46 protein-coding genes are annotated in these 45,622 nt (G+C 64.3%); 37 read left to right on the top strand and 9 right to left on the bottom strand.

Translation table 11 applies throughout. From position 1 onward, the window contains the following. Nucleotides 1-416: 416 nt before the first annotated feature. From IT350_10245 to IT350_10230, 4 genes are all read left to right on the top strand, one after another. The gene (locus IT350_10245) at nucleotides 417-1,409 is read left to right on the top strand and encodes a prenyltransferase (GenBank protein MCC6158421.1); all 993 of its coding nucleotides are present in this window, start codon (nucleotides 417-419) and stop codon (nucleotides 1,407-1,409) included. Nucleotides 1,410-1,413: 4 nt separating this feature from the next. Next, the gene (locus IT350_10240) at nucleotides 1,414-2,598 is read left to right on the top strand and encodes a hypothetical protein (GenBank protein MCC6158420.1); all 1,185 of its coding nucleotides are present in this window, start codon (nucleotides 1,414-1,416) and stop codon (nucleotides 2,596-2,598) included. A 252-nt stretch (nucleotides 2,599-2,850) separates the two neighbouring features. Then, on the top strand, nucleotides 2,851-4,062 hold the full coding sequence (locus IT350_10235; GenBank protein MCC6158419.1) for a hypothetical protein: 1,212 nt from the start codon (nucleotides 2,851-2,853) through the stop codon (nucleotides 4,060-4,062). 184 nt (nucleotides 4,063-4,246) lie between these two features. Continuing rightward, complete coding sequence (locus IT350_10230) at nucleotides 4,247-6,862, top strand: formylglycine-generating enzyme family protein (protein ID MCC6158418.1); 2,616 nt, start codon at nucleotides 4,247-4,249, stop codon at nucleotides 6,860-6,862. 66 nt (nucleotides 6,863-6,928) lie between these two features. Here IT350_10230 and IT350_10225 read toward each other — a convergent pair whose 3' ends face one another. The 4 genes from IT350_10225 to IT350_10210 all read right to left on the bottom strand — a co-directional run bounded on the left by IT350_10225 (nucleotide 6,929) and on the right by IT350_10210 (nucleotide 12,072). Continuing rightward, entirely contained in the window at nucleotides 6,929-7,120 is a 192-nt protein-coding gene (locus IT350_10225) for a DUF2892 domain-containing protein (GenBank protein MCC6158417.1), read from the bottom strand. Nucleotides 7,121-7,248: 128 nt separating this feature from the next. Further along, complete coding sequence (locus tag IT350_10220; GenBank protein MCC6158416.1) at nucleotides 7,249-8,574, bottom strand: aspartate aminotransferase family protein; 1,326 nt, start codon at nucleotides 8,572-8,574, stop codon at nucleotides 7,249-7,251. A gap of 103 nt (nucleotides 8,575-8,677) precedes the next feature. Then, complete coding sequence (locus IT350_10215; protein MCC6158415.1) at nucleotides 8,678-9,643, bottom strand: hypothetical protein; 966 nt, start codon at nucleotides 9,641-9,643, stop codon at nucleotides 8,678-8,680. A gap of 158 nt (nucleotides 9,644-9,801) precedes the next feature. After that, nucleotides 9,802-12,072, bottom strand: coding sequence for a transglycosylase SLT domain-containing protein (locus IT350_10210; GenBank protein MCC6158414.1), 2,271 nt, complete (start codon nucleotides 12,070-12,072; stop codon nucleotides 9,802-9,804). 355 nt (nucleotides 12,073-12,427) lie between these two features. Here IT350_10210 and IT350_10205 point away from each other — a divergent pair, with 355 nt between their 5' ends. From IT350_10205 to IT350_10045, 33 genes are all read left to right on the top strand, one after another. Then, nucleotides 12,428-13,411 (top strand): HDOD domain-containing protein, encoded by a 984-nt coding sequence (locus IT350_10205; GenBank protein MCC6158413.1) that lies wholly within the window; start codon nucleotides 12,428-12,430, stop codon nucleotides 13,409-13,411. Beyond that, nucleotides 13,408-14,391, top strand: coding sequence for a hypothetical protein (locus IT350_10200; GenBank protein ID MCC6158412.1), 984 nt, complete (start codon nucleotides 13,408-13,410; stop codon nucleotides 14,389-14,391). The genes IT350_10205 and IT350_10200 overlap by 4 nt, the downstream gene beginning before the upstream one ends. A 23-nt stretch (nucleotides 14,392-14,414) precedes the next feature. Then, nucleotides 14,415-15,434, top strand: a complete 1,020-nt coding sequence (locus IT350_10195) for an IPT/TIG domain-containing protein (protein MCC6158411.1) — start codon at nucleotides 14,415-14,417, stop codon at nucleotides 15,432-15,434. 12 nt (nucleotides 15,435-15,446) lie between these two features. Next, nucleotides 15,447-16,094, top strand: a complete 648-nt coding sequence (locus tag IT350_10190; protein ID MCC6158410.1) for a HAMP domain-containing histidine kinase — start codon at nucleotides 15,447-15,449, stop codon at nucleotides 16,092-16,094. 316 nt (nucleotides 16,095-16,410) lie between these two features. Further along, nucleotides 16,411-16,917, top strand: coding sequence for a flagellar basal body-associated FliL family protein (locus IT350_10185; GenBank protein MCC6158409.1), 507 nt, complete (start codon nucleotides 16,411-16,413; stop codon nucleotides 16,915-16,917). Between the two features lie 27 nt (nucleotides 16,918-16,944). Further along, nucleotides 16,945-17,946 (top strand): flagellar motor switch protein FliM, encoded by a 1,002-nt coding sequence (gene fliM / locus IT350_10180; GenBank protein MCC6158408.1) that lies wholly within the window; start codon nucleotides 16,945-16,947, stop codon nucleotides 17,944-17,946. A gap of 34 nt (nucleotides 17,947-17,980) precedes the next feature. Continuing rightward, nucleotides 17,981-18,487 (top strand): flagellar motor switch protein FliN, encoded by a 507-nt coding sequence (gene fliN / locus IT350_10175; protein ID MCC6158407.1) that lies wholly within the window; start codon nucleotides 17,981-17,983, stop codon nucleotides 18,485-18,487. A 10-nt stretch (nucleotides 18,488-18,497) separates the two neighbouring features. Further along, entirely contained in the window at nucleotides 18,498-19,727 is a 1,230-nt protein-coding gene (locus IT350_10170) for a flagellar biosynthetic protein FliO (GenBank protein MCC6158406.1), read from the top strand. A 26-nt stretch (nucleotides 19,728-19,753) separates the two neighbouring features. Further along, nucleotides 19,754-20,503 (top strand): flagellar type III secretion system pore protein FliP, encoded by a 750-nt coding sequence (gene fliP / locus IT350_10165; protein ID MCC6158405.1) that lies wholly within the window; start codon nucleotides 19,754-19,756, stop codon nucleotides 20,501-20,503. A 9-nt stretch (nucleotides 20,504-20,512) separates the two neighbouring features. After that, nucleotides 20,513-20,782, top strand: a complete 270-nt coding sequence (gene fliQ / locus IT350_10160; protein ID MCC6158404.1) for a flagellar biosynthesis protein FliQ — start codon at nucleotides 20,513-20,515, stop codon at nucleotides 20,780-20,782. 6 nt (nucleotides 20,783-20,788) lie between these two features. After that, complete coding sequence (gene fliR, locus IT350_10155; protein ID MCC6158403.1) at nucleotides 20,789-21,580, top strand: flagellar biosynthetic protein FliR; 792 nt, start codon at nucleotides 20,789-20,791, stop codon at nucleotides 21,578-21,580. Nucleotides 21,581-21,589: 9 nt separating this feature from the next. Next, nucleotides 21,590-22,654, top strand: a complete 1,065-nt coding sequence (gene flhB / locus IT350_10150; GenBank protein ID MCC6158402.1) for a flagellar biosynthesis protein FlhB — start codon at nucleotides 21,590-21,592, stop codon at nucleotides 22,652-22,654. A gap of 41 nt (nucleotides 22,655-22,695) precedes the next feature. Next, nucleotides 22,696-24,729, top strand: a complete 2,034-nt coding sequence (gene flhA, locus IT350_10145; GenBank protein ID MCC6158401.1) for a flagellar biosynthesis protein FlhA — start codon at nucleotides 22,696-22,698, stop codon at nucleotides 24,727-24,729. A 2-nt stretch (nucleotides 24,730-24,731) separates the two neighbouring features. Next, complete coding sequence (gene flhF, locus IT350_10140; GenBank protein ID MCC6158400.1) at nucleotides 24,732-25,934, top strand: flagellar biosynthesis protein FlhF; 1,203 nt, start codon at nucleotides 24,732-24,734, stop codon at nucleotides 25,932-25,934. 104 nt (nucleotides 25,935-26,038) lie between these two features. Continuing rightward, a complete protein-coding gene (locus tag IT350_10135; protein ID MCC6158399.1) occupies nucleotides 26,039-26,836 on the top strand; it encodes a MinD/ParA family protein in 798 nt (265 codons plus the stop codon). A 9-nt stretch (nucleotides 26,837-26,845) separates the two neighbouring features. Continuing rightward, nucleotides 26,846-27,034 carry a hypothetical protein gene (locus IT350_10130; protein MCC6158398.1) on the top strand — a complete coding sequence of 63 codons (189 nt, stop codon included), beginning with the start codon at nucleotides 26,846-26,848 and terminating at the stop codon, nucleotides 27,032-27,034. After that, on the top strand, nucleotides 27,031-27,780 hold the full coding sequence (locus tag IT350_10125; GenBank protein MCC6158397.1) for a FliA/WhiG family RNA polymerase sigma factor: 750 nt from the start codon (nucleotides 27,031-27,033) through the stop codon (nucleotides 27,778-27,780). The genes IT350_10130 and IT350_10125 overlap by 4 nt, the downstream gene beginning before the upstream one ends. A gap of 161 nt (nucleotides 27,781-27,941) precedes the next feature. Continuing rightward, nucleotides 27,942-28,325 carry a response regulator gene (locus IT350_10120; protein ID MCC6158396.1) on the top strand — a complete coding sequence of 128 codons (384 nt, stop codon included), beginning with the start codon at nucleotides 27,942-27,944 and terminating at the stop codon, nucleotides 28,323-28,325. A gap of 142 nt (nucleotides 28,326-28,467) precedes the next feature. Beyond that, nucleotides 28,468-28,755: a hypothetical protein gene (locus IT350_10115; protein ID MCC6158395.1), complete on the top strand. Its 288-nt coding sequence runs from the start codon at nucleotides 28,468-28,470 to the stop codon at nucleotides 28,753-28,755. A gap of 18 nt (nucleotides 28,756-28,773) precedes the next feature. Next, nucleotides 28,774-29,841 (top strand): hypothetical protein, encoded by a 1,068-nt coding sequence (locus IT350_10110; protein MCC6158394.1) that lies wholly within the window; start codon nucleotides 28,774-28,776, stop codon nucleotides 29,839-29,841. Further along, nucleotides 29,838-30,191, top strand: coding sequence for an EscU/YscU/HrcU family type III secretion system export apparatus switch protein (locus tag IT350_10105; GenBank protein ID MCC6158393.1), 354 nt, complete (start codon nucleotides 29,838-29,840; stop codon nucleotides 30,189-30,191). Before IT350_10110 ends, IT350_10105 begins: the two co-directional genes overlap by 4 nt. A 161-nt stretch (nucleotides 30,192-30,352) precedes the next feature. Then, the gene (flgF, locus tag IT350_10100) at nucleotides 30,353-31,090 is read left to right on the top strand and encodes a flagellar basal-body rod protein FlgF (protein MCC6158392.1); all 738 of its coding nucleotides are present in this window, start codon (nucleotides 30,353-30,355) and stop codon (nucleotides 31,088-31,090) included. Between the two features lie 36 nt (nucleotides 31,091-31,126). Then, nucleotides 31,127-31,912: a flagellar basal-body rod protein FlgG gene (gene flgG, locus IT350_10095; protein MCC6158391.1), complete on the top strand. Its 786-nt coding sequence runs from the start codon at nucleotides 31,127-31,129 to the stop codon at nucleotides 31,910-31,912. A 7-nt stretch (nucleotides 31,913-31,919) separates the two neighbouring features. Continuing rightward, nucleotides 31,920-32,858: a flagellar basal body P-ring formation protein FlgA gene (gene flgA, locus IT350_10090; protein MCC6158390.1), complete on the top strand. Its 939-nt coding sequence runs from the start codon at nucleotides 31,920-31,922 to the stop codon at nucleotides 32,856-32,858. A 7-nt stretch (nucleotides 32,859-32,865) separates the two neighbouring features. Continuing rightward, nucleotides 32,866-33,606, top strand: coding sequence for a flagellar basal body L-ring protein FlgH (locus IT350_10085; GenBank protein MCC6158389.1), 741 nt, complete (start codon nucleotides 32,866-32,868; stop codon nucleotides 33,604-33,606). 50 nt (nucleotides 33,607-33,656) lie between these two features. Then, nucleotides 33,657-34,757: a flagellar basal body P-ring protein FlgI gene (locus IT350_10080; GenBank protein MCC6158388.1), complete on the top strand. Its 1,101-nt coding sequence runs from the start codon at nucleotides 33,657-33,659 to the stop codon at nucleotides 34,755-34,757. Then, complete coding sequence (locus tag IT350_10075) at nucleotides 34,757-35,182, top strand: rod-binding protein (GenBank protein ID MCC6158387.1); 426 nt, start codon at nucleotides 34,757-34,759, stop codon at nucleotides 35,180-35,182. The genes IT350_10080 and IT350_10075 overlap by 1 nt, the downstream gene beginning before the upstream one ends. 229 nt (nucleotides 35,183-35,411) lie before the next feature. After that, nucleotides 35,412-35,714, top strand: a complete 303-nt coding sequence (gene flgM / locus IT350_10070) for a flagellar biosynthesis anti-sigma factor FlgM (protein ID MCC6158386.1) — start codon at nucleotides 35,412-35,414, stop codon at nucleotides 35,712-35,714. 135 nt (nucleotides 35,715-35,849) lie between these two features. Further along, complete coding sequence (locus IT350_10065; GenBank protein ID MCC6158385.1) at nucleotides 35,850-36,350, top strand: flagellar protein FlgN; 501 nt, start codon at nucleotides 35,850-35,852, stop codon at nucleotides 36,348-36,350. Then, complete coding sequence (gene flgK, locus IT350_10060; GenBank protein ID MCC6158384.1) at nucleotides 36,350-37,747, top strand: flagellar hook-associated protein FlgK; 1,398 nt, start codon at nucleotides 36,350-36,352, stop codon at nucleotides 37,745-37,747. Before IT350_10065 ends, flgK begins: the two co-directional genes overlap by 1 nt. 12 nt (nucleotides 37,748-37,759) lie before the next feature. Continuing rightward, nucleotides 37,760-38,635, top strand: a complete 876-nt coding sequence (flgL, locus tag IT350_10055; protein ID MCC6158383.1) for a flagellar hook-associated protein FlgL — start codon at nucleotides 37,760-37,762, stop codon at nucleotides 38,633-38,635. Between the two features lie 44 nt (nucleotides 38,636-38,679). Then, a complete protein-coding gene (gene csrA, locus IT350_10050; protein MCC6158382.1) occupies nucleotides 38,680-38,934 on the top strand; it encodes a carbon storage regulator CsrA in 255 nt (84 codons plus the stop codon). Continuing rightward, nucleotides 38,927-39,439 carry a flagellar assembly protein FliW gene (locus IT350_10045; protein MCC6158381.1) on the top strand — a complete coding sequence of 171 codons (513 nt, stop codon included), beginning with the start codon at nucleotides 38,927-38,929 and terminating at the stop codon, nucleotides 39,437-39,439. Before csrA ends, IT350_10045 begins: the two co-directional genes overlap by 8 nt. A gap of 80 nt (nucleotides 39,440-39,519) precedes the next feature. On the opposite strand, the gene IT350_10040 is transcribed toward IT350_10045, so the two are convergent. From IT350_10040 to IT350_10020, 5 genes are all read right to left on the bottom strand, one after another. Beyond that, nucleotides 39,520-40,542: a hypothetical protein gene (locus IT350_10040; protein MCC6158380.1), complete on the bottom strand. Its 1,023-nt coding sequence runs from the start codon at nucleotides 40,540-40,542 to the stop codon at nucleotides 39,520-39,522. A gap of 47 nt (nucleotides 40,543-40,589) precedes the next feature. Continuing rightward, a complete protein-coding gene (locus IT350_10035) occupies nucleotides 40,590-42,407 on the bottom strand; it encodes a hypothetical protein (GenBank protein MCC6158379.1) in 1,818 nt (605 codons plus the stop codon). 129 nt (nucleotides 42,408-42,536) lie between these two features. After that, entirely contained in the window at nucleotides 42,537-43,403 is an 867-nt protein-coding gene (locus IT350_10030; protein MCC6158378.1) for a hypothetical protein, read from the bottom strand. A gap of 85 nt (nucleotides 43,404-43,488) precedes the next feature. Next, nucleotides 43,489-44,535: a hypothetical protein gene (locus IT350_10025; protein MCC6158377.1), complete on the bottom strand. Its 1,047-nt coding sequence runs from the start codon at nucleotides 44,533-44,535 to the stop codon at nucleotides 43,489-43,491. Nucleotides 44,536-44,924: 389 nt separating this feature from the next. Further along, the coding region (locus tag IT350_10020; protein ID MCC6158376.1) for a DUF1343 domain-containing protein at nucleotides 44,925-45,622 on the bottom strand (698 nt) is incomplete at its 5' end.

Below are 45,622 nucleotides of genomic sequence, written 5' to 3'. Positions count from 1 at the left end.
GGCGCGAACGAACACGCCGCCATTTCCAATGGCAGCAAGGGATATGTCAAGACTGATTTGAGCCTGCCGAGACGATATTAGGCACTACAATTTTGCGAAAATTCGAAAAATCGCAGCGTAACTATGCAATTTTATTCAGGTCTTGAAATTCAAACCGCCGACAACGGTCGAAGATGAGTAATAACGCCAACATCGACAGAATCATCCGGGAATTCATGTGCACTCCCAAAGAAGACATCCACGTCATTGGGTCCCCAGGTTGTCGGCGCGTTAATCGGTTTTTCAAGACACGGCGACGGTTCCGGGCTCGCGGCGATTCCCCGGGCGAATTCGTCGACGGGGAACGCGCTGACGCGCGCACGCGGACCTCGTGGTTGTTGTCAGGCGCGGCCCGGCGGGATAATGTCCGTGGCCGCATGAACGCCCCAATCGAAAACGACCTCGGCGCCGATCGCGCCGAATCCTCCGGCGACACTGCCGCACCGCGCGTCGGCCCCATGATGGCTTGGGCGCGTGCGATCGGCGTCTTTCGCGGTTTCTTGCTCGTCAGCCTGATTCCTGTTTCGGTGGGCGCGGCGACCGCGTATCAAAACAGCGCCACGCTCGACCTGGGATGGCTCGCCGTCACCGCCCTCGCGGTGTGGTGTTTCCACGCAGGCGCGAACCTGCTCAACGACTACTACGATCACGTGTCGGGCACCGACGACATCAACGAGGTCCGCACGCCGTTTTCGGGCGGCACGCGCGTCATTCAGGACGGCCTGATCGGCGCGGGCGCGATCCGCAACGCGGGGTTCGCGGCCTACGCGGTCGGGTGCGGCGTGTTCGTTTGGCTCGGTTACGAGCGCGGCGCGGCGGTATGGGGGCTCGCGTTTTTCGGGCTGCTTTCCGGTGTGTTCTACACCATGCGTCCGATCTGGCTCGCGTACCGGGGGCTCGGGGAACTGATGGTCGGGCTCAACTTCGGTCCCGCGCTCACGGCACTCGGGTGCTACGTGCAGATGGGTTCGGTCCCGGTCTCCGCATGGGTGCTTGGCCTCACGCTCGGACTCTGGTCCGCGGCGATCATCACCATCAACGAAATCCCCGACGTCGAGGCGGACGAGAAGGTCGGCAAGCGCAATCTCGTGGTGCGTTTCGGCGAGGACGCCGGAGTGCGTTTGTGGCTTGTGCTTCTGTGGCTCACGGCGGCGGTGCTATTCGCCGGGGTGCTGTTGGGATTTTTGCCTCGACGCATGGTCGTGGCGCTCCTGATCGTCTTCCCGATCTTTTTCGTCACCCGCGACCCGGAGACGCGAACCGAGTTTCTCGAGGACATCGTCGCTGCGTGCCGGAATACGGTCCTCGCGTACATCGGCTATTGGGTCCTGCTGCTCGCCGCGCTTTTCTTCGCATCGCGCGGGAACTGACGCCGTGATCGGTCGGCGCGCGGATCACGTCGCGCCCGTCGCGGTGTCGGCACTGCTGGCCGCACACCTTGCCTACTACATCGTCATCGTCCAGTTCGCGTTGCTCGGGCATTACGCGGGCCTCGGCCTCGCCATCGACGCACTACGTGTACCGCTGGGATTGCTGACGGCGGGCGGCATCGCGTCGGCGTGGATGACCGGCCGACGACTCGATCGCACGACGATCTCTCCACTCGCCTTGTTCGGCTCGATCGCGGTTCTGGCGATCGCCATCGGCTCGTTCGGACTCATCGGTTTTCTCCTTCGCTCGGTCGGCGCGATCGCGGCGCTTTTCGCCGCGCTCGGCGCGCTGCTCGGCACGCAGATCGTTCTGCTCCTCGCGGCGTTTCACACGCGGATTCCCGCCCCGGCGCGAGGGGTTTACGCGGGCGGCGTGACGGCGGCCACCTATCTGTTCGCGAATCTGGTCGCGGGCTTCGCTCCGTCGCCCGAGGCGGCGGGACTGGTGTGCGCGCTCGCACTCGCCTTCGGCGTCGTCATCGTTGCCGCCTTTCGAAACGCGTTGATCGAAGCTCCGACGCACCCGGTGTGTCCGGAACCGCGCTCGATCGGAAAAACCGCGGTCGCCGTGGCGCCGCTCGCGCTCCTCGTGGCCGTCGATAGCTTCGTGTTCTATCCGGTGGGGCAGGGTGATGTTGCGGCGCATCCCGTGTTCGCGTCGGCGGGCGACTGGGTTTCGAACGGCGTCTGGCACGTGGTCTTCGCGCTGATCGTCGGGGTTCTCTACGCGTGGATTGGCTTTCGAAGGGTGGTCGCCATCGGCGCGGCGGGCATGGTCCTCGCGGCGCTGGCGCTGTTGGCGAACGAGACGGGCGACGTCACGCGGTGGGTGCGCGTTTGTTATTCGTTCGTGGTAGGCGCGTACACCGTCGCCCTCGTCGCCGCGCCGCAGTCGATCGGAAACGCGCGTTCGCCGCACTCATCGATCGCGGTCGTGATGATCCTCGCGGGGTTCGTCGCCAATCCGATCGGCATCGGGACGTATCTGGCGGTGGGAATGCGGCTCGCGGCGCGCGATTTTTGGCTGACGGGCGTGGCCGCGGCGACCGTCGCCTATGTGATGGCCTTGGTGGCCGCGCGGAGAGACAATCCGTCAAGCGATTTCGGCCCTAACCGCGAAAAAACGTAAAGAAATTCACAGCTTTCGCATAAACGGACGAGTCGTCACAGGATCGTCACGACAGGGACTTTCTTTCGCCGTGCGGTCGCCATAGACAAGGCCATCGCGTGACAAGTCGTTCGGTGCCCCGGTGGGTTGACGAAGGTCAAAATCCGCTGAAGTTCTTTTGCTCACCGTCCGAAAGTGTGCTATGTCACGATAGCTCGTGTGGGTGACGGTGTGATTGCAATTGGGTTCCATCCAATCATCAAGGAGACGTGCATGAGACGGATTTCGGGCTTGCTCCTCCTGACGACCGCGTTGGCCGTGCTGCTGGCGGCGGGTTCGGCCCTGGCCGAAGACGCCAAACCGACGGTCACGCCGTTCGGCCAGATCTACGCGAACTACACTTACAACGCTTCCGGTTACGAGGACTACGACACGCGGTTCCCGACCAACGACTACAACTCGTTCGAGGTGACGCGCAGCTATATCGGCCTCAAGGCGCAGCTCAACAAGCAGTGGAGCGCGAACGTGACGTTCGACTCCCGCCGCGACTACGCCTACTCCAAGACGACCGTTTCGACGGGCGTCGCGGACGACCCCGCCACGGCGGACGTGGACGAGAGCGAGACCGAGGTGTTCGGCACGACGGGCGCGCGCACCGGCCAGTACACGGTGTACATGCGATTCGCGTACGCCACGTTTCAGCCGTACGACGAGTTCGGCGTCACGTTCGGCCAGATCAAGACCCCCGTGTACGACCACTACACCGACGTGTGGTACCTCGCGTACATCACCGGTGAACCGTGGTTCAAGTACGCGTTCACCCGCAACGGGCTGAACGACCTGGGCGTTTCGCTCGGCGGCAACTTCCCCAAGGGTTACGGCAAGTGGGGCGTGATGTTCGGCAACGGCGAGGGCGGATCGACCGCCGAGGTCAACGCCGGCAAGGCGGTTCAGGCAAGCGTGTTGGTGCGTCCGTTGGCGAGCATCGACGCCGCCAAGGGCCTGTCCCTGTGGGGCGGCTTCAACTACGACAAAATCCAGCCCGATCACCCCGAGGAGTTGCGCACCACGATGCGCGGCAACCTCGCGTATCGCTACGACGTGAAGAAGGACGAGATGGGCTTCATCGTCGCCGGCGACTTCGTGCAGAGCACGTACACCATCGATATCGAGGGCACCGACGATGTGGTCTCGCAGTCGATGGCGGGATGGGTCGATTTCTGGTTCGCCACGCACTACGGCGTCGCGCTCCGCTACGACTCCTATGACCCGAACACGCAGAACGAAGAGGACACCGGCATCGGCTACCAGGACGAGACGTCGTACATCCTCGCGGCGTTCTACGTGAAGCCGATCAAGAACGTGAAGATCGCCCTCGACCTGCAGCGCACGAGCTATACGGCCGAGATCGCCGACGACAAGGGCGAGATGGTGACCAAGGGCCCCGACCAGATCCTGGGCCTGCACACCGACATCGCGTTCTGATCCTCAGTCACCTTCGAGCTTTCAGCGGGGCCGGGAGTTTTCCCGGCCTCATTTTTTCAGGATTGCGAAACATGGCGATGCACTCCCGGCGCGTTGACACCGCGCGGGGTCGCGCGGACAATGCCCGCGTTTGCGACAGACGGCATTCTTTGCGATCCTTGGATCGAATTTTCGGGGGAGAACGATGGGCAAATTTCGCTTGGATTTTCGGCTGATCCTCGCCCTTTTCGCCGCGGTCCTCGCAATCGGGTGCGGTTGCGGCGACGACGACGATGACGATGCCGCCGCGCCCGACGACGACGCGGCGGACGACGACACCATCGATGACGATACGGATGACGACTCCGACGACGACACGGGCGATGATGACACGTGGCCGCCCCTGCCCGACGACGACGCCGACGACGACGCCGACGACGATGCGGACGACGACGATACGTACCCGACGACGGAAGGATTCGAGTACATCCCCGCCGGATCGTTCTCAATGGGCAGCCCGTCGAACGAGTCGGGGCGCAACGCCAATGAAATGCTGCATGACGTAACGATCACGCGCCACTTCGAGATGATGGCGACCGAAGTCCGGCAGGAACTGTTCGACACCCTGCTCGGCTTCAACCCCAGCCATTTTCCACTCGTCGGCGACAGCCCCGACCGCCCGGTGGACGGGGTCACGTGGTTCGACGCCCTGCTGTTCGCAAACGCCATGTCGATCGCGCACGACTTTGATCCGTGTTTCGTCTTCGCAAACGTCGTTTGCGAGGATGACACTCCGGTGACCGATCCGACGGATTGCGCCGGGCATGGCGGCGTCGCGGCGGCGGACGTTTCCCTCGATGCGGCGACGATCTACGAGTGCGAGGGGTTCCGGCTTCCCACGGAAGCGGAGTGGGAGTACGCCGCGCGGGCGGGATCGACGACCGCGTTTTACAACGGCGACATCACGCACACGGCCTGCTTGCCGCTCGATCCGAACCTTGAAGCCATTGCATGGTACTGCGCGAATTCCAACAACTACACGCACCCGGTTGGAGGAAAGCTGCCCAACGACTGGGATTTGTTCGACATGCTCGGCAACGTGAAAGAGTGGACGTGGGACGGCTACTCGACCGATCCCGCGGACGGCGACGATCCGGCGGAGTCGATCGAAGATCACTTCCGCTCGGTGCGCGGCGGATCGGCCCGCTGGGACGGCGCGCTGCGTCTGCGCGCGGCGCATCGACAGGTGCACACGCCCGACCGGCGCGATCGGTTCGTGGGATTCCGCCTCGTCCGCACGCTGCCCCCCGACAAGTCGGCGAAGTTCTTCGCCGCGCCCCGAGCGAATGACGTCGCGCCGATTCCCGCGCCGCCGCGCGCGCTGCCGACGACGCTTCCGTTCGCGTACACGCGGCCCGACGTCGGCACGCCGCTGACCGAGCAGGAGATCGACGACTTCACGGCGGCGGTGACGGGCTTCCTCGCCGATGTCGATTACTTCGACTGGATGCGCCGGCTCGCCCATGGCATGGCGGCGGACAACGTGATGGATTCGCCGGACTACAAGCTGCACCTTCAGGATTTCGGCGCGTCGAAGAGCGGCGGCGTGGTCACGTACGCGCACACCGGCGCGTCGGACAACCTGATGATCCAGACCGGCAAGATCATCAACAACGTGTCGGCGCTCTATCTGGCGACGGGCGATGACGAGATCGGCGAACTGCTGATCGACCTGTGCAAGGGCGTGCAGGCGCTGTTCTGGGGCATGGCGCACGACGAGGAAGATCCCGAGACGACCATCATGGTCCGCACGCTCTTCCCCTTCAATCACAGCTACGAGGTGGACGGGCGCGACATCACCGTGAACTACGACGGCGCGAAGCACTACTCCTACGACTGGAATGCGCACACGGTGCCGAACGCGACCAATCCGTATTACGGCCCGATTTGGGTGCGCAACTGGCGCAGCAAGGACGACGTGCCGCACATTTTCCGCACCGTGCCGATGCTGTCGTACGTGGCGCAGGACGGCGAGGACACGGATGTGCGCGACGCGGCCGAGGATGCGCTGGCGGCGCTGCGCGGCTTCGCCAAGGACATCACCGACTCCGGTTATCACATTCGCACGAAGGACGAATGGGGCAACGCCGAGGTGCCGATCAATCCCGACAACGGGCTCGTCGCCGACCTCGCGTCGTTCGTGCTGTTCGATCCCCTCGCGCCCAATGGCGAGTGCGACGCGAAGCTCTCCGCGGCGCTGATCGGCTATGACGATCCGATGGGCAACGACTGCAACGACGGCGCGGAATTGATCTACGAAACGGTCGCCACGCTCCAGCATTACTACAACTACGCGATCATCCGTTACTTCCATCTTTCGGCGCTCGGCCTTGCGCTCGTTGCGGGCGAGGACGACGCGGCGGAAGAATTGATGGACGGCATGGCGTATCGTGTGGACCGCATGATGAACCATCAGGGCAGCCAGTCCGACGACCCGGCCTGGGATGTGGACACCGCTTCGTACTGCGTGGCGGCGGCGTCCTACGGTCTGCCGCTCACGTCGGCGGAAGCACAGCAGGTCGTCGACTTTTACACGAAGGCCGTCGATCTGTATGAAGACTGGGATTACTGGGATCCGTGGGACGGCTCCGTTGCCGACGGACCGTTCCCCTACGAGCCGTCGCGCAACGGACCCGACGGACTCGTGCCGCCGCACGAGGAGTTTCTGTATCTGTTCGAGTATTGCCAGTCGCCGTTCCGAAACGATGCCGGCGCCGACTTCATTGACTGCGACGTGCTTCTCGATCCGTCGCAGTGGTGACGTAACTCCAGACGAAACGAAAAAGGCGGCCATTCCGGCCGCCTTTTTTGTCGCGCGCGCGGGCCGCTACTTCTTCATCGGACAGGTGCTGATCCCGAAGACCGTGTAGAGCGGGCAACTGCCGAGCAGCCCCGTCGTGATCGGCGCGAGCCCGATGAGTCCCCAGAGGGACTTCGGACCGATCACCGTCAGGCTCAGAATCGCAACGCCCGCGATGACGCGCACGACGCGCTCCACCATGTGCTCATTCACCGGCAGCCACTTTTCGGTTGCGCTCATGTGACCCCTCCCAGGTTCGTTGACAACGCCATTCGCGTCATGCGGACAACATACGCGAATCGCCGATTCGCGCGTTGACAAACATCAGGATCGCGCGAACTTCGCGCCTATCGCCACACGCCGTCGAGAAAATCGAGCACGAAATCGCCGACGACGCCGCGATCGGGCATCGTCGCCATCGCACCGTACATCGCCGCCGCGCCGTCGGTGATGCGCGCCGGTTCGGCCTCGACCAGCGCAACGCACGTCCGAAGATCCGCGAGAAACGCGTCCACGAAATCGAGATGCGCTGGCGAGAGCATCATGTGCAGGGCGGTGGGGTTCTGCTGGCGGTCGAGCTTCCAACCGCGCTCGTCCATCGCCTCGGCGATCGCGAATTCCCCGCCGCCCGCGTGACGAATCGCGAAAACACCCATCGCGGGTTCGCCGAGAACTTCGATCGCGGGGATCGACGCGAATCCCTCGAAGATTCGCGCGCGGGCGTCCATGATTCGCTTCGCGAGGGAGAGGTATCCGTCGCGCCCGAGGCCCTGCATCGCCGCCCACGCCGCCGCGATCGCCCCGCCGGGCCGCGCGCCGGTCATCGTCGGCGTGCCGTAGAGCCCGCCCGGCCACTCGGTGTATGCGTAGAACATATGGCGGCGCAGCTCGGCGTTGCGATACAAGATCGTCGAAGCGCCCTTGGCCGCGTAACCGTATTTGTGCACGTCGGCGCTGATCGACGTGACGCCCCGAACGGCGAAGTCGAAATCGACGACCGGATAACCCAGTTCGCGCACCCACGGCAGGCAGAATCCGCCGAGGCACGCATCGACATGCATGCCCAGGTCGTGCTCGGTCGCGAGCGCCGCGAGATCGGCGATGGGGTCGATCACGCCCGCGGGATAGCCCGGCGCGGAGCCGACGATCAGAATTGTGTTTGGCGTGATCGCTTCACGCGCGGCGGTGACGTCAACGCGAAAGTCGTCGCCGACTCGAACATGCACGTTCTTGAGTCCGAGGTAATGCGCGGCTTTTTCGAACGCGGGGTGCGCGCTGACGGGCAGGACGACCTCGGGATTCGCGATGTGCGGTTTCGCCATGCGCGCCCACTCGCGGTACGCCTTCATCGCCATCAGGATGCTCTCGGTGCCGCCCGAGGTCATCGAGCCGACGACGCCCTCGTCGCCCCGCAGCATCGATGCCGTCATGGCGACCACGTCGATCTCCATTTTCCGCAAGCTCGGAAACGCGATGGGGCTGAGGCCATTCTCGGCGAGATAAAGGCCGTAAGCCCGCTTGACGAGATCCTCGTGCTCTTCCGACACGTTGTACACGAGGCTGAAGGTGCGTCCGTGCCGCCAGTCGGCGTCGCCGGCCTTCATCGCCGTCATTTCGGCGAGCAGTTGTTCCTTGTCGGTCCCAGTTGCGGGAATCGTCGGTCGGTCGGTCATGGCATGGCCCCGGTTTGCAGACGCCGTTATCGACCGAAAGGCGAACGAATGTCCATGCGCAGCCGAGTGCGCCGGCCAAGTCGGCAGAACATCGCCGAATGGATCAGCTGCACCCGCCGGGCGTTGGGTTGGTTGGCCACGTCGCCGCGTCGTAGATCAGATAAACAAACGTCATGGCCTCGGCGAACACCTTCGGCGCAACGTTCTCGACGATATCGCCGGCGGTGTCGCCGGTAAACGTGTAAGGACCGCCGGCCGGCACGTTGAAGAGCAGGTACGACGAGTTAACCGGATTTGTACTTGTGCGGCTGTCGCCGGGTGCGCCCGAATCGTCGGAGTAAAAAACGTCGTTTTGCCCGGAATCGTTTGCGATCTCCGTGCACCCGACGAAATCGACGCCGGATTCGCTCGACCAAAGCACCACGCCGATGACGAGTCCGTCCGCCGGATCGATGGTGACGCTCAGCAAGGCCGCGAGCGCATTCCGGCTGGCTTCCTTGACGAGTATCTGCTCGACCGTCGCGTTCGTGGCCACTTCGAAGTTGTACGCGGTGACATAGTCCGTCGCCGTGATGCGTATCGCCTCCACGCCTCCGCCGGCCGCGAGCGTCAGCGTGCAAATGCCATCCGCGTCCGACTCGTCGGAGTTCTCCGGGGCGACCGGCTGTCCGCTCTCAGAATCAATCAGCGTACAGGTCGCACCCTCGATGTCGTCCTGCGTTTCGCCGTCCGTCACATGCAGAGTGACGGTCGCGTCCTCCGTGTCGTCGTCGCCGGTATCGTCGTCGCCGGTATCGTCGTCGCCGGTATCGTCGTCGCCGGTATCGTCGTCGCCGGTATCGTCGTCCGCCGTGTCGTCATCGCCCGCGTCGTCATCGCCCGTGTCGTCGTCGGAATCGTCATCCGTGTCATCGTCCGAATCGTCGTCCGTGCCGTCGTCGTCCCCGGGCGTGTAATCGTCGTCGTCAGCGGCGTCATCGTCGCCGTCCACGGTTCCGCCTCGCGAGTTCTCGTCGTCCCCGCCGCCGCAGCCGGCCGTAAAGACCAGCAGCGCGAGCCACAGAGCCAAGACCGCCACACCACTCCGATGAATTCCATACCGCATCGTCAACATCTCCACCTCACCCAAGTTTCGAGAACGCACTCCCGACCATCGATCCAGCACCAAAATCGTATCGCAACCGCCGCGAAAACCCAAGTCGCCGGCACCGCCCAAGTCCCCGCGGGTCAACCCCCGTACAGGTCCCGGTAGATCCGGTACGTCAGCAGCACCTGCTTCACGTAGTTGTTCGTTTCCTTGTAGGGAATCTCCTCGATGAAGATCTCCTCCGAAAACGCGCCCTTGTTGCGCCACCACTTCGAGACCACGTCCGGCCCCGCGTTGTAGCTCGCCATCGCGCAGATTTCGTTGCCCTCGAAGCGGTCGAGCATGCTGCGCAGATACCACGTGCCGTAGCGGATATTCGTGACCGGGTCGTAGAGGTCGTCCGGCGCGAAGCCCGTCTCGCCCAGCGCCTGCGCGATCTCGAACCCCGTGCGCGGCACGATCTGCATCAGCCCGATGGCGTTCGCCGGCGACACCACGTGCGGCTGGAACCTGCTCTCATTGTACATGATCGCCCACACCAACTCCTGACGCACTCCGCGCTGCCCGGCGTAGTCGCTCACCGCCCAGTCGTACGCGCGCGGATAGATGAGCGGCCAGTAACTCTCCGACAGCGGATTCGAATAGGCGCGCAGGTGGCCGTAGAGCCCGCCGTCGATCGCCAGCTTCTTCGCGATCGCGTAGTGGCCGGTCATACGCAAGAGCTCGGCCGCCGCCCAGCGTCGCGAGCGCTCGACGTCGGGCTTGTCGAGAATTTCGAGGATCCTCTTCGACAGCACCGACGCCTCGGCGCGGCAGTCCAGCCGCTCCAGCTTGATCGTCTTTTGCACCAGCGAACGTACCGCCTCCGGAAAATCCTCGGGCTTCGGTGAAGGCACCGGCGACGATCCAACCCCCCGCGCGCGAAAATCGCCCGCCGGATTCCGATGCGTCCGACGCATCGACGCGAGCCGCTCGCCCGCGCGCATGCCGTAGTAGCTGCGCGGGTCGCCGTTGATCTCGGTCCAGTCCGCCGCCGCCGGTTCGGTCTCGCCGCGCGCCTGGCGGATCGCCGCGCGCCAGTAGCGGTAGCGGTCGCCGTTTTGCGACTTGGCGAATTTCTTGAGCAGGCCGTCGATGGTCGTCTCTGCCGCGTCGAGCTTGCCCGCACGATACGCCGTCCACGCCTTGAGCCACGTCAAATACTCTTCCTGACCGCCGGCGGGTTTGGCGAGGCGTTGGTCGAAATAGCGCCATGCGCTCTCGTAGCGGTTGTCCTCCATGTCGATCAGCGCGAGCTGGTAGTGCGCCGCGCCGCGCAGGCCGCTGCCGGGATGCGCGCGCAGCAGCGTCTGAAACTCGGCGCGGCTGCCCTCGTTGTCGCCCTGGCGCGTGCGGACCTTGCCGAGGCGATAGCGCGCGTCGTCGGCGTACTCCGTGGCCGATTCGGCCAACGCCGTGAACTCGCGGATGGCCGCGTCGTTGTCGTGATTGTGAAACGCCGCGAGGCCGAGTTGGAACTGTCGCGGAGCATCGAGCACGCCGCCCGACGCCCGACGAACTGCCTCGAGCGCGGGCTGCGCCTGCCGGTGGTGAGACGCCTTGATGCGCGCGTCGGCCCACGTCTCCATGTATGCGCGGAATTCGTCCGTCACCCGGCCGTCGCTCATCGCGCGAAGGGCGTTTTCCCAGCCGCCGATCGCCCGCGTCGAAAAGCGGTCGATGCGCTCCGAATCGAGCACGCGCCGAAACGCAGCGGCCGACGCCGCGTAGCGACCCGCGAGTGCCCATTGCTCGCCTGCCAGATACATGTTCTCGTTGAACTCGGCCGTGCCGGACGAGCCGCCCGCCAGCGCCTCGTAGGTCTTCGCCGCGCGCGCGTGATCGCGGCTCGCCGCCTGCAGCCGCGCGCGCCACTCGGGCGCGTCCGAAAACATCGGCGACGACGCATGCCGCCCGAGCGCCGCATCGAGCGCCGCGCCGGCCGCGCCGTGGTCGCCCGCGCGCTCCAGACTCTTCACCAGATACAGCGCGGCGACGTCCTCGAACCCCGAAAAATGCTTCTCGGCCTCGGCGAAGAAAAACGACGCGTCCTTCGCTCCGCCGCTGTCCATGAGCGCGAGACCGAGCAGGAACTCCGCCTCGCCCAGATCCGCGGGCGGCGGGGTTTTCTCCACATAGGCGAAGAGCTGTAAAATCGCCGTGGCGTAGCGTTTGGCGTGATAGTCGGCGAGGGCGGCCTCGAAACTCGGCTCGCCGGAAAATCCGCCGGACCCGCCGATCGGAGCGCCGCCGGGTCCCAAGGCATCCTGCGCCGCGTGGGCGGGTATCGCCATCGCCGCCGCGAAGACGACAAACAGAATCGTCGCGCACAGGCGCACGACATTTCGAGCAACGCTGAACATCGACTCCATTTGTACCACACTCGCCGCCGCGCCGCCAAACGCGATGCGCGTTTCGTGAGCCGCGACGCGGGCGGAACGGCACCTCTTTCGAATTTGAACGGTCTGCTTCCCCTCCGCTCAATCTTGCCCACCTCGGTGTCAAAAAGGCGTCGCCTTGGCAGGCGGCAGGCAGCGCAGAGGGGAATTCTTTGCCCCAATTATGTCGCCGCGCGTGCATTCGTGCTAAGAAAGTCTTGCGTTTCCAAGGGGTTTGCGCGCGCGGTGCGGGCGAGCGGCAACGGGCCGGTGCGCAATGCGGGCGCGGCACACGGATTGCTTGGGCAAAGCGCGGCGTGCGTTCGCCGTGCGTCGGAAGGGTTGCGGAATGTCCGGGTCGGGGTCTGCGTCCGAGAAAAAACGGATCTTCGAGGTGGTGTGCCCGGGGTGCGGCAAACGCCTGCGCATCGGCCGCGACGTCAAGCTCATCGAAGTGGAAGAGGGCGAGTCGGACGCGGGGCTTTTCGCGGAGCGCGACGAGGCGTTTCGCGAGAAGATCGTCGAGCGCATCCTGGCGAAGAACTACGAGGTGCCGCTGCTGCCGCACGTCGCGCTGCGGGTCATGCGCCTGACGGGCGACGCGAGCGTCTCGATGCAGGACATGGCCAAGGTGATCCTGACCGACCAGGGCATCTCGTCGCGCATTTTGCAGATCGCCAACAGCCCCGTGTACGGCGCGGCGGTGGAGATCCAGACGATCAGCCAGGCGCTGGTGCGACTCGGACAGAACGAGGTGAAGAACCTCATGCTGGCGATCTCGATGCACTCGCGCATCTTCAAGTCGGCCGTGTACAAGAAGCTCGCGCAGCAGCTCTGGGAGCACTCCATCGCGGTCGCGTTCGCGGCGCGCGTGGTGGCGAACGCGCTGCGTCTGCCGCGCGAGGAGGCGTTTCTGGCCGGGCTCATGCACGACGTGGGCAAGATGGTGCTGCTGACGATCATGGAGAGCGCGCAAAAGTTGGTTGCGCCGGGCTTCATGCCGTCTGACCGAACGGTGCACGCGATCCTCGCGCAATACGGTGCGGACGTGGGCGAGATGGTGGCCAAATCGTGGGACATGCCGCACCACATGGCCGATGCGATCGCGCGGATGCCGCACTTGCACGAAATGCGCGAGGCGGCGCCCGAGACGGCCGCCGTGGCGCTCGCCAACGACATCGCCGTGATCCGCGGCATCGGGCCGGATCGGGCCGAGATCGCGCTCGTGGACACGCCGGGGGCGCGGCTGCTCAATCTCTCGGTGGAAGCCTGCGACGAATTGCTCGTGCGTTTCGATCAGATCCACGAGCAGGCGAGGGGGGTCTTTTTGTGAAACGCGCGCTTCGGATCGCCCTTTGCGTCGCGGTGCTCGCGCTGGCCGGTTGTTCCAGCCAGATCGTGAACGTGCCCATCAACCCATACGTGGACTCGGCGCTGCCGTCGCGGCGCATCGGCGCGGTCGCCGTGCTGCCGTTTGTCGTGCCGGATTACCTGCAATTCAAAGACGGCGCGGAGGCCGTGAGCGTCGACGCGACCAACCGCTTCATCGAGGAGCTCGCCCGCGACGGCGTGTATCGTCAGGTGGACGGCGCGAAGGTGCGCGACGCCATCACCGCGTCGTACCCCACGCCGCGCGACTGGATCTTCCACGGCACGCAGGCCGAGGCCGCGCGCATCGCCCGGCAGGTCGGCGCGGACGCGGCGGTCTTCGGGCGCATCACCAAGTACGTGCACGGAAACCTGACCGACAGCGAATTCGAGATGGAAGTGACGTGCGTGGACACCTCGGGCAACGTGCGTCTGTGGACCGTGCGCCAGACCGTGATCGGTCGCGGCGGCAAGCGCTGGCTGGCCGAGCCGGATATCGCGCCGTCGCCGGCGGTGCTCTCGGAGCATGCGAGCGTGGCGGCGGCGGATCAGGTCGCGCGCATCCAGGCGGCGGGCGGGCCGATCGATGTCGTGGGCACGTCGCACCGCCGGGCGTGGGGCTATGGCGTGCTCGCGGGCGGCGTCGTCATGACGGCGACGGGCGGGTACTTTTTCGCGATGTCGGAGGACTCGTACAGCCGCTATCGCGACGCGGACTCCGACGTCGATCTGGCGCGGTACAAGAAGCAGACCGAGGAATACGACAACGCGTGGCAGATCACCGGCGCGATGGGCGTCGCGGCGATCGGAGCTGGCATCTACCTGATTCTGACGGACCAGACGCTGCGTTCGGCGGACAACGAACCGGAACCAAAATTTGCATGGTCGCCCGCTCTGGTCACACCGGATGCCCAGGGTGTCATGGCCGTTTGGCGATTTCGATGAATTCGCCTGATCGGGATCGAATCATGAAGAAACGACATTCCCCGTTCGTGTGGATCACGGCGCTGGCCGCTGTCGCGGTCTTCGCGACGTGCTCGCGGGATTTCGGGCGGATCGCATCGAAGAGTTCTGGCGGGCTGACGGTGGACTCGGTGGAGCCGGCGGAGGGCGCGAACACCGCCGAGACGGCGATCACGGTGCGCGGCACGGGTTTCGGCGGCACGATGGAGATCTACGTCGGCGCGACGCTGTGCACGGCCGTCACGCAGGTCTCGGCGACGGTGCTGACCGCGTTGGTGCCCTCCGGCATGACGGCGGGCGTGTACGACGTGACGGCGGTGTCCTCGACCGGCGCGAGCGGCGTGCGCGCGGATGCATTCACGGTCGTCGACCCGGGCGAAATCCAGCTCACGTCGATCACGCCGAGCGAAGGGCTCGACAGCGAGGAAACCGCCGTGACGCTGATCGGCGCGAGCTTTCTGGCGGGGGCGACCGCGTTGATTGGCGACACCACGCTGTCGCAGATCGAATTGGTGGACGCGAGTACGATTACCGCAGTGGTTCCGGCCGGCCTGACACCGGATACCTACGACGTGAGCGTGTCGAACTCGGACGGCTCGACGGCCACGCTGCTCGACGCCTTCGAAGTGATTTCCGCGGACGCGGTGCGCATCGACTCGGTGGAGCCGACGTCGGGAGAGAACGACGAGGACGTGCTGGTGACGATCATCGGCGCGAACTTCACGAACCCCGTCACCGTGTACTTGGGCGGGACGGCGCTCACCGAGCCCGAGCCGGTCTTCCAGTCCACGACGCGTGTGGTGGTCACGGTTCCGGCGGGCACGACCCCGGGCCTGTATTCCATCACGCTCGTGAACCCCGACGACACGAGCGACACGCTCGACGACGCCTATACGGTGATCGACGCGGGCGGCGACGACGACACCGACGACGACACCGACGACGATACGGACGATGATGCGGACGACGATACAACGGACGATGACACGACGGACGACGACACCACCGACGACGATACGGTCTGACGGGAGGGGCGCATGAACGACGACGACCACGTCCGGCGACTCGCGCGCGTCGGGTTCGACGCGGGCATGACGGTGCACGACCTGTCGAACGTCGTCGGCGCGGTCATCGGCTACGCGCAGCTCGCGCACATGACGGGCGACCCGGCGGATTACCGGCAGGCCGTGGACGTCATCGAACCGGCGCTGCAGCGCGCGCGGCATTCAATCGCACGATTCAAGGCGGATGCCGACGGCGCGGGAGTCGTCGCGCCGATCGATCTGGGCGCGTTCGTCGCCTCGGTCGTGGACGGGCTGCGAGACGAAATCCGCCGCGCCGGGCACATCATTGCAATGGGCGTCGACCAGTCCGCCACCGTGCTCGTCAAGCCCGTGGATCAGGCGGTCGCGATCGCCGCGCTCGTCGTTCAGATCGCAGCGCGACACGTCTCACCGTGCGAAATTCGCCTGGACGTGCGCGTGACCGACGGATCGGCGGTGCTGAGGATTCGGCCGCGACCGCTCGACGCCGCAGCCGCCACGACGCGCGCGATGGCGCTTTCGACGGCGGAGTGGGACCTGATCCGCAAGGTCGTGATCGAGACGGATCTGCGTCTAGTGGACGACGACGCGGGCGGTCGCGGCTTCGGCTACCATCTGAGTTGGCCGATTCCGACCGCTTGAAACGTCAATATTTCGACAGGCTGCTTTGGATAATGCTCGCTGGAACCTTGCCTTCCCTCCGGGGAAATTGGCACGGATTCCGCAGGTACATCGTTCTTATCTCATTGTAATTACTAATGAAAATGTCGAACTCCCGGCATGGTCCTAGCCCGTCGTCGCAACATTTGGTGCCATGTGACGGTCGCCTTGTTCACGGTCGAATCGACGATTAACTGGCACGCGGCTTGCTTTACGATACCGCGAATTGGTCATGGGCAAGATTTCGTCAATAGTTTGACTTCCCCACTTTCGGGGAAACCACGGGTCGGGAGGGGCAATGGCGGACGAAGAAAAAGCCGGGGCACCGGCCGAGGGTGAAAAGAAAAGCAAAAAGAAGCTCTTCATCTTCGTCGGCATCGGTGTCGCCGTGATCGCGGCAGTTGTCGTGGCGCTGTTTCTCACGGGCATTGTCGGCGGACACAAGAAGGATGGCGAGGGCGACGAGCACGCCAAGGCCGAGGAGGCCAAGCTCAAGGAAGCCCCGCGGCCCGCGCTCGAACTCAAGGAGTTCGTCGTCAACCTCGCCGACTCGGACACCCCCCGCTACCTCAAAGCCGTCATCGTTCTCGAACTCACCAGCGATCCGGTCAAGGCCGCGTGCGAGAAGTCGATGGCGCCGATCCGCAGCACCCTCGTCGAACTGCTGTCGAGCAAGTCCTACGCCGAAGTCAAGGACATCAAGGGCAAGACGCGACTGCGTCATGAGATTACCGTGCGCCTCAACGAGATCCTCGGCATGAGCGGCGTCACGCAGGTCTATTTCACCGACTTCATCATCCAATAACGGACATCATCCCTTGGCGGAACGGGCATGAACCAGATCCTGTCGCAAAACGAGGTCGACGCCCTTCTCGCCGCCGTTTCCGACGGCGCGATCGACGACGAACCCGAAACGCCCGCCGCATCGTCGACGGCTCGCCGCCGGGACGGCCGCGTGGCGGATGTGCGTCCCTACGACCTGACGAGCCAAGAGCGCATCCTGCGCGGCAACATGCCGATGCTGGACGTCATCCACGAAAAATTTTGCCGCGATTTTTCGGGCACGCTGTCGCTCGAGGTCGGCCATCTCTCCGAACTCGTCGCCGAAAAGATCCGCCTGATGAAGTATCAGGAGTTCATCAACAGCCTCCCCGTTCCGTCGTGCCTGTCGCTGTTCAAGATCGAACCGCTGCCGGGCAACGGGGTGGTCGTCGTCGACAGCCAGTTCGTGTTCACACTGGTGGACATTTTTTGCGGCGGGTCGGGATCGAGCCGCTTCCGCGTCGAAGGGCGCGATTTTTCGTCGATCGAACTGGGCATCCTGCGCCGCATCGTGCGCAAGGCCCTGGCCGATCTCGAAAAGGCGTGGGCGCCGGTTTTTCCCACGCAAATCGATTTCCTGCGCACCGAGATCAATCCGCAGTTCGTGTCGATCGCCCACCCGACCGAGGCGGTCATCAGTCTGGAGAGCAAGGTGGACGTGGAAGGCGCGTTCGGGCGATTCCAGACCGTGCTGCCCTACGCGACAATCGAACCGATCAAGGATCTGCTCACCAAGAACTACGTCGGAGAAAAGAGCGACCTCGACAAATTGTGGAAGAACGAGGTGCGCGGGCACATCATGGAGTCGTCGGTCGAATTGCGCGCGATCATGGGCAGCGCGGAGCTGTCGATCGAGCGGATTTTGGACCTGAAGGAAGGCGAGATCCTCTCGCTCGACCAGTTCGCGGACGAGCCTATCGACCTGATGGTCGAGGGTGTCAACAAGTTCAAGGTCGAGTCGGGCCTTTTTCGCGGTTACAAGGCGCTGCAGGTCGTCGGGAAGACCGACTGAGCGACGCGGGCACACTGCCCGGCAGGAGTGACGCATGGCATCGGGAACGATCACGCAAGACGATATCGACAGTCTGCTTTCCGAAATCGAGCAGGAGCAGACCCAGGGCCGCCCGGCCGACTCCGCGCCGACCGCGCGCAAGGGCGCGCAGCCGACCGTTGCCGACGATGAGGTATTCGACGACGGCGGCGCGAGCAAAAACGCGAACGTGCGGCAGGTCGAGTCCGAGACGCTACGGGTCCAGGCCGCGCCGCAGCGCAATTTTTCGGCCGACGGGCCGAGGGACATCGACTTCTTGCTCGATGTTCCGTTGCAGGTGTCGGTCGAGGTCGGGCGCACGCACATGACTATCGGCGACCTGCTGACGCTCGGGCCCGGATCCCTCGTGGAACTCGACAAACTCGCCGGCGAGCCGCTCGAAGTCTACATCAACCGCAAGCTCGTGGCCCGCGGCGAAGCCGTCATCGTCAACGAGAAGTTCGGCGTACGCCTGACCGATGTCGTCAGCCGCGTCGAACGCATCCAGAACCTGAAGGCGTAAGGAGCGCGCCATGACGCAGTCCCAAATCAGGACGCAGTCCCGAATGATGAAACGCCTCACGGTCGTCTCGATCGTCGCCCTCGCAGCCCTATGGGCTTGTGCCGCGTATGCACTCCCGGCATCCAAACTGAACCGCCTGAAGGGCGTCGAAGCGAAGGACGCGCCGGACTATGTGGAACTGACGCTGACGGTGGAGGAGAACCGGGATCTCGGCGCGCTCGAGCCGCAGGTCAATTTCAAGTCGCGCGAAGTGCTGCTGCTTCTGGGCAACACGACGATGCTGCCCGGCAAGAAGGCATATCGGCAGCTCGGGATCGACGCGCTCAACCGCGTCTTCACGTATCAGGCCGGCGAGAGCAAAACGGCGGTGAAGATCGTCTCCACGCCGAAACTGGATCTGAAGCCCGGCCGCGTCACGGTCGCCAAGACCGCCGGCGGCGTCGTGGTGCGTTTGTGGCGCACCGAACCGCGGGACGTGAATGCGATCGAGGGCGATTTGCCGGCCGCGAGGACGGCGGAGCTTGAAGCGAAGAGCGAACCCGCGCCGCCGGTGGCGAGCGGGGGCATTGCCGACGCACAGGCACCCATCGACATCGATCGCATCTTTGCGCAGTCCGCGCCGAAGTCCGCTCCGAATCCCGCGACGACTCAGGCCGAGCCCGAAGCCGACTCAGTTCCGAAGCCCGCCGTCGCGGGTTCCGCGGTGCCCGATCTGTGGGCCGGGGCGGTGAAAATGGCGAGCGCGCTCGTGGGCGTCGTGGGCCTGATCTTCCTGATCGCGTGGGTGGTGCGTCGATACGCCAAGTTTGTGCCCGTCGCGACGCGCTCGGCGGGCGGTTCCGGTGCGCGTCCGCTGCGCCTCATCGCGACCGCGCCGCTGGGACTCAAGAAACAGGTCAGCCTCGTCGAAGTGGCGGGCGAATTGCTGGTGCTCGGCGTGAGCGAGCAGTCGGTGAACCTGCTCGCGCGGATCGAGGACCCCGAGGTGCGCCGCCGGTTTTTGGGCGACGACACGAAACCTTTGGTCGAAAGACCGGAACCCGGGACGGCGGAGCGTTTCGAGGACTTCGCCGAACCGACGCCGCCCGCGCAGCGTCCTGCGGAGTCACCCTTCGCGCGCGAACTGCGCCAGTATCAGCAGCATTCCGAGATGTCCGGTGCGTCGGAGATGGATCGTGAACGCGACGACGCCCTGCGCGCGATTCGCGAACGCCTCGCCGGCATGAAGCGCTTGCAGTAGGGGTGAACATGGCGCGCGTCGCGGCGATGCTGATGGTGGTGACGGTCGCGACGCTCGCGCTCGCGGCGTCCGCGCACGCCCAGACCGCCGCCCCCGCGTTTCCGCAGATTCGCGTCGATGTGCTCGAGGACGGCAAGCCCTCGGACCTGTCCACCCCCGTCAAGATCCTGCTCATCATTACGGTGCTCGGGATCGCTCCGTCGATCCTCGTGATGATGACGTGTTTCACGCGGATCGTGATCGTGATCGGCCTTTTGCGCCAGGCGCTCGGTACGCATCAGGTGCCGTCGAATCAGATCGTCATCGGGCTCGGCATGTTTCTCACGGCGTTCATCATGATGCCGGCGTTCCAGCAGATTTATCACGACGCCTACGTGCCCTACACCAAGGCCGAGATCGGGTACGAGATCGCCGCGGACCGCGCCATGGAGCCGCTGCGCGACTTCATGCTCCGTCAGACGCGCGAAAAGGACCTGGGCCTTTTCATGCGCGTGAGCGGGCTCGACAAGCCCGGAACCGTGGACGACATCCCGAGCTACGTCGTGATCCCGGCGTTCATCATCAGCGAGCTCAAGACGTCCTTCGTCATCGGCTTCATGATCTATCTGCCCTTTCTCATCATCGACCTCGTCATCGCGACGATCCTGATGAGCATGGGCATGATGATGCTCCCGCCGATCCTGATTTCGCTGCCGTTCAAGCTGCTCATCTTCGTCCTGGCCGACGGGTGGTTCCTCGTCATCGGGTCTTTGGTCCAGAGCTTTTTCACCGGGTAGGGGCTCGCGTTGACGATCGAGCAGGTCATTCAGATTTCGCAACTCGCGATCAACACGACGCTGGTGGTGAGCACGCCCGTGCTCGTCGCGGGTCTGGTGGCCGGTCTTCTGATCTCGGTCTTCCAGGCGGTCACGCAGATCCACGAGATGACGCTCACCTTTATCCCCAAGATCATCGCGGTCGGCATCGCGACCGCCATCTTTTTCAACATGATGATGAACGCCCTGCTCGATTTCACGGTTCAGATGCTCACGACCTTTCCCGACTACATCCGGTAGGAGCGCATGGACCTGCCGATCGTCTCCGCCGCGCCGATCATCCTGATCCTGCTCGTCATGAGCCGGGTGCTGGCGCTGGTGTCCATGCTGCCGCTCACCGGCACGTTTTCGGTGTACGACCCGGTCAAGGTCGGGCTCGGACTGTTCATGGCACTCGTCGTCCTGGCGTTTCGCGGCGTGAACACCGATGAACTTCCGCACGACCTTCTGAGTCTCACGGCGGCGATGGGCGGCGAGATCCTGCTCGGCCTCGCCATGGGTTTCACCGTGCGCGTCGCCATGGAGGCGGTCAACATCGCCGGCGCGATGGCCGGATTCCAGATGGGGTTCACCATCGCGAACGTCGTCGATCCGGTCACGGGCGATCAGGTGTCGGTGATCGCCACGTTTCAGATGCTCGCCGCCGCGCTGATCTTCTTCATGAGCGGCCTGTTCGACGGATTCGTCGAGGGCGTGCTGCGCAGCTTCGAGATCGTGGGGCCGGGCCTCGCGCAACCGGGCGCGGCGGCTTTCGAGTCCTTCACGGCGTGGGGCGCGGCCATGTTCGTCAACTCGCTCGCGATCGGCGCGCCGTGGATCCTCGTCCTGCTCGTCACCAAGATCGGGTTCGGCCTCGTGGCGCGAACCTTTCCTCAAATGAACGTCTTTTTCGTCGGGTTCCCCGTCACCGTCGCGCTGGGCCTCGTCATCATCTCGATCGGCATGCCCATGTTCTATGCGTCGGTGGCATCGGTGCTCGGCGACACGCCCGGGCAGTTCTGGACGCTGGTGAAAGCGTCCGCGCCCGGCGTGCAATAGGAGATTCGGTTGGCCGACGACGCCGAAAAAACCGAACAACCGACCGGGCGAAAGCTGGAGAAGGCGCGCCAGGAAGGCAGCGTCATCCAGTCGCAGGAGATCCCGACGGTCGTCGTGATGACGACGGCGCTCGCGGTCTTCGCCGCGTTCGGCCCGTGGATGGGAGGCCGGATCATCGCCCTCATGCGCGAGGCGTTCATCACGGCGAACGCGAATTTCACCGCCGAGACGTGGCTCGGCGCGATGGTTCCCTTTCTCTTCGACACGGCGCTGCTGCTCACTCCCATCGTCGTCGCCGTGGCGATCTTCGGCACGCTCTCCTACGTGGCGCAGTTCGGGTTTCTAGCGTCGTCCGAGGCGATCACGCCCGATCTCAACCGGCTCAACCCCATCTCCGGCATGTCGCGGTTTTTTTCGCTGCGCGCCTTCATGGACATGATCAAGGGCTCGGCCAAGGTCGCGGCGATCGGGCTCATCGTCTATTTCGCCATTCGCGACGACATCGGCGCGTTCCTCGACAGCGCGGGGCAGGGCGCCCAGGGCATCATGGAAATCCTGTGGGACAGCACCTTCGGCATGACCGTGAAGGTCATCATCGCGATGGCCGTCATCGCGGTGATCGACTACGTCTTTCAGCGGTACGACTACCTCGAAAAACAGAAGATGACCCGCCAGGAGGTCAAGGACGAGTTCAAGAACATGGAGGGCGACCCGAAGGTCAAGTCGCGCATCCGCCGCTTGCAGGTCGAGATGGCGCAGCGCCGCATGATGCACGAAGTCCCGAAAGCCGACGTGGTCATCACCAACCCCACGCACGTCGCCGTGGCGCTGCGTTACGACCGCGGCAAGGATCTCGCGCCCGTCGTGATCGCCAAAGGCAAGGGTTTCGTGGCGCTGCGCATCCGCGAGGTCGCCGAAGCGAGCCGCATCCCGATTCTCGAACGTCCGCCGCTCGCGCGTGAACTCGAGAAATCCTGCAAGCTCGGCGCGTCGATCCCCGTGCACCTGTATCAGGCCGTCGCCGAGATCCTCGCGTACATCTACAGCATGAACCGCCGTCAGGGGGCCGCGTGAGCGCCACGGAAGCCATCGCGGGAAAACCCGCCGCCGCGACCATGTCGCCGGTGGTGCTGGCGCTCGCGGTCGTCGGCATCCTCATCGTGATGATCCTGCCGGTGCCGACGGTCCTGCTCGACCTCCTGCTGACGGTCTCGATCACGCTCTCCATTCTCATTCTGCTCGTCGCGCTCTACACCGAGTCGCCGCTCGAATTCTCGTCGTTTCCCACGATGCTCCTGATGGCGACGCTCTACCGCCTCTCGCTCAACGTCGCCTCGACCCGCCTGATCCTGATGAAGGGTTCCGAGGGCACCGACGCGGCGGGACACGTGATCCAGGCGTTCGGCCAGTTCGTCGTCGGGGGCAACTACGTCGTCGGCGTCATCGTCTTCATCGTGCTCGTCGTCATCAACTTCGTCGTCATCACCAAGGGCTCGACGCGCATCGCCGAGGTCGCCGCCAGGTTCACTCTCGACGCCATGCCCGGCAAGCAGATGGCGATCGACGCCGATCTCAACAGCGGTCTGATCGACGAAAAGACCGCGCGCACGCGGCGCACCACGATCGAGCGCGAAGCCGACTTCTACGGCTCGATGGACGGCGCGGCGAAGTTCGTGCGCGGCGACGCGATCGCCGGAATTATCATCACGCTCGTCAACATCATCGGCGGATTCATCATCGGCGCGGTACAGCAGAACATGCCGGTCGCCGAAGCGGCGAGCGTGTACACGATCCTGTCCATCGGCGACGGTCTCGTCAGCCAGATCCCGGCCCTCGTCATCTCCACCGCCGCGGGCATCGTCGTCACGCGCGCCACCGGAGAAGCCGACCTCGCGGGCTCGCTCGCCAACCAGATCATGGGCAAGTCGCGCGTGTTCCTCGTGACCGCGGGAATTCTCGGATTCTTCGCGATCGTTCCCGGCTTGCCCATGGCGCCGTTCCTGCTCCTCGCCGTCGTCATCGGCCTCGCGGGATACCGGCGGCGCGTCGAGGAAATCGAGGCCGCGCGCGCGCCGATCATCGACGAGCGCCCGGCTGACACGCTCGTTCCCGACCGCATGGAAGACCTGCTCACGCTCGATCTCGTGGAACTCGAGATCGGGTATGGACTCATCAATCTGGTGGACCGCGATCAGGGCGGCGAGCTGCTCGACAAGGTGCGCGCCATCCGCCGCCAGTATGCGCAGAAGATGGGCCTCATGATTCCGCCCATCCACATCCGCGACAACTTGCAGCTCAAACCCGGGCAGTACCGCATCCTCGTGAAAGGCGTCGAGGTCGGCGGCGGCGAGCTGATGGTCGATCGCTTCCTCGCGATGGATCCCGGCACCGTGGACAAGCCCATCGACGGCATCCCCACCGTCGAGCCGGCTTTCAAGCTGCCCGCCGTTTGGATTCGCAAGCCCGACCGCGAGAAGGCGCAGTTCTCGGGGTACACCGTCGTCGATCTCGCCACGGTCATGACCACGCACCTGACGGAAATCTTCCGCACGCATTCGCACGAGCTGCTATCGCGGCAGGACGTGTCCGAGATGCTCGACAACTTCGGCAAGAAGTATCCCAAGGTCGTTTCCGAGCTGTCGCCCGCGATGGTGAATCTCGGCATCGTGCAGAAGGTGTTGCAGAATCTCGTGAAGGAAGGCGTGCCGGTGCGCGACCTGCTCACGGTGCTCGAAACGCTCGCAGACTGGGCGCCGGTGACGAAGGACGCCGATATCCTGACCGAGTACGTGCGTCAGGCTCTCTCGCGGACGATCACCGATCTGTATTCGACGAACGACGGCACGGTCGCGCTCATGACGCTTGCGTCGCGGCTCGAAAACAGCCTGACCGACGCGGTGCAGACCGCCCAGGGCACGTCGTTCCTCAACATCGATCCGGACACCGCTCAGCGCCTCATCAAGTCGCTCGAAAGCGCGGCGGGCAAATTCCAGAACATCGGTCAGCAGCCGATCCTGCTGACGAACCCCGTCCTGCGCGGACACCTCAAGCGATTCCTCGACAAGTTCCTGCCGTCCTGGTCCATCCTTTCGCACAATGAAATCGACACACGGGCGAAGATTTACTCGCTCGGCACCGTGGAGGCGTGACGATGCAGACGAAATCATTCCGGGCGCCGACGATGAAAGACGCCATTGCGCTCGTGAAGGCCGAGCTCGGGCCCGAGGCCGTGATCCTCACGACGCGCTCGGTGCGTTCGCACAAGGGATTGCTCGGCCGCGTCGAGATCGAAATCACCGCCGCGCCCGATCCGCAGCGCGCGGCGCGCGCGGCGAAAGCGGCGGAGCCGGCGGCGAACTCCCCCGAAATTTCGACGACCGCAGAGCCGCGGCCGGACGATCTCGCGCGGCGTCTCGCGGCGCTCGAATCCTCGGGCGCCGTCGATGCGCTGCGCGCGCGTGTCGACCGCATGGGCGAGCAACTCGACGATGTGACCCGCCTGCTCGCGCGATTGACCGAGGCGGGCGAAGTTCCGGCGGTGGCGGAAGTGTCCGCGCCGGTCGCACCCGCCGTTTCGCGCGTGTACGAATCGATACTCGCTCGGCTCGTGGACCGGGGCGTTGCCGTCGATCTCGCCCGTGACATCGTCGCCGAGGCGGCGTGCGCCGATTTCGAGGCGGACGAGTTCGAGGTCCTGCCGCACATCGCGGGCGCGATCATGAATCGCATCAAGGTGAAGGACCCCTTCGCCGGCGCGAAGGGGCAAACGGTCTGCGCGCTCGTGGGGCCGACGGGGGTCGGGAAGACGACAACCCTCGCGAAGCTTGCGGCGGGGCAGGTGCTCGATCGGCGCAAGCGCGCGGCGTTTCTGACGGTCGACACCTTTCGCGTCGGCGCGGTCGAGCAGCTTCGCGTGTACGGCCGCATCATGGATGTGCCGGTCGAGATCGCCGGCGACGAGCGCGACCTGGCCGAAAAGATCGCGCGACACGCGGACAAGGACGTGATCTTCGTCGACACCGCGGGCGTGGGGCAAAAAGACCGGATGATGCTGAATAAAATGGCCGCGTATTTCGCGGGGAACGCGCGATTCGAGACGCACCTCATCGTCTCGGCAACGACGCAGTATCGCGATCTCGCGGATATCGCCGAACAGTTCCGCATTTTTTCGCCGTCCTCGCTCATCGCCTCGAAACTCGACGAGAGCAACGCGCTGGGCGGCGTGTTCACGCTCGCCGCGACGCACGCGTTTCCGCTGAGCTGGTTCACGATCGGGCAACAGGTGCCCGACGACATCGAACCCGCCACGGCGGAGCGCGTGGTGGATCAACTGCTGGGAATCACGGCGCACTGAACGCCGACGGGATGGCCATGGATCAGGCTGCGCAGCTTATCGAGAAGGCCAGGGAGGCCCAGGAACGCCGTGTCCGGTCGGGACGGCCTCGTCCGGCGGGGGCGGTGCGTGTCATCGCCGTCACGAGCGGCAAGGGTGGCGTGGGCAAGACCAACATCACCGCGAATCTGGCGATCGCGCTCGCGAAGCGCGGCCTCCGCGTGCTGGTGCTCGACGCCGACCTCGGGCTCGCGAACATCGACGTCATCCTCAACATCACGCACAGCGCGAATATCGAGCACGTGCTCTCGGGAGAGCGTTCGTTGCGCGACGTGGTGATCGACGGACCCGGCGACATCAAGGTGCTGCCGTCGTCGTCGGGCGTCGAGCGTCTCACGCATCTGGGCGAGGACGAGCGGCTCAAGCTGATCTCGGAGTTCGAGGCGTACGAATCCGAGGTGGACATCCTGCTCATCGACACCGGCGCGGGAATCAGCCCCAACGTCATGTACTTCGCGTCGGCGGCGCAGGCGGCGATCGTCGTGGCGACGCCGGAGCCCACCAGCATCACCGACGCGTACGCGGTGATGAAGGTGCTCTCGACGAACTACGGCGAAAACCGGTTCTTCCTGCTGCCCAACAACGTCTCGGGGGAGAAGGCCGCGCGGAAGATCTATCAGGACCTCACGGGTGTCGCCGAACGGTTTCTCAACATCTCGATCGACCTGCTCGGTTTCGTGCCGACCGATCCCAACATCAGCCGCGCGGTGCGTCGCCGTCATGCCTTTGTGCTGGCCTATCCCGAATCCCCCGCGAGCGAGGCGATCGATCGTCTCGCAGACCGCGTGCTCGCGTTGAAAGTGCCCTCGGGGCCGAAGGGAAATCTGCAATTCATGTGGCGCAAGACGCTGGACCTGTTGTAAGGATCCTCGATGAACGCCTCATCACGCCGAATTGTCTCGACGATCTCGCTCGGATCGTTTATGGTGGCGGCCACGACGGGACTCGTGTTCTCGGTGCCGCCCGGCGCGATCCTGCTGCGTTCACTCGCGGTCGGAGCGGCGCTCGGTGCGCTTTCCGCCGTGGTCGCGTGGGTTTTCGAGAGGATCTGGACGAAATGAGCGAGGCATCGCGCGCGGTCGATGACACGACCCGTGCCGAGTTGATTCATCAATACACGCCGCTGATCAAGCTCGTCGCGATGCGGATTCTGCGCCGTTTGCCGCCGCAGATCGAGCTGGACGATCTGATCAATACCGGTGTACTCGGCCTGATGGACGCCATCGACAAGTTCGACCCGTCGCGCGACATCAAGTTCGCGACCTACGCCGAATATCGCATCCGCGGCGCGATTCTCGACGAACTGCGAAGTCTGGATTGGGTTCCGCGTTCCATTCGCCAGCGCCTCAACGACCTCGAACGCGCCATGGAAGAAATGGCCGCGAGGCACGGCCGCCCCGGAACCGACGACGAACTCGCCGCGCACATGGGCGTGACGCACGAGGAACTGTTCGAGATGTACGACCAGGCGAACGGCGTCACGCTGGTCAGCTACGACGATCTCGCGGCCAAGAAGGGCCAGGGCGCCGTTCAGCGCAAGGTGCAGGACTATTTTCGCGAGCCCCACGAACAGGACATCATCAGCCTGCTCAACCTGCGTCAAGTAAAAAACCTCGTGGCCGAGGCCATCGACGAGCTGCCGAAAAACGAGCGTTTCGTGGTGAGCATGTACTACTTCGACGAATTGACCATGAAGGAAATCGGGCTCGTTCTCGGCATCACCGAAAGCCGCGTCAGCCAGATCCACAACAAGGCCGTCCTGCGCCTGCGGGGAAAGCTGAAGCGCCACCTCGAGGATGCTTCCTGAAAAACCGGTTACGGGTCGTTGATCCGATCCGCGGGACAAGGTAGTCTGAACCACGGCACGGAACATCCGGCGTCCGTATCGTCGGAAACCGGTCGGTTGGAGCGCGCGGGCGCGCGCGGAGCGGTCCGCGGGGTCGTGCGGTACTCGGGAGAAAGGCTCGCATGAGCGCGAATCCCAATATGAAGATCATCGCCATCGATGACTTCTCGACGATGCGGCGGATCATCAAGAACCTGCTCAAGCAGGCGGGGTACGAAAACGTCTTCGAGGCCGAGGACGGCCAGAAGGCCCTCGAAATCATCCGCGCCGAGAAGGTCGATTTAATCATCAGCGACTGGAACATGCCGAAACTCAACGGCTTCGACCTGCTCAAGATCGTCCGGTCCGATCCCGATCTGCGTCACATCCCCTTCGTCATGATCACGGCCGAGTCGGAGAAAGAGAAGATCATCAAGGCCGTGCACGCCGGCGTAACCGACTACATCGTCAAGCCGTTCACCGCCAAAACGCTTCAGGAAAAAATCGCGAAGATTTACGAGGGCTGATTTTTCTCGACGCATGAACCGGCGGTTCCTGGCAGAAAAATCAGAATATTTGGACCCAATTCGCACATTTCGCGCAATTGTTGCGTCTTCCGCTATTCAAGTCGGAAGATTCTGCCGATAGCGTGATCGAGGAGTCCGGCCTATGGCCAACATCGGTGTCGCGCAGATCATTTCGTCCGCACCGCTGATCGACCGCGTCCAGTCGGTCCATCAAGGGCAGGGCGGCACCGCGAACCCGCAGGTAGCCGAAGCGCTGATCAAGAAAAACGCCCGCGCGAACGAACAGGTGAAGCCGCCGCCCACCGCCGAGCGCGTGACGATCCGCGACGAACGCCCCAAACGCGAAGGCAAAGACAAAGGCGACGGCGAAGACGACGAAGACGATGACACGAACGAAGCCCCTCGTAAACGCATCGACATCACGGCCTGATCCCCGCATACTTTCCGCATGCCCATCGAGATTCACCTGCCGCTGCGCGATGCCGCGAAAGCGGGTACGACACGTCCGGCGCACGACGCGCGGATCGACGTGCGCGTGCTGCGTTCGGGCGGCGGCAAGCTCGAACTCGAAATGCACGGGCGCACCTTCGAGGTCGTGGACCCTGGCGGACTGACTGCGGGAGAGCGATTCACCGCGCGGATCGAGCGGACCGGAACGCATCTGATTCTGCGTCGGGCCGATACGGTCACGACCTCAGCCGAGGCGCAGGGCGCACCAAATGCGCTCGGGCGGCCGGGCATGGGAGTCGCCGAGCGAGCCCTCGCGATCTTGAGCGACACGCTCTGGAAACTCGACCCCGGCGGAGAGGCCGGCGCGCTCTTCGCGTCCCTGCGTTCCCTGCTCGTGGACCCCGTCGCCGATAAATCGGCCGACGCGGGCACGATCGCGATGCTGTTTCAGCTTTTCGGCGTCGACGAACCCGGCGTGATGGATCGGTTGCGCGGATTGACCAAAGGACCGGGTCCCTCGAAGGCTCTCGCGCGTCTGTTGGCCCTGCCGAAGAGCGCATGGACGCTCGAAGGCGAATCGCCCGGCAAGACGATCGACGCGATCCGCTCGCGCCTTGCCTCGCTTTCGGGATGGCTCGAGTCGTCGGAAACCGCGAATCGGCTGCTGCGTTCGCTCGACCAGCCGCTCTACGTGCAATGGCCGCTGCTCGGCGGCGACGAAGCGCCCGTGCGAATGACATATCGGCGCGGGGAGAAGGACGCCGAGGCGGGCGCCGACGTGCACGGGCACATCGTGGAGATGATGCTCGACACGTCGGGGCTCGGCGAGGTGCGTTTCCGGCTCGCGGCGATGCCGGGCATCGACCTGACGGTTCGCGCGCGCGCCGAAGCCTTGTATGCCATCGAACCGCACCGCGAGGCACTGACGTCGGCGCTCACGGCGCTGGCCGAACCGGTGGTCGTGCGATTCGCCGAACTCACGGACGACGAAGAGCCTTTTCCCGATCTCACGCATCTGCTGGCGCGCGCCCGCGGCGAAGCCGGACGCGTTCGGATGACGGTATGACCGACGACGAACGCGACAAACTTCCCGAGAAGACGAACGCGGACGGAGACGGCGAAGGGACCGAGCGTCTTCACGCCGCCGCGCTGAAGTACGAACCGGGCAAGGACTCCGCGCCACGACTTGTCGCCAAGGGTTTCGGCAAGGTCGCCGAACGCATCCTGGAACTCGCGCGCGAACACGGAATCCCCATCCACATCGATCGCGATCTCACGGGATTTCTCGCCAAGCTCAAGCTCGACGCCCCCATTCCACCGGAGCTCTACCGCGCGGTCGCCGAGGTGCTGGCCATCCTCTATCGCGCGAATCGGGAGGCTGCGGGCCGCGCGTCGGGTCTGACGACGAAGCCCTGAAGCTGGCCCGCCCCGGCAAATCTTGCCCCCCGAACGCCCGGCCGCGCCTTCGCCGAACGGTCCGACGCGCACAAATAGACCATATTAATCAATGAGTTATGCTGATTTGTCGTTTGGCACCCCGATTGCTTCAGTCCCACGTGGAGTCATCGGAGGCCGCCATGAGCAATGCGATGTGGGCTGCGGTTTTGGGCAGTCGAATCGAGACGCAGCGTCTCGATGTCGTCGCCAACAATCTGGCCAACGCCGACACGGCCGGCTTCAAGGCCGACGCGTCGGTCTTTCAGTCGCATCTCGACTACATCTCGCGGCGCGACTTCGACTTCTCGCGTCGTTCCCTCAAAAACATCAATCGCTATCTCGATTCGGCCACCGATCAGAACCCCGGTCCGATCATGAGCACGGGCCGGGCGGGCGATCTGGCGATCGAGGGCAGCGGCTATTTCGTGGTCCAGTCGGAGCGCGGCGAGGCGTACACCCGCGCGGGAAATTTCCGGCTCGATATCGAGGGCAATCTCGTCACCGCGTCGGGCGATCCGGTGCTGGGGCAGGGCGGCCCGATCACCCTGCCGGTCGGGGCCGAGTTCGAGGTCCGATCCGACGGCACCATCGTCGTGGGCGCGGAGGAGATCGACCGTGTCCGCATCGAGGACGTTCAGGACCCGCGTCAACTCCGGAAGATGGGCGCGTCGCTATTCGTCAAGTCGGCGTCCGCCGCGATCAACGCGGAGCCCGATTATCAAATCATCGACAAAGCCCTCGAAGGCTCGAACGTCAACGTCATGCGCGAAATGGCCGTGATGGTGACGGCGGGTCGGCAGTACGAGGCGTTTCAGGCGGCCATTCGCACAATGAGTCAGGTCAATTCGCGTGCCGGCGAAACGCTGGCGAAGGCTTAACGGGCACGCGCCCAGGTTAACGGGGAGAAACGCGCCATGATGCGGGCACTCTGGACATCGGCCACGGGCATGCAGGCCCAGCAGCTCAAGATCGACGTGATCGCCAACAACTTGGCAAACGTGAACACCACGGCGTTCAAACGCAGCCGTGCGGACTTCGAGGATCTGCTGTATCAGACGCTTCGCGCGCCGGGCGGCGCGACGGCCGAGGGCGTGACCTCGCCGGGCGGTACGCAGGTGGGTCTCGGCACGCGCACCGTCGCGGTTTCGAAGATCTTCCAGCAGGGCGAGGCGCAGCAGACGACGAACGAACTCGATCTCGCCATCGAGGGTCCGGGGTTCTTTCAGATCACCCGGCCGAACGGCGAGATCGCATACACGCGCGCCGGCAATTTCAAGGTGAATAACGAAGGCACGATCACCACCGCCACGGGCGATCCGCTCGAGCCGTCGATCCAGATTCCCGAGAACACCCTCAACATCACGATCGGGCAGGACGGCACGGTATCGGTGATCCTCGACGGCGAAACCGAGGCGCAGGAGATCGGCACCGTTCAACTCGCGCGATTCATCAACCCCGACGGACTGCGCTTCATCGGCCACAACCTGTCGGTCGCCACGGGCGCGTCGGGCGACCCGGTGACCGGCGTTCCGGGAGAGGAAGGCTTCGGCGAGATCTCGCAGGGATTCCTCGAAGGCAGCAACGTCAATCTGGTGGAGGAGATGGTGCAGATGATCGTGGGGCAGCGGGCGTACGAGACCGCGAGCCGCGTCATCACCACCGCCGACCAGATGCTCCAGGCCACGAGCCGCATCGTTTGAGGTTGTCTTGAAACGCGTCGTCGCCATCGCCTTGTTCGCCGTCGTCACCACCCTGGTGGGTACGGCGACGATTGCGAGCGCGGCGGAGCTGGCGGTGCGCGAGCGTATCGAAGCGCACGGCGACCGCGTGCTGCTCGGCGACCTGATTCTCGCGGGATTGCCGGCGGAGCTGGCGGATGTCTTCGTCGCCAAGGCCCCGCCGCTGGGCGACGAGCGCGTGCTCACGGGCTCGTTCATCGCCGGGCGCATCCGCCAGGCGGGCGGGCGGGACTTGGCCGTGCGTATTCCGGCGCAGGTCGTGATCTCGAGCCCGGCGCAGACGATCAGCGCCGATGCGCTGCGCGCCGAGATCGAGACGCAGCTTCGGCAGCTCGCCGGCGATCCGAATCTTCCCGTGAAATTTCCCGCGAAGGTCCGCGATGCTCTCGTCCCGCCGGGGGATGTGACGATCCGTTGCGAATGGCCGGACGGCGTCCCCGTCGCGGGCCGTCGGCCCGCCACGGTGCGCATCGCGGGCGCGGGCTTCGAGAAAAAAATGATGATCGACGTCGAGATCGACACCCCTCAACAGGTGGTGGTCGCGAAAAACGCGATCCCCAAGGGCCGCGCCGTGACGAGCGACGACATTCGCATTGAGCCCGTTTCGGCGAAACGCGTGCGCGGCCGCGTGGCGCGCTCGCCCGATATGGTCGTCGGTCGCGTGGCGCGCCGGGCCGTGGCGAACGGCGAAACGCTGCGCGAGGACGCGCTGACCACCGCCGCGGTGATCCGGCGCGGCGACGTCGTGAAGCTCCAGGTCGTGTCGCAGGGCGTGCAACTGACGGCGTTCGCCGTCGCCCAGCGTGAAGGCCGCGAGGGCGAGACCATCGACGTGCGGAACATGGACAGCGGCGTGATCGTCAAGGCGCGGGTGCGCGACGCGCACACCGTGACCGTGGAATTGTGAGGCGACGATGCGCGAAGCGATGAAACGTGCCATCGAAATGACCGCGGCGATCGCGTGCGCGTGCCTGCTCGTCGCGGCGAGCGCGGGCTGCTCGTCGAAGAAGCCGCCCAGCGCGAGCGCGACCGGGTATTCGGCGGTCGATTTTCGCGCGACCGACGCGCGCACCGTGTCCGCCCCGGCGAGGCACGGGTCGTCGTTGTGGGTCGAGAATAATCCGAACAACTACCTGTTCAGCGACCACAAGGCGAAGCAGGTCAACGACGTCATCACCGTCAACATCCTCGAGCAGTCGGACGCCAAGGGAAAAGCCGACACGAAGACCGACAAGACCTCGACCATCGGCGCGGGCGTGGACGGCTTCTTCGGCATGGAGCAGATCGCCGCGCGGCGAAATCCCAACCTGAAGCTCGACACGCTCGTGGGATCGAAAGTCGGCACGAAGTTCGACGGCAAGGGCGAAACGTCGCGCTCGGGCAAGCTCGTCGGCACCATCTCGTGCATCGTCGTCGACGTGATGCCCAACGGAAATCTCGTCATCCGCGGCGAACGGCGGATGAAGCTCAACGACGAGGACTACGTGATGGTGCTGTCCGGCCTCGTCCGCCCGCGCGATGTGGACGCGATGAACTCGGTGCCGTCCACGCTCGTCGCCGACGCGCGCATCGAATACGTCGGTGAGGGCGTGCTGGCCGACAAGATGAAGCCCGGCTGGTTCGCGCGCGCGTTCGACAAAGTCTGGCCTTTCTGATGACGCGAACGCGCGGCGGGCACACCCGACGCGCGACGGAGATGCGGGACATGGCGCGAAAACTGACGACGATCGGAATCGCGATGCTCGCCCTGGCGGTGGCCGCCGACGCGTACGCCGTGCGAATCAAGGACGTCGCCACGATCGAGGGCGTGCGTACGAACAAGCTCGTGGGCTACGGCCTCGTCGTCGGCCTGCAAAAAAGCGGCGACGGCAACTCGGTGAAGTTCACCAAGGCGTCCATCTCCAACATGCTCGAAAACATGGGCGTCACCGTTTCGCCGAACGACGTAAAGAGCGGCAACGCGGCATCCGTCATGGTGACCGCGGAACTGCCCGCTTTCGCGCGTCAGGGCATGAACATCGACGTGTCGGTCAGTTCGATCGGCGACGCGAAATCGCTGCAGGGCGGCACATTGCTGCTCACGCCGCTCAAGGGCTCCGACGGCCAGATCTACGCGGTCGCGCAGGGGGCGGTGTCGGTCGGCGGATTCGCGGCCGAGGGTGCCGGTGATTCGGTGACGAAGAATCATCCGACCGTCGGTGCGATTCCGTCCGGCGCGATCGTCGAACGCGATCTGCCGTACGAGTTCAACGCACAGGGCGATCTGCGTCTTTCGCTCACCACCGGCGACTTCACGACCGTCGCCGCCGCCGCCGCGTCGATCAACGAGCAGATCGGCGCGACCGTGGCCCAGCCCCTCGACGCCCGCACCATCCGCGTGCAGGTGCCCGAGTCGTACCGACAAAACGTCGTCGCGTTGATGGCGCAGATCGAGAACATCGACATCGTCACCGACCGCGTCGCCAAGGTGGTCGTCAACGAAAAGACGGGCACCGTCGTCATGGGCGCCAATGTGCGGATTTCGACCATCGCCATCAGCCACGGAAACCTGCACGTGCGCATCCGGTCCACGCAGAACGTCAGCCAGCCGGCGCCGCTCTCCGGCGGTCGCACGGTAGTGACGACGCAGGGCTCGGTGTCCGCGGTCGAGGACCCCGGCCAGCTTTTCGTCGTCGAGTCCGAGCCGACGATCGGCGACCTGGTGCGAGCGCTCAACGCGGTCGGCGTCACGCCGCGCGATCTGGTGGCGATTCTTCAGTCGATCAAGTCGGCGGGCGCGCTCGAGGCGCAGTTGGAGATCATCTGATGAACGCCGTTTCGTTCGATCCTCTCGGTCCGACTCCGGAAGCCGCGACGCGTCCGCAACCTCCGGTCGTTTCGGCGGCCGATGAGAAGGACGCGGCGGCATGGAAGGTCGCCGAGGGTTTCGAAACGCTCTTTCTCCATTCGATGCTCAAGCAGATGCGCGCGACGACGTTCGAGACCGAGGATTCCATCGGCACATCGCATGCCACGCGGATGTACCAGTCGATGTTCGACGAGAAGGTCGCGGAGGTCGGCGGACACGCGCGGCAGTTTGGAATCGCCCGGATGCTTCACGATCACTTGGTCAGGAAACCGGCGATTTCGGATTTTTCCGCCATCGAAAAAACGTCAAATTTCCGACGATATGAAGAGTTGCTCGATCCGACTCCACGTGTGGGGCGGATCACGGATCTGATGCGCGACTGAAAAATTGACGCGGGGGACTTTAGTCAAGTCCCTGAATTGTCGATCTTTTACAACCTGGAAGAAGGCGCATACGGGCGAGCGGTTTTTCCACAAACCGCACGAAATTTCCGTCCGGCGACAAAATCACGACGTTTTTTCTCAAGTCTTCTTGCGTTTTGCCGATAGGTATGGCAGGACGCCAGAGAGGCCGGACGCAGAAGCGGCAGGACCTCGCGGCTGGAGGACAGACATGAAAGTCCAAGGCGGAAATCACCCCCTGAATGTGGATCCCCGACTGACTTCGGCCGCGGGTGCGGCGAACGAAGCGGCGAAGGAAGTCGCCAAGGCCGACCCGGCGGCAACCCTGTCGGTTTCGAAGTCGGCGGCCAGTCTGAGCGGGGTGAAGGAAGAGCTCGAGCGGATTCCGGAGATCCGCGCCGAGAAGGTGGCGCAGATCAAGGCTGAGGTCGATGCGGGCCGTTACCATCGCCCGGCGGCGGACATCGCCGAGAAGATGATCACCAGCTCGCTTCAGGAATCGCTCTACCATTAATCCCCCCGAATTCGCCTTCTTCCGACGCGTTCCGAATGATTTTCGGAACGCGTCGTCGATTGTCCGCCCCGCGCGCCCGTTGAATCGGTCAAACCCGACGATACGGTGCGGCGGAGGCGGTCGAAGGAGGCCCGAATGAACAAGCTGATTGCGGCCACGCACGAGATTCTCTCGCGGCAGCGCGACGTTTACCGCGACATGCTCGCGGCGATGCGCGAGTCCGCGGACGCCATGCGTGCGTACGACACGACCCGGGTGGACGAACTCAACAAAGTCGTCGAGACGCTCGCGCTGCGCGCCAAAGCGCTCGTCGAGGCGCGTTTCATCGTGAATCGACGTCTGGCCGAATCGCTCGGCCTCGATCCCGCCCGGATCGGCATCGAGCGCGTCGCGGGTCTCGCGTCGCCGACGGTTGGCGCGGCGATCCGCGCGCTGGTCGATGAGATTCAATCTCTCGTGCCCGACATCTCGGCGCAAAACGAAGAGAACCGATCGCTGGCGCAGTCGTCGCTGCTGGCGGTGCGGGGCCTCGCGCGTCTCATGCGCCAGACCGTGGAGCAGCCGGTCACCTATGGCCCGACCGCCGCTGTCCGGCGTTCGGGGGCGACGGCGGGCCGGCTCCAGGGGAGGCTCTAATGGCGGGGATCTCCGGCGTCCTGTCGATCGCCTCGCGCGCGCTCTGGGCGTCCCAAATGGGCGTCGAGGTGACGAGCCACAACATCGCCAACATGAACACCGAGGGGTACATCCGCCAGAACCTCGTGCTCGCGCCCGAGGTGCCGATCCAGTCGGCGGGCCTGTTCCTCGGCACGGGTGTCCAAGTCTCCGACATCAGCTCGGTGCAGGACCGCTATCTCAACTACCAGATGTTCGTGGCCACGTCCCTGTTGGGGTTCCGCAACTCGGAGAGCGACGGCCTCACCACGTTGCAGGAGATCTTCAACGAGAGTGACGAGGTCGGACTGTCAGTCGATCTCGGCGACTTCTTCGCGTCGTGGCAGGACCTGTCGGCGAACCCGGAAAACGAAGCCCCGCGCGTGGGCGTGGTGGGCGCGGCGCGGGTGGTGGTGAACCAGTTTCACCTGATGAACGAGCGCCTGCGCGACGTGCAGAACTCGGCGAACAACGCCGTCAAGGACTACGTGACGCAGATCAACAACCTCGCGCGGCAGATCGCGGAACTCAACGACAAGGTCGCGGCGATTGAAGTCTCCGGCCAGAGCGCGGGCGATTTCCGCGCGACGCGCACCCAACGGATGAAGGAACTGGCGGAGCTGGTCGATTTCCACACCTTCGAGGACAGCCGGGGGCAGGCGACGATCATCCTAGCCGGCGGATCGCCGCTCGTCGAATCGAACGCGGTGGGATCGCTGGAACTCACGGGCAACGTCGACGGGTTCTACGACGTGCAGTTTGTCTCGGCGGGCGGGCAAGCGAACGATATCACCGCGGGCATTTCCGGCGGAAAACTCGGCGGCGCGCTCGTCACTCGCGACACGCATGCGCGAAACCTGATCGACCGGCTCGACGAGATGGCCTACGAGCTCGTGAACGCGGTCAACACGCAGCACGCCGTGGGATTCGGCCTCAACGGATCGACCGGGCTCGATTTCTTTGCGCCCCTGGCGTCGTCGGCGGACGCGTCGCGCATGATCGAGGTCGATGCGCTCATCACCGCCGATTCGAACAATATCGCAGCGTCGGCGTCGGGTGCACCCGGCGACAATCAGAACGCGATCGCCGTCTCCGCCATCGAGAACGCGCTCATCTTCAACGGCGGAACCTGGACGTTTCAGGACACGTTTAGCTCCATCGTCGGCGAGATCGGCGTGGATGCCCAGGCGGCCATTCGCGACGTGAGCCACCAGCAGACCATGACGAACCAACTCGTAAACCTGCGAGAGAGCGTCGTCGGCGTGTCGCTCGAGGACGAGATGTCGAACCTGATGAAATACCAATTCAGCTACCAGGCGGCGTCGCGGCTGTTCACGGTCGTCGACGAAATGCTTCAGACGCTGTCGGAACTGCGTTAACGGGAGATCTCCATGCGCGTCACCACCGCCCAACTTTTCGCCAACGCCTCGATCAACGTGAATCAGAACCGCGAGCGCTACATGAACGCGCAGGAGGCGTTGATCACGAACAAGAAGGTGAATCGCCCGTCCGACGATCCCGTCGGCGCGGCGCGGATCACCGGGACGCGCAACCAGATCGGACGCTTCGAGCAGTTCCAGCGCAACGTCGGCTATGCGCGCAACTTTGCGACGCTGATGGAAAGCGCCCTCTCGTCGGTGGCGGACGACCTGACCCGCGCGCGCGAACTGGCGACGGACATCAACGGCGGAACGGCCGCGACGACCGACTTTCAGGCCGCCGCCGCGGAGATCGCGGGGATTTTCCAGAGCGTGCTCAAGAGCGCCAACGCGCGGGACGACCGGCGCTACATCTTCGCCGGATACGAGACCCTCACGCCGCCCTTCGACGGCGTCGGCGCATACTCGGGCGGCACGGGCCAGAGCATCGACATCGAGGTGACGTCAGCCAACTTCGTGACGATCAACCGGGGCGGCGACGAGGTCTTCAAGGGACCGATCGACGTCTTTCAGGTGCTCACCGATCTGGAAGCCGCCATCGCGGCGGGCGATCAGACGCAGATCTCGGCGCTCATTCCGCAGGTCGAAGACGCCATCGAGCAGGTGGTCGGCGCCAGATCGGCGATCGGCGCGGTCACGAGTGCCATCGACCGGGCCGAGAACGCGAACTCGGAGATGAACGAGCTGATGAACAAGATCCTGTCGGACGCCGAGGACGTGGACATCGCCAAGGCGACTGCCGACTTCGCCCTGATGGAGCAAGTCTATCAGGCCACGCTGCTCGTCTCGAACCGCGTTGTTCAACAGAACCTGCTGGACTACTTCTGATCCCGGACCTATAATTTGCGTTCGCCATTGGAGGGCGTCCCGTCATGCTGGTTCTCACGCGCAAGGTCGGCGAATCGATCACGATCGGCGACAACATCCGCATCCACATCCAGGAAGTCCGCGGAAATCAGGTCAAGATCGGCATTCGCGCGCCCGCGAGCGTCGCGGTGCATCGCGAGGAGATCTATCTGCGCATTCAGGAAGAAAACAAACAGGCGGCGGCGGTGACTCCCGACATGGTGAGCGCCGCGCTGGCGCGTTTCAAGACGCGCAAGGTCGAAGGAGCTAGCCATGAGTGAACTTCACAACAACGCTCCCGACCCGACGCCCGCTCCTCCCGCTCCGCGAGTCCGCTTTCACACGTCGCGATTCGGCGACATCGACGTCGAGATCGGTCGCGCCATCAAGATCCCCGGTGGGTTGCTCGGCTTTCCCGATTCCGCACGCTACGCGTTGCTGGAACCCGATCAGGATTCACCGTTCTGGTGGCTCCAGTCGCTGGACGAGGGTGACCTCGCGTTCGTGGTGACCGATCCGATGACGTTCTTCCCCGAGTACCAGGTCGATGCACGCGCGGAGGAACTCGAGGCGCGGGGCATCGTCGACCGGGAGGATCTGGACGTGCTGGTCATCCTCTCCCTCCGGGGCAGTATCGAATCGATGACCGCGAATCTTCAGGGACCGATTCTGCTCAACTCGAAAACCCGCGTGGGCCGGCAGTTCGTGCTCAAGGATTCGGGTTACCAGACCCGCCACCCCCTGTTTCCCGAATTCGACGAACCGATCGCCGAGCCCGCCGAGTAGCCGGGCCGGGCTCCACGCCCGAAATCAAAACGCCCGACCGCGAGTGCGGCCGGGCGTTTTTGCGCTGAGAACCCCTGGCGTCAGGGGATCGGGAGTTCCTCGGTGCCCTCGGGCGCCATCAGGTCGGTGGCCGCGTCCTGCGATTCCTGACGCTCGCGGGCGGAGGCCATGGCCTTCTTCATCTCGGCCTCGAAGACGCGGATGTCGGGGATCGGGTAGATCGTCAGGCCGCCCTGCGCCATCGTCTCGATGACGAAGTTGTTCTCGTTGAAGTTGCGCGATACACGAAACGAGATCGGCAGCGTGCTCGTGATCGAGGTCTTCAGCGTGTAATCGCCGGGTTCGAGGTAGATCGAGAACTTGTTTTCGCGGCGTTCCTTGAGCGTGTCGCTGGTCAGGATGTATCGCTTCATCCCCCGGACGAAATCCCGACGGGCGACGAACACGGTGTACTTGGACGCCTTGGGCTCGCCCGGGAGGATCGCGACCTCGTCGTTGTTGAGCGCGTCAACCACGTCCTGATCGACGTTCTTGCCGTAAAAAGTCACGCGCGTCGTGGCCGAGGTGCTCCAGTACGCGCGGCTGACGTTGATCCATTCGTTCAGGGGGCGATTGTCCTTGGAGTGGTCCAGGCTGACCGCCGCGCCCATGACGTTGGGGTAGATCTCCTTGGCCTTCTGGAAGTAGTCGGTGGCCGCGTTGCCGAAGCCCTCATAGCCCTTGGCGATGCCGAGCAGGGCATAGGAAACCGCGATCGACGGTGCCTCCGGCACGGCCTCGCGCGCTTCGCCGACATTCGACGTCACGCCGATGCGGCCGAGGTCCATCATGTCCGTCAGTTCCGCCTGCTGGTACGACATCGGGAACTCGATGCGTTCCCAGATGATCTCTTCGATATCCTCGACGAGGTCGCGGCGCTCCCACGGGTCCTTGGCGCTGCGAATCTCCTCGACGTTTCGGATGATGTCGTTCTGGAGCCAGCGCATATACGCGATCTTGATCGGATCGCCCTTGGGGGCCTCGCCCTGGGCGAAAGCCATCGCGGTCATGACCGCGGCCAGCGCCAGCGCCACACCCATGGTCCACACGGTTCGTTTCGACATGATGACGACGTCCCTTTCCGGTTCGGTGTCGTGTGATCGTTAACGCGTTATTGAGCCGGAGCGGCCGGGGCGGTGCCGCCCTCGGCCGGACAGATGGCGCCGAACTGGTTCTCGAGCGCCTTCGCCTCGACCTTCTGGCCGAATCCGGTCAGGTAGTTCCAGTACGTGTTGAACGTCCGGCAGAACGTTTCATCGTAACCCGTCGGGGCTTTGCCGCCGTATTTGCGCAGCGCGAATTTCAGGGCGCGCGATCCGCCGGCCAGGCACATTTCCTTGTATTTGCGGTACTGCGTCTCGTTGTTCATGCTCGCCGCCGCGAGTTCCTTGGCGGACTCGGCGAAGATCAGCAGCACCTCGGACTTGCCTTCCCAGTCGAACCCGGCATCGAGCGTGCGATTCTTGAGCGCCACGACGCCCACGTAATTCTTCGTCAGGTAGAGGTAGTAGATGTACCCGGTCAGGCACTGGCCGTAAGATTTCTGAAGCTCAGAGGCCAGCTCGGCGTTCGCCTCTTCGTACCGGTAGAACGACTTGCCCTGTTCCGGCTGCACGCGGTTGACGAGATCCATGATCTGAATACCGCGAAGCGCCTTCAGGAAGCCCTGCTGGTACACCTTCACGAGTTTTTGCTGGTCGTCGGAGCGGTAGCGGCTGCACAGGTATGCGAGGTCGCGGTCGAGCGCGGCCTTGGCTTTTTGCGTGTCCGCCCGATTGCGGGCTTCGGAGTAGAAGAACAGCGCCTTCTGGAACTGCTCCTCGGTCGCTTCGGTTTGGTCGTACTTCTCGGCGTACCGATTGCCTTTGTACCGGTACATGCCGACCTCGATGTCGTTGTCGAAGTAGGTGTACTCGTAAAGCTCCGTCATCCAGAACTTGAGCGTCTCCAGGTTGCCGCGACGCGTTTCGCTCTCACCCTGGTTCGGGTCGATGTTCGTGAACCGGTCGGAGAGCATGCGCAGGCGCGACGCCATCCAGCGCTGCCGGGCGCGGTTGCCCTCGTCTTTGAAAACGCGGTCGATCACGAGATCGACGTAGCCCACCTGATCCGCTCCGTTTCCGATCGTCCAGACGATGATTTGGTCGGACACGGCCGGATTGAAATTCTCTTCGGCGTGACGCATGACGATCGCGTCCCACATCTCGCGCACGGCCTGCTTTTCTTTTTCCGACTTCTCGGCCTCGGTCGGAACGGTGTCGAGCGTCAGAATCCGGCTCTTGCCGAGATCGAACGACGCGACGCCGTCATAGCTCATCTTGAGCGACTGCTCGAGATCGCCCACCGCGCCGGTGATGGACGTCGAGTCCATCTTGTTCGAGCTGTACATGGCCATCTTGGCCTGACCGCAGGCCTTGCGGATGCGGTCGCGGTCGGGATGGGAGTTGATCTTGCCCTCGTTGTCGTTGCAGATCGTCGCGGCCGCACCGTGCTGACCCGAGCGCACCATGTTTTCCAACATTCCGGCGTCGAGTCCGCCACCGGCATCCGGGACGAAGGTCGGCGCGGGCGCGGTGGGAACGGGCACGGGCGCTGACGGCGCGGACGGAGACGGGGACGACATCGACGGTGCGGAGGGCGCTGACGGGGCGGGCGCCGACGGAGCGGACGGAGCCGGCGCCGAAGGGGCCGGGGCCGAGGACACGCCGCCGCCCTTGGCCTTCGCGCACAGCGACGCGAGCTGGCCGTTCGCCGCGACTTCCGCGGCATTTTCGGCGCACATCGCCTGCACTTCCTCGTACATGCCGACTTCCAGAAACGCCTGGAGTTCGGCCGCGTCGAGCGCAAGGGCGTACGTCGCCGACACCAAAGACGCCGCCATCACCGCGGCCATCACCAAAACCTGTCGCTTGATTCCACGTCGCTGCATCGGTTCCGTTCTCCTCGGTCGTCGCGCCCGGGCGGTCAGTCGGCCCGTGCGTCGGCGACGGCTTTGTTGCCGTCCATCGGCAAAGGCCCCGCACCGGGCGGGGCCGCGCCGCGAGTTTTCCGCGCGCTCTTACAGGTCGGGACGGCCGACGATCTCCCGCATGAACACGTCGGTGCTCATCCGGTAGTTGATCGCGCCGAAGCCCGAATACAGGCGGTACACGCGGTAGGAAATGTTCGTGTTCAGCCGGTGCGGATCCGCGCGGAAGCACGAGTTGTAAACGATGACGCCGTTGCCGACGTACACGGCGATGTTGCGCTCGCCGTAGTACTCGGTGAAGAAGACGAGGTCGCCATAAGCGATGTCGAGGGGATTGCGGACCTCGGCGGCATGCCGCGAAACCGCGTTCTCCAGGCTCTCGCCCCGAATGCGGATCTTGTACGGAAGCTGAAGGACATCCTGGATGAACTTCTCGCCGGAGCAGAAGTTGACGCCGCGGTTGATCTGGTCGCGGATCGACGGCGTCACGACGGAGGTTTCCATGATGGAAACAAGGTCCTTGGCCTGGGAGTCGGCGTCATCACCGACCACTCCGCAACCGCCGCGTTCCGCGTCCATCTCGATGATGTAGCTGTACTTGCCCTCGAGGGAGCGGAACCCGATCAGGCCCTTCATCTGCATCGTCCAGAGGCAGTCGTTCAGGTGATCGGCGATCGCGAAGGAGCGCCACGTGGACGACGTGTAGGGCATGTAGCGGTCTTTTTCGTTCTTGAAGAACTTCACGCCGAGCTTCTGCTCGTAGAACTCGAGCGACTTGTGAAGCAGGGCGTAGCTGGGTGGGTCGTTCAGGGGCTCGCGCATCAGGGAGTCCTGGTTGCCCAGGCCCTGCATTTCGGAATCGGGCGACTGCACCTGATTCGCGGCGCAACCGAAAACGGTCAACGCGGCGACCAGCGCGAGGAGGAACGAAACCCGGATCTTCAGAGTGCTTGCCATGTTCAACACCTTCCCTCGAATCGATGTCGTCGCGCCGTCCATTTGTCGGAGCCGGGGCGTCGGCGGATTCCCGCCGGGCGTCCGGTCACCGGCCCGCGATGTAGAGTCTCTTTTCGTCGCGCGTGATGCCGATGAAGAATCGGCCCAGCGGCGTTCCCATGCCGTCCATCACCCCGATGCCGCCGCCGACGGTCAGCGCGGTGTAGTTGAGGCCCCGGAAATACTTTCGGTACGCGGCCATCACCTCTCCATAGTCCACGCGGTCGTCGCCGAACGCGTCGGTGGCCTGCGTGCGGAACTGGGAATCGAGAATGATCTCGGAGCCGTAGGCGAAACGGAATTTCGCGCCGCCGCCGAGCATGATCTCGTCGTTGGTTTCCAGGTCGCCGTTCGTCGGAGAATCGATCTCCTCGGAGTAATCCGGCAGACGCACGCGCGACTTTTCGGCGTAGTACTTGTACCCGCCGTTGAAGACGAGCGTGTACCAGGTACGACCGAAGTCGACGACCAGACGCGGGGCGATCGTCGCGCCGCCATCGGAGAGGAACTGATTGGGCTTGTAGCTGAGCGGGTAACCGAACGTCGTGATGAGCGCCGCGCCGATGCAGCGTTCCTGTCGGTCGATGCCGATGAGCTTGAGGTCGAGGCGGACGTCTTCGAGACCGGTTTCCTCGGTGGGGTCGCCGAGACCCTCATCGTCGCTGAGGTTGGTGCCGGGCAGGTCCGGATTCAGATCGGCGTCGGGGTGCGGATACTCTTCGTCGAAGAATGCGTCGTCGAACTGGCGGTAGGGGATGTAGGACAGCCCGAAACCGACGTTGACGTACTTCCAGAACCCGATGCTGTAGACGAGTTGGGCGGCCGCCTGCGTGGAGATGAGGGTCGCCTCGTCGCCGTCGGGCGGCGCCGCGTAGTCGAGAACGTCCATCGCGACGTCGGCATACACGCCGTACGCCATGCGGAACATGCCGAGCGGCTCGGACCCGTAGGAGACGATCAGGCCGCTGCCGTCCACCGTCGGGGCGAAGTAGTGCAGATTCTTATCGAGAAGTCCCTCGGCCGACGCGGCTCCCGCCACCGCCAGCACCAGACCCATCGCGATGAGTACCCCTGCGAGTCGTCGATAGTTCATCATCCATCCCGGCAAAAAGGCTCACGCCGTACGCGTGTGGTTCCGCATTGGACCGCTTGTCCGAATCGTGGAATCGCGTGGACTTCCGGTGCGTTGCCGCGCGTGCCGAAATCGAGTCTCTCCACGTCGTTCCCGCTCTTCGCGCCGCCGCCGGTTTCTTTGTGCCGATGCCGCTCGCGCCGCGTGCGCCGCGAGAACGGCGCTCAGCGTTTTGAACGGACCTTCAGTCGAAAAAACCGGTGAATCCCCCGCCTCGAAGGGCCGATTACGGACGGCGTATTAAACATACCGGGTCTCGCATTGTCAAGCGCGAAACGGCTCTCCAAATCGTTGAAATTTGCAGCGAAAACCGTCGAGTGATCGGCGAAAAACGACACCGCCGCGCCGACTCAAGGGTAGATGAGATCCGCTTCGCGCTCGACCAGGAAACGGCGGGAGAAATCGTCGCGAAGCGCGTCGTCGATATCGCCGCCCGACTCGATGGCGTGACGTAAACGCGACGATCCCGAAAGAAGATCGATCGCGGGAACGTCCCGAACGAATTCATACGCCTCGCCACGCCAGGCGAAAGACTCCGGAAACCGCCGTCGGACCGCGTCGATCAGGTGAGTGTAGGTGCGCAGCGCGTCGAACACGTCCCGATCGGTCACGTGGACGAAGACGCCGCCGCACGGGACACCCGCGTGTTTCTGAAAACGCGGCTCGAACGTGACAGGACGAAGGACGCACCCCGGCAGATGCCGATCGCGTAGGTCGTTTGCCACGACCGCGCCATCGATGCCCGGCGCGCCGACCAGTTCGAACGGCGTCGTCGTGCCGCGCCCCTCGGAGAGGGACGTCGCTTCGATCAGACATCCGCCCGGATAAACGATGGCTGTCTGTAGCGTCGGCATGTTGGGGGAGGGCGGAATCCACGGCAGATCGGTCTCGTCCCACCACATCGCGCGCGTCCATCCTTCCATCGGGATGACGTCGAGATCTACGTCGATGTCGTGCGCGCGACGCACGTGCCGCGCGATCTCGCCTGCGGTCATGCCGTGGCGCGTCGGCACGGGATACAGCCCGACAAACGACTCGAAACCGCGCT

This window comes from Deltaproteobacteria bacterium (assembly GCA_020845895.1).
In the GTDB taxonomy this organism is placed as follows: Bacteria; Lernaellota; Lernaellaia; order JACKCT01; family JACKCT01; genus JADLEX01.
The sequence above is the reverse complement of the archived record's forward strand: the minus strand, read 5'-3'. Positions and strand labels throughout refer to the sequence as shown.

What these genes read in the sequence shown, in the direction of transcription:
- IT350_10245 (MCC6158421.1), top strand. Translation starts at nt 417, where the DNA reads ATGAACGCCCCAATCGAAAACGACCTCGGCGCCGATCGCGCCGAATCC.
- IT350_10235 (MCC6158419.1), top strand. Translation starts at nt 2,851, where the DNA reads ATGAGACGGATTTCGGGCTTGCTCCTCCTGACGACCGCGTTGGCCGTG.
- IT350_10230 (MCC6158418.1), top strand. Translation starts at nt 4,247, where the DNA reads ATGGGCAAATTTCGCTTGGATTTTCGGCTGATCCTCGCCCTTTTCGCC.
- IT350_10220 (MCC6158416.1), bottom strand. Translation starts at nt 8,574, where the DNA reads ATGACCGACCGACCGACGATTCCCGCAACTGGGACCGACAAGGAACAA.
- IT350_10210 (MCC6158414.1), bottom strand. Translation starts at nt 12,072, where the DNA reads ATGGAGTCGATGTTCAGCGTTGCTCGAAATGTCGTGCGCCTGTGCGCG.
- IT350_10205 (MCC6158413.1), top strand. Translation starts at nt 12,428, where the DNA reads ATGTCCGGGTCGGGGTCTGCGTCCGAGAAAAAACGGATCTTCGAGGTG.
- IT350_10195 (MCC6158411.1), top strand. Translation starts at nt 14,415, where the DNA reads ATGAAGAAACGACATTCCCCGTTCGTGTGGATCACGGCGCTGGCCGCT.
- IT350_10190 (MCC6158410.1), top strand. Translation starts at nt 15,447, where the DNA reads ATGAACGACGACGACCACGTCCGGCGACTCGCGCGCGTCGGGTTCGAC.
- IT350_10185 (MCC6158409.1), top strand. Translation starts at nt 16,411, where the DNA reads ATGGCGGACGAAGAAAAAGCCGGGGCACCGGCCGAGGGTGAAAAGAAA.
- fliM (MCC6158408.1), top strand. Translation starts at nt 16,945, where the DNA reads ATGAACCAGATCCTGTCGCAAAACGAGGTCGACGCCCTTCTCGCCGCC.
- fliN (MCC6158407.1), top strand. Translation starts at nt 17,981, where the DNA reads ATGGCATCGGGAACGATCACGCAAGACGATATCGACAGTCTGCTTTCC.
- IT350_10170 (MCC6158406.1), top strand. Translation starts at nt 18,498, where the DNA reads ATGACGCAGTCCCAAATCAGGACGCAGTCCCGAATGATGAAACGCCTC.
- fliP (MCC6158405.1), top strand. Translation starts at nt 19,754, where the DNA reads ATGCTGATGGTGGTGACGGTCGCGACGCTCGCGCTCGCGGCGTCCGCG.
- fliR (MCC6158403.1), top strand. Translation starts at nt 20,789, where the DNA reads ATGGACCTGCCGATCGTCTCCGCCGCGCCGATCATCCTGATCCTGCTC.
- flhA (MCC6158401.1), top strand. Translation starts at nt 22,696, where the DNA reads ATGTCGCCGGTGGTGCTGGCGCTCGCGGTCGTCGGCATCCTCATCGTG.
- flhF (MCC6158400.1), top strand. Translation starts at nt 24,732, where the DNA reads ATGCAGACGAAATCATTCCGGGCGCCGACGATGAAAGACGCCATTGCG.
- IT350_10130 (MCC6158398.1), top strand. Translation starts at nt 26,846, where the DNA reads ATGAACGCCTCATCACGCCGAATTGTCTCGACGATCTCGCTCGGATCG.
- IT350_10125 (MCC6158397.1), top strand. Translation starts at nt 27,031, where the DNA reads ATGAGCGAGGCATCGCGCGCGGTCGATGACACGACCCGTGCCGAGTTG.
- IT350_10120 (MCC6158396.1), top strand. Translation starts at nt 27,942, where the DNA reads ATGAGCGCGAATCCCAATATGAAGATCATCGCCATCGATGACTTCTCG.
- IT350_10115 (MCC6158395.1), top strand. Translation starts at nt 28,468, where the DNA reads ATGGCCAACATCGGTGTCGCGCAGATCATTTCGTCCGCACCGCTGATC.
- IT350_10110 (MCC6158394.1), top strand. Translation starts at nt 28,774, where the DNA reads ATGCCCATCGAGATTCACCTGCCGCTGCGCGATGCCGCGAAAGCGGGT.
- IT350_10105 (MCC6158393.1), top strand. Translation starts at nt 29,838, where the DNA reads ATGACCGACGACGAACGCGACAAACTTCCCGAGAAGACGAACGCGGAC.
- flgF (MCC6158392.1), top strand. Translation starts at nt 30,353, where the DNA reads ATGAGCAATGCGATGTGGGCTGCGGTTTTGGGCAGTCGAATCGAGACG.
- flgG (MCC6158391.1), top strand. Translation starts at nt 31,127, where the DNA reads ATGATGCGGGCACTCTGGACATCGGCCACGGGCATGCAGGCCCAGCAG.
- IT350_10085 (MCC6158389.1), top strand. Translation starts at nt 32,866, where the DNA reads ATGCGCGAAGCGATGAAACGTGCCATCGAAATGACCGCGGCGATCGCG.
- IT350_10080 (MCC6158388.1), top strand. Translation starts at nt 33,657, where the DNA reads ATGGCGCGAAAACTGACGACGATCGGAATCGCGATGCTCGCCCTGGCG.
- IT350_10075 (MCC6158387.1), top strand. Translation starts at nt 34,757, where the DNA reads ATGAACGCCGTTTCGTTCGATCCTCTCGGTCCGACTCCGGAAGCCGCG.
- flgM (MCC6158386.1), top strand. Translation starts at nt 35,412, where the DNA reads ATGAAAGTCCAAGGCGGAAATCACCCCCTGAATGTGGATCCCCGACTG.
- IT350_10065 (MCC6158385.1), top strand. Translation starts at nt 35,850, where the DNA reads ATGAACAAGCTGATTGCGGCCACGCACGAGATTCTCTCGCGGCAGCGC.
- flgK (MCC6158384.1), top strand. Translation starts at nt 36,350, where the DNA reads ATGGCGGGGATCTCCGGCGTCCTGTCGATCGCCTCGCGCGCGCTCTGG.
- flgL (MCC6158383.1), top strand. Translation starts at nt 37,760, where the DNA reads ATGCGCGTCACCACCGCCCAACTTTTCGCCAACGCCTCGATCAACGTG.
- csrA (MCC6158382.1), top strand. Translation starts at nt 38,680, where the DNA reads ATGCTGGTTCTCACGCGCAAGGTCGGCGAATCGATCACGATCGGCGAC.
- IT350_10045 (MCC6158381.1), top strand. Translation starts at nt 38,927, where the DNA reads ATGAGTGAACTTCACAACAACGCTCCCGACCCGACGCCCGCTCCTCCC.
- IT350_10040 (MCC6158380.1), bottom strand. Translation starts at nt 40,542, where the DNA reads ATGTCGAAACGAACCGTGTGGACCATGGGTGTGGCGCTGGCGCTGGCC.
- IT350_10035 (MCC6158379.1), bottom strand. Translation starts at nt 42,407, where the DNA reads ATGCAGCGACGTGGAATCAAGCGACAGGTTTTGGTGATGGCCGCGGTG.
- IT350_10030 (MCC6158378.1), bottom strand. Translation starts at nt 43,403, where the DNA reads ATGGCAAGCACTCTGAAGATCCGGGTTTCGTTCCTCCTCGCGCTGGTC.
- IT350_10025 (MCC6158377.1), bottom strand. Translation starts at nt 44,535, where the DNA reads ATGAACTATCGACGACTCGCAGGGGTACTCATCGCGATGGGTCTGGTG.